Raw genomic sequence first — 56,387 nt, forward strand, 5'->3', positions numbered from 1 at the left:
CGGCCGGTGGCGCAGTCGCGAGCCAGCCGCTCGCGCCGCTCGAAGTGCCGCCGTGGACGCGCACGCCCGGCACGCCGCTGCTGTCGCCGCCGTATGGCCTGCCCGGCGCGCACGAGCGCGACGTGATCCGTCGCAGCGCCCGCACGCCGGCGCTGCCCGGCTCCGGCTCGTCGATGACGCCGCTCGCCGACCTGTTCGGCGACATCACGCCGAACGGCCTCGTCTACGAGCGCCATCATGCGGGCGTGCCGGATATCGACGCACAACAGCATCGCGTCGTCGTGCACGGCCTGGTGCGCGAGCCGCGCATCTTCACGCTCGACGACCTGCTGCGTTTTCCGTCCGAATCACGGATCCACTTTCTCGAATGCTCGGGCAACACCGGCAGCGAATGGAACGGCCCGAGCGGGCTGCCCGTTCAGTTCACGCACGGGCTGCTGTCGTGCTGCGAATGGACGGGCGTGCGGCTGTCGACGCTGCTCGACGAGACGGGCATCGACCCGGCCGCGCACTGGCTGCTCGCGGAAGGCGCGGACGGCGCGGCGATGACGCGCAGCCTGCCGCTCGACCGGATTCTCGACCGTGCGCTGGTCGTCCATGCGCAGAACGGCGAGCGGCTGCGGCCCGAGAACGGCTATCCGGTACGGCTGATCGTGCCGGGCTTCGAAGGCAACACGAACGTCAAGTGGCTGCGGCGGCTGAAGCTGGTCAGCGCGGCGGAGATGACGCGCGAGGAAACGTCGAAATACACGAGCCTGCTGCCGAACGGCTGCGCGCGCCAGTTCGTGTTCGAGATGGACGCGAAGTCGGTCATCACGCGGCCGTCGGCCGGCCACCGGCTCGCGTCGCACGGCTATTACCCGATCGGCGGCTATGCGTGGTCGGGGCGCGGCCGGATTCGCGCGGTCGACGTATCGACCGACGGCGGCCGCACCTGGCGCGCCGCACGGCTCGCCGGCGACGTGCGCGATCGCGCGCTGACGCGCTTCGAGGCCGACTGGGTCTGGAACGGCGAGCCGGCCGACCTGCAAAGCCGCGCGACCGACGACACGGGCTACGTGCAGCCGACCCGCGCCGCGCTCGTCGCCGCGCGCGGCGTGAACTCGCAATACCACTACAACGGCATCCAGAACTGGCGCGTCGGCTCGGACGGCGAGGTGCGCAATGCATAAGCCGAGTGTGCGTCTGATCGCATCGTTCGCGGTGGCGTCAGCGCTGAGCTGCGCGCTCGCCGTACCCGCGTTCGGCGCGGGCTTCGGTCTCGGTCAGCCGGTCGATCGCGCGACGATCGCCGCATGGGACATCGACGTCGCGCCCGACGGCAGCGGCTTGCCGCGCGGTGCGGGCTCGGTCGCGCGCGGCGCGCACGTGTTCGCGGACAAATGCGCGATGTGTCACGGCGCCGCCGGCCAGGGTGGCGTCGGCGACCCGCTCGTCGGCGGGATCGGCTCGCTCACCGACGAGAAACCGAAAAAGACGGTCGGCAGCTACTGGCCGTATGCGACGACGCTGTTCGATTACATCCGTCGCGCGATGCCGTACAACGCGCCGCAATCGCTGAGCGCGGACGATGTCTATGCGGTCACCGCATACGTGCTGCACCTGAACGGCATCGTGCCCGACGACGCGACGCTCGATGCGCGCACGCTGCCGCGCGTGAAGATGCCGAATCGCGATGGTTTCGTGGCCGATCCCCGGCCGGACAGGCTGTGACGCGAGTGTTTGCGGGCAAGCGGGAGAAAAAGCGCTCTTCCGCGAAGCCAGGGATGGTGCGCACGAGGTTCTGGTCAAGTGGCCAACGTCCATCCTGAGCAACCCGCGCGGGGCCACCGCCCGTCCCGCCACCGTTCGACGGACGGGCGCTGCGCCTTCGAATTCAAGCGGCAGACGCGCGAAGCGCGGCGAATTCGCGCCGCTCCGGCCGCTGCAACCCCAGATGTTGGCGCAGCGTCTGGCCCGCATAGTCGCTGCGAAACAACCCACGGCGGCGCAGTTCGGGCAGCACGAGTTCGATGAAGTCGTCGAGGCCGCCCGGCAGGGTCGGCGCCATCACGTTGTAGCCGTCCGCGCCGTACCGCACGAAGCGCTCCTCGAGCGCGTCGACGATCTGCTCCGGCGCGCCGACGAGCTGCCAGTGCCCGCGCGCGCCGGCGATGCGCAGATACAGCTCGCGGATCGTCAGGTTCTCGCGCCGCGCGAGTTCGAGCGTCAGCGTCTGCCGGCTCTTGCTCGCGTTCGTTTCCGGCAGCGGCGGAATCGGGCCGTCGAGCGGATACGCGGAAAGGTCGACGCCGCCGGTCAGCCCCGACACGAGCGCAAGCCCGACCTTCGGGTCGATCAGCGCCTGCAGCGCGTCGAATTTCTCCTTCGCTTCGCGCTCGGTGCGGCCGACCACCGGAAATACGCCGGGCATGATCTTCAGCGTGTCGGGGTCGCGGCCGAATGCGGCGAGTTGCCCCTTCACGTCCGCATAGAACGCGATCGCATCGTCGAGCGTCTGCTGCGCGGTGAAGATCACCTCGGCCGTGCGCGCGGCGAGCCGCGTGCCGGCCGGCGACGAACCGGCCTGCACGACGACCGGATGCCCCTGCGGCGAGCGCGCGACGTTCAGCGGCCCGCGCACCTGGAAAAAGCGGCCGCGATGATCGAGCACGTGGCGCTTGCCGGGCTCGAAGAAGCGTCCGGCCGCGCGATCGCGCACGAATGCGTCGTCGTCCCAGCTATCCCACAGCCCGCGCACGACGTCCGCGAATTCCTCGGCGCGCGCATAGCGTTCGCCGTGATCGAAATGCGCGTCGCGATTGAAGTTGCGCGCTTCGTGCGCGCTCGACGACGTGACGAGGTTCCACCCGGCGCGGCCGCCGCTGATGTGATCGAGCGACGCGAACTTGCGCGCGATGTGGAACGGCTCGTTGAAGCTCGTCGACGCGGTGCCGACCAGCCCGATGCGTTCGGTGACGGCCGCGAGCGCCGACAGCAGCGTCAACGGCTCGAACTGCGCGACGTAGCTGTGCGCGGTCCGGCTCAGGAATTCGACATCGTCGCCGCGCGTGCCGACGCCGTCCGCGAGGAACACGAGATCGAACTTCGCGGCCTCGGCCGCCTGCGCGAGCCGCGCGTAGTGGCGAAAGTCGACGCCGGCATCCGCCTGCGAGCCGGGATGGCGCCACGCGGCGATGTGATGGCCGGTGGGATACAGAAAGGCGCCGAGGTGCAGCTGGCCAGTGCGGGTCGTCATCAGGAAAATTCCCGGAAAGAAGGCTGCGCGTGCAGCCGGGGCGCCACGATCCGTCGATCACGCGCGTCGCAAACGGCACCGCAAAGTATAGGGACGCCTGCGGCGCGCGTGAAAAACCGATTTCAGCTTTGGTTATGCGCGCGCCGGGAATGTCAGTGCTGGATGCCCCAGCGGCGCACCGTCACGCGCTCGAGCGTATCGAACACGAGGTGCTCGACGAGCAGGCCGATCACGATGACGGCCGCGAGCCCCGCGAACACGCGATCGGTATACAGCTCGTTGCGGTTCTGGAAGATGTACCAGCCGAGGCCGCCCTGCCCCGCGCTCGCGCCGAACACGAGTTCCGCCGCGATCAGCGTGCGCCACGCGAAGGCCCAGCCGACCCGCAGCCCCGACAGGATCGACGGCAGCGCGGCCGGCACGAGGATCAGCGCGATCTGCCGCAGGCCGGTGAGCCCGTAGTTGCGCCCGGCCATCTTCAGCGTGGCCGGCACGCCGGCGAAACCGGTGTACATGCTGAGCGCGAGCGGCCACAACACCGCATGCACGAGCACGAACAGCAGGCTGCCGGTGCCGAGCCCGAACCACAGCAGCGCGATCGGCAGCAACGCGATCGACGGCAACGGATTGAACATCGACGTGAGCATCGTCAGCACGTCGCGGCCGATGCGTGTCGACACCGCGACCGACGTCAGCACGAACGCGAACAACACGCCGAGCGCGTAGCCGCGCAGCAGCACCGACATCGAGATGCCCGTCTTCACGAGCAGTTCGCCCGACTCGATGCCTTGCACGAACGCCGCGAGCGTCGCGCCGAAGGTCGGCACGAGCAGATCGTTCGCGACGATGCGCGCGACGATCTCCCACGCGGCGATCAGCACGAGCGCGATGACGCCGCGGCGAAACCAGCCGGCATCGGCGATGCGGCGCAACAGTGGCGCGGGCGCCGCGCGTTCGGCGTCGGGCGGCGTGTCGAGCGTGCGCTCGTATTCCGCGCGAACGGGCGGCAGCGGCGGCAGGACCGGATCGATCGTGCTCATGATGCGACGTCCTCCGGGTTCGGCGCGCTCGCGACGCCGGGCGCGTCGGTATCGAACAGCAAATGATGGATGCGTGCGACGCTGTCGCGGAAGTCGCCGGTGCCGACGTTCTCGAGCGAATGCTCGTGGCTGTTGAGTTCCGCGCGCACGCGGCCCGGATGCGGCGACAGCAGCAGGATCCGGTTGCCGACGACGAGCGCTTCCTCGATCGAATGCGTGACGAACAGCAGCGTGAAGCGGAACTCGTCCCACAAGCGCAGCAGCTCTTCCTGCATCTTGCGGCGCGTGAGCGCGTCGAGCGCGGCGAACGGTTCGTCCATCAACAGCACGCGCGGCTGCATCGCGAGCGCGCGCGCGATCGCGACGCGCTGCTTCATCCCGCCGGACAGCGTATGCGGATACGCGTCGGCGAACGCGGCGAGTCCGACCTTGTCGAGATAGTGCAGCGCGCGCTCGCGTGCTTCGGCACGCGACAGCTTCGCGGCCGCCCGCAACGGAAACGCGACGTTCTCGGCGACCGTCTTCCACGGCGGCAACTGGTCGAACTCCTGGAACACGACGATGCGGTCGGGGCCCGGTCCGTGCACGGGGCGGCCGTCGAGCGTGATCGAACCCGACACGGGCTCGATGAAGCCGGCGATCGCCTTGAGCAACGTGGACTTGCCGCAGCCCGACGGGCCGAGCAGCACGAAGCGGTCGCTGCCGTACACGTCGAAGCTCACCTGATGCGTGGCCCGCACGATCCGCGCGCCGCTCCGGTATTCGAGGTTCACGCGGTCGATGGCCAGCAGGCGCTCGCTGCGCGCATCGGCCGATGCGTCCAATGCCGCCTGCGTGTCGGGCCGGGTCGCGGTACGGGCGTCGGATGCCGCACGCGCGGCCGGCGCGGCGGTGCCGCGCGACGCATACGGCGGCAACCCGATTCGGGGGGAAGTGGCGTTCACGATCGAGACTCTTGCGAAGAAAACATCAGCATGCGGCCATGTGCGGCACGCCCCAACCAACGATTGCGCATATCGAAACCGGATCGACGCATAAGCGTCGATCGCGATGCCGCAGCGGCGCCGGCGCTCAACTGCCGCCGGCCGTCGCCGGATCGTCGAAGAAGTAGTCGCGCCACGATTTCGGCTCGTTGCGGATCGCACCGGTGCGATACATGAACTGCGCGAGCCGCAGCGTGTTCTGCGGCGCAGTCTTGAACGCCACCTGCGGATTGCGCAGGATCTTCAGCAGCAACGCGCGATCGATCTTCGAGCCGTTCACGCGGATATACGTATCGGCCGCGCGCTCGGGATCGGCCGCGATCTGGCGCGCCGCGTCGGCGAGCGCGGCGACGAATGCGTGGTAAGTCTTCGGGTTGTCGTCGCGGAATTTCTGCGTGGCGTACAGCACCGTCGCGGAGCTCGGCCCGCCGAGCACGTCGTACGAACTCAGCACGATATGCGCGCCCGGATTGCCCGCGAGCTCCTGTTCCTGGAACGGCGGATTGCCGAAGTGGCCGGTGATCACGTTGCTGTTCGCGAGAATCGCGGCCGTCGCGTCGGGATGCGGAATCGCCTGCGTCAGCGCATCGAGCTTGTCGAACTGCTTGTCGCCCCACTGCTTCGCGGCCGCGTACTGCAGCACGCGCGACTGCACCGACACGCCGACGGCCGGCACCGCGATCCGGTCCTTCGCGCTCAGGTCGGCGATCGTCTTCACGTTCGGATTGTTGCTGACGAGGTAGTACGGAAAATTGCCCAGCGATGCGACGCCCTTCACGTTCTGCCGGCCGCGCGTGCGATCCCACACGGTCAGCAGCGGCCCGACGCCCGCGCCCGCGACATCGACCGCGCCGGACAGCAGCGCGTCGTTGACGGCCGCGCCGCCCGACAGCCGCACCCAGTCGACCTTGATGTCGATGCCGGCCTTGCGCCCTTCCTTCTCGATCAGTTGCTGGTCGCGCGCAACGTTCAGCATCAGGTAGACGACGCCGAACTGCTCGGCGATGCGGATGCGGCCTTCCGCATGCGCGGCTTGCGGCACGCCGACGCCCGCGAATGCGAGCGCGGCGGTGAGCGTGGCGGCCAACGCGCGGCGCGCGGACAGGGTCGTGCGGCGAAACGCCGGCGAAAGCGAAAACGACATCGGAACTCCAGTGATCCAGTGAGAAAGGGGGGCGGCGGCACGAAGCGGCGCGCGACTCAGAACGGCGCGTCGCCTTCGATCGTCGTGCGGTACAGCTTGCGGCGCAGATGGTCGGGCGTGCCGGCCGCGAGATGCATCAGCGAGCGGTTGTCCCAGAACACCAGGTCGTGATCGCGCCACCGATGCCGATACAGGTGCTCGGCACGCACGCTGTGCGCGAACAGTTCGTCGAGCAGCGCGCGGCTTTCGTCTTCGGGCAGGTCGACGATGCGCGTCGTGAAATGCTCGCTGACGAACAGCGCGCGACGGCCCGTTTCCGGATGCGTGCGCACGACCGGATGCACGACCGCCTCGACCTGCGCGATCTGCTCGGGCGACAGGTTCGGCCGCCACGGGCTGCGCGCCTGCAGCTCCGCATAACGGGCGAGATACGTGTGCTCGGCGCGCCGCCCTTCGACCGCGCGGCGCAGATGCGCGGGCAACGTGTCCCACGCGAGATGCATGTTCGCGAACAACGTGTCGCCGCCCTCGGCCGGCAGTTCCTGCGCGTGCAGCAGCGAGCCGAGGCTCGGCTTTTCCTTGTACGACAGGTCGGAGTGCCAGAAATGGCCGGCGTCGCCGAGCCCGATCGGCTTGCCGTTCTCGACGATGTTCGACACGATCAGCACTTCCGGATGCGCGGGCAGCGCGAACTGATGCAGCACGTGGGTCTGCAGCGGCCCGAAGCGGCGGCTGAACGCAATGTGCTCGGCCGGCGTGATGCGCTGGTCGCGAAACACCAGCACGTGATGATCGAGATGCGCGCGATGGATGCGCGCGAAATCGGCCGCGTCGAGCGGTTGCGACAGGTCGATGCCGACGACTTCGGCGCCCAGCGGCGCGTCGAACGCAACGATGTCGAACTGCTGCGCGGGCGCCGACACGGGCCGTTGGCCGGCGAACGTCCATTCGGTGTCGCGGATGGCGGGAGTCGTCACGGTGCAGCCCTTGTTTCGGTAAAAAGCCGAATCTACGAGCGCGTGCCGGACTGCGTCAACGAAGCGATTTCGATACGTTTATCTGCTGTAGCGATAAAGATCGCTGCTCGGGCGGCAGCCGCGGCCGTTCTTCGGCGGGCAGATACGCGATCGCGACGTCCGCGCCTTCCCGCGCGAAGGCGATCGCAGCGGCGCGGCCGATGCCCGAGTCGCCGCCGGTGATGAGCGCCTTGCGGCCGTCGAGCCGGCCGCTGCCGCGGTAGCTTTGCTCGCCGTGATCGGGACGCGGCGTCATGCGCCCGGCCAGGCCCGGCCACGGCTGGTGCTGTTCGGGAAACGGCGCGTGCGGATACAGCGGGCGCGGATCGCGCGGCGCCGTGTCGCCGGGGTCGGGCGCGCCGCCGCCCTGCGCGACGGCCGGGATGGCCACGCTCGCGACAAGGCCGGCCGTCGTGCCTTGCACCCACCTGCGGCGCGATTCGGATACTTCGTCTGAGGACATGGTGAACTCCAGTACACAGGTGACGGGACGATGCGCGCGGCTACAGCGGCCGCGGCCGGTTACCCGAATCGTCCGGCGCGTCGTGCCGCTCCGGCCACGGCTTGCCGGTCGGGTCGCGCGCTTCGGTCTCGCGCGGATCGTCCGGCACGACCTTGCGCGCGTCGCTGTCCGGAATCGCATCGAGTTCGCCGCCGCCCGGCGCGTGGCCCGGCGTCGTGGCGGTTCGGCCCGGCGGTGCGGCGGGGTCATGGGCCTGTTCCGGGGCCTGTTCATGGGCCCCGTCGCGGCGGCGGCGTGGCCTTCTGTCCACGGGTTTGCGTCATGCTTCTCTCCGTTTACCGATCTCCCGAAGGAGGTGCACCGGCATCGCGCGTCGGCACGGTGCGGCGTCCTGCGGCGGTTTCAGCAAGCGACATGCCGTCATCGGCCGGGAGCGCCGGCGGGGGGAAGCGAACCAATCGACCAATACGCTGCACAATTTACAACCGCGCCGCACCACGGCGCGGACGCCGGTGCCACTGCCCGTGCCGCGCGGGCCTGCGGCAACGCCGCATGGCAGGCCGTTGCGGCCGGACGCGGGCGCGGCACGCAGTTTGCTACCGCTCGCGGGATAGCGTCACCGCGTCGGATGGACGGTCGCCGGCGGCATCACGTAACCGTGAGATATGAAGACAGCCTCTCCTCCCTCGGGGTCGGCGCCGCTGCGGGCCGATCACTTCGTGCAGTTCTACGAGTCCGACGAACAGCTCGTACCGGAAGTCGCACGCTATGTCGGCGCGGCGCTGCGGGATGGCGGCAGCGCGATCGTGATCGCGCGCGGGGATCGCCTCGCCGCGCTGCACGAGCGTCTGGCCGCGGTGGCGGCGTCGGCCGGCGGCGACGCCCGCGAGCGCATCTTCATGTCGAGCGCGCAGGCGCTGCTCGACAGCTTCATGGACGGCGACCTGCCCGACCCCATGCGCTTTCGCCGCTCGATCGGCACGATCGTCGAGGCGGCGGTCCGGGCCGGCCGGCCCGTGCATGCGTTCGATGAAATGGTCGCGCTGCTGTGCGCGCAGGACCAGCACGCCGGCGCGCTGCGGCTCGAAGCGCTCTGGAACGAATTGATCGAACAGCACCATTTCTCGCTTTACTGCGGTTACCCGCACGATGCGTTTCCGCGGGCCGAGCAGTCGGAGATGTTTCGCCACGTCTGTGCGCTGCACGGCCGCATCCTGCCGCTCGAGGCACTGCGCAACGACGCACACGAGCTGCACCTCACGCTCGCGCTGTCGCAGCAACGCGCGCGCGCGCTCAGTGAAGAGATTCGCCGTCGCGAGGATGCCGAGCAGCAACGCAACGGCGTACTGATGCACGCGCCGTTGCCGATCGCGCTGCTGTCGGGCCCCGCGCACCGGATCGTGCTCGCGAATCATCGCTTTTCCGCGCTGTGCGGACGCACCGACATCGTCGACCAGCCGCTGACGTCGGTGCTGCCCGGCGGCGATGCGCCCGCGATCGCGCGCGCGCTCGACGCGGCGCGCGGGCAGGGTCGCTCGACGACCATCGGCGAGCACCGCGACCGGGCGCCGCCGGACAGCGCCCGCGTGTACCGGCTGCATTTCAATCCGCAGCCGCTCGCCGACGGGCTCGGCGTGATCGTCAGCGCGATCGAGGTGACCGACCACGTGGCCGCGCGCGAGAAATTCGTCGCCGCGAACGCCGAACGCGACCGGCTGCTCGGCGAATTGCGCGACGCGAACCACGCGAAGGATCAGTTTCTCGCGGTACTCGGCCACGAGCTGCGCAATCCGCTCACGCCGATCTCGCTCGCGCTCGAGCTGATCCGCAATCGCGACGGCCAGGCGACCCCGAACGAGATCGCGATCATCCAGCGGCAGCTCGATCACATGGTCCGGCTGATCGACGACCTGCTCGACGTGTCGCGCATCACGCGCGGCAAGATCGAACTGAAGAAGGAAACCGTCCGGCTCGCGGACATCATCGATCGCGCGGTCGAAGTCGCGAGCCCGTTGCTCGAGCAGCGCCGTCACCGGCTGCATGTCGACGCCCACCCGGACGCCCGCTGCCACGGCGACCCGGTCCGGCTGTCGCAGGTCATCGCGAACCTGCTGACCAACGCGGCGAAATACACGGCGCCGGGCGGCGACATCGCGCTCAGCGTCACGTGCGGCGAAGACGGCGCGGTGATGGTCGAAGTGCGCGACAACGGCGCCGGCATTCCGCGCGATCGGCTCGACAGCATCTTCGATCCGTTCTACCGGCTGGACGGCGAAACGAAACAGGTGCAGGGCGGGCTCGGCATCGGTCTCGCGCTTGTGAAAAGCCTCGTCGACCTGCACGGCGGCACCGTGCGCGCCGACAGCGCGGGCCCCGGCTGCGGCAGCACGTTTACGATCGTGCTGCCCGCGTATCGGCCGAAGGCCGTCGTAGCAGCCGCGCCGCCTGCGCCGCTCGCCATCCCGGCGATGGCGCCCGGCACGATGCGCCGGCGCGTGATGCTGGTCGACGACAACGAGGACGCGGCGTCGACCCTCGCGCAGTGGCTGCGCGATGCCGGTCACGACGTCGCGGTCGTGCACGATCCGGTCACCGCGCTGGCCGCGTATCGCGCGTACCGGCCCGACGTCGCGATCCTCGATATCGGGCTGCCGGTGATGGACGGGTACGAGCTGCTGCGGCGGCTGAAGGCGATCCAGGACGTGACGCCGTGCCTGTTCCTCGCGCTGACCGGATACGGCCGCAGCGTGGACCGCGAACGCTGTCTCGCGCACGGCTTCATGCAGCATTTCGTGAAGCCGGTCGATCCGGCCGCGCTGCAACTCGCGATGAGCGCAGCGGCGACGAAAAGCGGGAATAGCGACGCGGCGGGCAGCGCCGGTGTCGAAACCGGAAGCTGAACGCGGCACGCGCGATGCTCGGGGTACGGCATGCCGGCCGCGTGCCGGCGCCCTTTCGACACCGAGGAGCACGCTCATGAGCCCGACGAACACGACCAATCCGACACCGGACGAAGACGCGGCCGACCAGCCGGACACGCCGGACCTCCCGGCGCCGCCGCAGCGCGAGCACCTGCCCGATCTGCCGGACCCGACGGAAGTGGGCGAGGACGGTTAGCCGCGTCATGCGCGCCGCGGTCATCATCGTTGCGATGACCGCGCGCTTCGCTCACGCGCCTGTCGAATTCGCCGCCCGACCGGTCTCGACTACGCCTGCGCCGCCTCCGCGATCCGACGCAGCACTCGGCGAAGGTGAAGCCAGCGCAGGCATCTGCGGCTCGAATTGCACACACCGCTCGACCGGATCGAAACGGCACAGCACGCGCATTCCCTCCGCGACCTTGCCATCGAGCATCGCCTTCGCGAGTTCGTTCTCGATCGACTGACGGATCTGCCGCCGCAATTCGCGCGCGCCGAACTCGGGCCGATAGCCTTCGCGCGCGAGATGCTCGATCACCGATTCGTCGAACTCCAGCTCGACGTCCTGGCTGCCGGCCAGGCGCCGCACCGCGTCGAGCTGCAGCCGCACGATGCGCGCGGTCTCGTCGCGGCCGAGCGCCTTGAACAGGATGATGTCGTCGATCCGGTTCAGGAATTCCGGCCTGAAGTGCTCGCGCAGCACGTTCATCACGCCGGCCTCGACCGTCGCGCTCGCGGTGCTGGACGTGAAGCCTGGCGCCGCGCGCGTCTGGCCGGCGATCACGTCGGCCGCGAGATTGCTCGTCGCGATGATCAGCGTGTTGCTGAAGTCCACCACGCGGCCCTTGCCGTCGGTCAGGCGGCCGTCGTCGAACACCTGCAGCAGCACGTTGTACACGTCCGGGTGCGCCTTCTCGATCTCGTCGAACAACACGACGCTGTACGGGCGACGCCGCACGCGCTCGGTGAGCTGGCCGCCTTCCTCGTAGCCGACGTAGCCCGGCGGCGAGCCGATCAACCGCGCGACCGCGTGCCGCTCCATGTATTCGCTCATGTCGATGCGCAGGATCGCTTCCTCGTCGCCGAACACGACTTCGGCCAGCGCCTTCGCGAGTTCGGTCTTGCCGACGCCGGTCGGCCCGAGGAACAGGAACACGGCGGTCGGCCGGCGGCGCGCCTGCAGCCCGGCACGCGCCCGGCGCACCGCGTTGCTGACCGCCGTCACCGCTTCGTCCTGCCCGATCACGCGCTCGCGCAATTGCGCCTCCATGTTCAGCAGGCGCGCCTTCTCCTCGGCGGTCAGTTGCGCGACCGGGATGCCGGTCAGCTTCGCGACGATCTCGGCGACGATCGACGCATCGACGAGCGACGTGCTGCTGCCGATCCGCTGCTTCCACGCGTCGGTGGTTTCGCGCAGCGCGCGCTCCTTGCCCGTGATTTCCTCGCCGAGCGCATGCGCGCGATCGAACTGCCGGCGCGACGCCGCGTAGTCCTGTTCGCGACGCAGTTGCGCGAGTTCCGCTTCGAGTTCGAGGATCCCGGACGGCCGCGACGTCGACTGCAGGTTCACGCGCGCGGCCGCCTGGTCGATCAGGTCGATCGCCTTGTCGGGCAGGAAGCGGCCCGTCACGTAGCGGTCCGACAGCTCGGCGGCGGCGACGATCGCGTCGTCGGCGATGGTCACGCGATGATGCGCCTCGAGACCGTCGCGCAGCCCGCGCAGGATGTTGATGCTCTGCGCGACGCTCGGCTCGGCGACGAACACCGGCTGGAAGCGCCGCTCGAGCGCCGCGTCCTTCTCGATGTACTTCTGGTATTCGGCGAGCGTCGTCGCGCCGATCAGGTTCAGCTCGCCGCGCGCCATCGCCGGCTTGAACACGTTCGCGATGTCGAGACCGCCCTCGCCGCCGCCTTGGCCCGCGCCGACGATCGTATGGATCTCGTCGACGAACAGCACGACCGAATCGCGGTTGGCCGTGATTTCGTCGACGAGCTGCTTGGTGCGCTCCTCGAATTCGCCGCGATACTTCGCGCCCGCGACGACCGCGTTCACGTTGAATTCGACGAGTCGTTTCGTGCGCAACGATTCGGGTACGTCGCCGCTGACGATCCGTTGCGCGAGCCCTTCGACGACCGCCGTCTTGCCGACGCCCGGCTCGCCGATCAGCACCGGATTGTTCTTGCGGCGCCGCGCGAGCACCTCGACCATCGTTTCGATCTCGCCGGCGCGGCCGATCACCGGATCGAGCCGGCCTTCGCGCGCGAGCGCCGTCAGGTCGCGGCTGTAGCGGTCGAGTTGCGGCGTGCGCGACGGCTGTGCCGCGCCGTCCGGCCGAGGCCGCGCGCCCACCGCGGCGATCGTGCGCCGGCGCAACGCGTCCGGGTCGATGCCGCCGCTCAGCAGCAACTGGCCGGCGAAACTGTCCGGCACCTCGGCGAGCCCGATCAGCAGATGCTCGGGGCCGACGTAGCGGTGGCCGAGCTGGCGCGACGCGATGAACGCCCGTTCGAGTGCGCCCTTGAGCCGCGGCGACACGGAGATGTCGTGCGCCGCGTAAGCCGCCGTACCGTCGGCGTGCGGCGTGTGCGCGTCGATCCGGCGGCGCAGCTCGGCCGCGTCGACGCCGAAGCCCGCGAGCAGTTCCGCAACGGTCGGATTGTCGGCCAGTTCATGGAGCAGATGCTCGGTGTCGACTTCGCGGCGGCCCGCGCGCGCCGCGCGTTCGGCCGAGCGCTGCAGCAATTCGCGCGCGAGATCGCTGAAGAACTGCACGATCCCCGCGTGCTCCGCGCTCTCGACGGCCGACGCGTCGGGCCACGGGACGCCGCCCGCCGGCGGTGCGTCGCCGCGCACCGCGCCGAGCCCGAACAGCGATTCGAGCGGGGAAAACGCGCGCTGATGCCGGGTCAGTTGCGCGTAGTGGTAGTCGCATACGTCGAGCGCGCGGCGGCGCCCGTTCTGCAGCATTTCGAGCCGGATCGTCGCCGGGCGCACGCCGCAGATTTCACAGGCCAGTCTTGCCATGATCGTGTCGGTTTGCGAGTGACAGGAACGCCGTTCGCCGCAGTGCGCGTTCCTGCTCCGGTGTGCGCGGCATCGCGATGCTCGACGCTGCGGTGCTGTATCGCGTGTGCCGACACGGCATTTCGGCCCGACACACCGGCCGTTCGCCCTTCGCCGTTCGCCGCAAGCGGTTCAGCGCGTGCGCCGCTTTTCGTGCGCGAGCTCGTCCGGCGGCAGCGCGTCGGTGTCCTCGAGCGACTCGCCCGGGATGCGGCGCTTCGACGACTGTTCGATCGGCCGATCCGCCGCGGGCTCGGCCTCGGCATCGCCATTGATACCGGCGCCTTCCGCGTCGATCTGCTGTTCGGCCCGCTGCCAGTACTCGTCGGCGCGGCCCTCCGGGCTGCCGTCCGCCTGCCACAGCCGGTACGCGCGCTCCCGGATCTGCGTTTCCCTGTCCTGGTTCATCTCACTCTCCTGTGCGTATCCGAAGGAACGCGTCATGACCGGTCCGGGCGCGACGGCGCCGACACCGCGCCGAGCGTCGACGACATCCCGCCATCGGCCGACGTCGCCAGATCGCCCAGCGAGACGATGCCGACGAGCCGTTTCTGCCGGTCGACCACCGGCACGCGGCGGATCTGCGCTTCTTCCATCTTCCGTTGCACCACGGCGATGTCGTCGTCCTCGTAGCACCAGTTGGCGGGCCCGCTGACCACGCCCTCGACCGGCTCGTCCGGCCGCACGCCCATCGACACCGCCCGCACGACGATGTCGCGGTCCGTCAACATCCCGATCAGCCGCGTGCCGTCGCACACCGGCAGCGCGCCGACGTTCAGGTCGCTCATCAGCTTCGCCGCGTCGCGCAGGCTCTGCGTCGGCCCGATCGTCGCGGCGTCGCGTGTCATTACTTCAGATACACATGTCATGTTTCGCTCCTGGGTGAACCGCCCACGGCGGCCTGCTGCACAAGCATCGCGCGTTCCGGCAGCCGTGCACGGTCAGTTCTCCGTCGAGCAGCGGACCGCCGTCAGGTCGGCCGATTCCATATTTCGGATCAATTGATGCAGCATCGCGTCGACATTGGCCGGTTCGCGCCACTTCACGAGTAACTCTTCCTCGCGCACCGCATGCGCTATCGTGTCGCGAACGCCGCGCGTGCGACACGTGAACCCCCCGTCGCGCAGTTTCTCGATCAACCGGTCGCGCGCCGCCGCGCCGAGCGGGTATTCGATCGTGATCAGCGCCTTCCTGACGCGCGGCAAGCGCTGCTCGACGAACCGCAGCGGCCAGACGACCAGCAGCGCGAGCACCAGCCCGAGCGCGCCGATCGACAGTTGCCCGCCGCCGATGCACAGCCCGATGACCGTCACGAACCACAGCGTCGCGGCCGTGGTGATGCCCGACACCAGCCCGTCGCGATGCAGGATCGCACCGCCGCCGATGAAACCCATCCCGGTCAGGATGCCGAGCGGCAGCCGCATCGGGTCGAGCACCGCAAATCCGCCCTCCGGCTTGCCGGCCTGCAACAGCAGCGCATTGACCTGCAGCATCGACAGGCACGCAGCCAGACACACGAGGATCGTCGTGCGCAGCCCGGCCGTCTTGCCGGACTCGCTGCGATCTATGCCGACCAGCGCGCCGGCGAGCAGCGCGAGGCCAACCCTGACGAGCATCTCGGGCCACTGAAGTACGAGCGGCATCGGCTCCATGCGCGCCTCCATGCGAATCGTCATGCGTGATGAAACGCGGTACGACCGCGACCGATGCAGGCGCCGCGCAAGGTTCGAGCCCGCTTCGCGCGTACGCCGCACGATGGCGGTGCACCGGGCCGCGCATCGTGTAGCGCGGCAAAACGGATTGTAGAAAGTGGCATTCGGTCGCTCGGGATCCGGGCGCTCCGGCATCGCCGGGCGCGCGGCCCGCGCGCTGACCGGTCGTTCGCCCGGACCGGACAAGGTGCGCGCGCACCGCGCGCCGCACGTGTTCGAATTCTGCACCGCGACGACGGACGCGCACCCCCGCGCGCGCACCGCGTGTCGGCTCACATCGGGTCATTGAATCGTTCGGGGCGTCATCGCGCGTCGCGGGGCCGCCCTGACCGTCGGTATTGAAACCTCTTCCGGCTGCCGGCCTCGCCGATCACGCGCGGGGCGCCGCAGTTTCGCCGCATAGCGTGCCGCCATTCCCGTATCCGAACGGATACGATCCCCGATCTCTTCGCGCTTTCCCCGCCATTGGTTTCCGATCGGGTACGAAATGCCGATTCGAATGCAGTGAACGCCCATTCGTTCCAGAACGGATACGAAAACCTGCCCGAACGCGCGAGTTATGCAATACTGTTCCCGATCAGATACGAAGCACGGAGCATGTCATGTCGGAGAGTCAGTCCGTCGATACGATCGGCGCGCTCGCCCACCTTATCCGCGCCGCGCGGCTCCAGCAGGGTTTCACCCGCGACGCACTCGCGAACGCCACCGGGCTGTCGCCGAAATTCATCAGCCAGGTGGAAGCGGGCAAGCCGACCGCGCAAATCGGCAAGGTGATGCTGTTGCTCGGCGAGCTCGGCGTGCGCCTGTACGCGGCGTCGTCGGTCGAGATTTCGGAGGAAACCGCGCGCAAGGCCGCGCAGCGGCGCAGGAGCGCCCATGGCCGCTAACACGCTGATTGCCTCCGCGAACGGCGTGCGCATGGGCACGCTGACCGACGACAAAGGCATCTGGTCGTTCGCGTACGACGCGCAGTGGCTCGCGTCCGCGGCGGCCTACCCGCTGTCGCCGGCGTTCCCGTTGCGTGCCGACGCGTTCATCGACACGTCCACCGATCGCCCGGTCCAGTGGTTCTTCGACAACCTGCTGCCCGAGGAAGGCATGCGCATGTCGCTCGCGCGCGAGGCGAAGGTCGATGCCGCCGACGCGTGGGGCCTGCTCGCCTACTTCGGGCGCGAGTCGGCCGGCGCGCTCACGTTGCTGCCCGACGGCGAGCACGAGGCGCCCGGCGGCCTGCAGCCGCTGTCGCTCGACGAACTCGAGCGCCGGATCCAGGCGATGCCGCAGCGTGCGCTGACGGCCACCGCGCCCAAGCGCATGTCGGCGGCCGGCGCGCAGCAGAAGCTGCTGCTGGTGCTGCGCGGCAGCGCGCCTGACTATGCGCTGTTCGAACCGGTCGGCAGCGAGCCGTCGATGCATCTGCTGAAGCCCGACATGCGCGCGGCCGGCTATCCGCATTCGGCGATCAACGAGTTCTTCTGCATGAAGCTCGCGAAGCGGATGGGGCTCGACGTGCCGCACGTGCATTTCCTGCGCGCGCCGTCCGCGTGCTACGTGATCGACCGTTTCGACCGCGACGTCGCGTCGGAGCCGGCCCGGCGCGTGCATACGATCGACGCGATGCAGCTGCTCAACTACGACCGCGGTTTCAAGTACCAGCGTGCGAATGCGCAGGAACTCGCGCGGGCGATCGATCGCACCAGCACGCGTGCGCTGACGCGTCTGTCGGTGTTCCGCTGGACCGTCTTCAACGTGGTGGTCGGCAATGCCGACGCGCACCTGAAAAACCTGTCGTTCTTCGTCGATGCGCGCGGCTACCGGCTCGCGCCGTTCTACGACATCGTCAGCACCGTCGTGTATCACACGCCGACGCACCGCCCCGAGCATCGCGGCGACGACTGGCCGCACTGCGAGCTGACGATGCCGCTCGGCACGGCCACGCGGTTTGCGGACATCGACGTGAATGCGCTGCTCGCGTTCGGTCAGGCGCTCGGGCTGCGGGAAAAGGCGGCCGCGAGCGAATTGCAGCGCTTTCTCGAGCCGCTCGATCGCAACGTGGCGCTGACGCTCGATGAAGTAACGCAGATCGCGCGGCCGGATGCGGGGGAAGTCCGGCTGTTGAATTCGATCGTCGCGATGCCGATCGGGGAGATGGGGCGGGCGCTTCGGGGTACGGGCGGTTGAGTTCACGACGGGCGTGCCGTACTTCGGGGCTGACGGTTCGCTGCCGGCTGCACCGATTCGAAAGGGCTCGTCACGATCGCCGGCTCGCGCGTGAATGCAGCGACCGTCGAACGACGTGTGGACTTGGTGGCCCGCACCCTCCCTCGACACTCGGATCGGGGCTCGGGACCACCCGGGGGTGCCTTGCTTCAACGCGCCCTTCCCGCCCGCGCCGATCGACGAAAGGTCGCTAATCAACCCTCGCGCCGATCTCCACGATGGGCGGCGCGACTTCGTCTGTCAGCGTTTCTTCCAGCCGGTCGAACACGCGCTTGGTCGCGCCGCGCGCCTGCAGCGCGAACAGCAGCAGCGAGCGCCCCGTCGCTTGATAGACGTCGCCGCTATCGAACTGCGGCAGTTCATCGCGCACGGGTGCGTTGGTGTCGATCAGGCAGCTCCACTGGTCCGGGCCAGGAATGTCCGGCAGCGTGAAGTCGACGACATCGTGATACGCGTTGAAGACCAGCAGCAGCGTTGCGTCCGATGCCGGCTTGCGGATGCCCGTCGCCTGCGCGCGGCCATCGATCAGAAGGCCGAAGCAGCGCATGCCGGGATCCTCCCATTGCTCGGGCGTGAGCGGCGCGCCGCTGGGGCTCAGCCATTGCACGTCGGCCAGTTGCAGGTCTTCATGAAATTCACCCGTCAGAAAGCGCTGGCGTCGCAACACCGGCAGCGTGTGACGCAGCGTCGTCAGCTTGCGCACGAAATCGGTGAGCGCGCGGCCGTGGTCGTCGATCCGTTCCCAATCCACCCAGCTGATCTCGTTATCCTGACAGTACGCGTTATTGTTGCCCTGCTGCGTGCGGCCGAACTCGTCGCCGGCGAGCACCATCGGCGTGCCTTGCGACAAGAGCAGCGTCGACAGCAGATTGCGCTTCTGGCGCTCGCGCAGCGCGCGGATCTCCGGATCGTCGGTCGGGCCTTCGACGCCGCAGTTCCACGACTTGTTGTCGGAATGGCCGTCGCCGTTGTTCTCGCCGTTCGCGTCGTTGTGCTTGTCGTTGTACGACACCAGATCGTTGAGCGTGAAACCATCGTGCGCGGTGATGAAGTTCACGCTGGCCCACGGGCGGCGCCCGCGTTTGTCGAACTTGTCGCCCGACCCCGTGATGCGCGTCGCCAGGTCCGCCGCCTTACCGTCCTCGCCCTTCCAGAACGCGCGCACGGTGTCGCGATAGCGATCGTTCCATTCGGCCCAGCCGGGCGGAAAGCCGCCGACCTGATAGCCGCCCGGACCGCAATCCCACGGCTCCGCGACGAGTTTGACGCTCGAAAGAATCGGATCCTGGCGGCAACTGTCGAGAAAGCCGCCGCCTTCGTCGAAGCCGTACGGCTCGCGCCCGAGAATCGTCGCGAGATCGAAGCGGAAGCCGTCGACGTTCATCTCCGTCACCCAGTAGCGCAGGCTGTCGGTGACCATCTGCAGCACGCGCGGATGCGACAGATCGAGCGTGTTGCCGGTGCCCGTGTCGTTGATGTAGTAGCGCGCCTGCTCCGGCATGAGCCGGTAGTACGACGCGTTGTCGATGCCGCGGAACGACAGCGTCGGCCCGCGCTCGTTGCCTTCTGCCGTGTGGTTGTAGACCACGTCGAGAATGACTTCGAGGCCCGCTTCGTGCAGGCGGTCGACCATCTCCTTGAATTCCGCGACGACGCTCGGCCCGCGCGAGAAGAAGCGCGGATCGGCGGCGAAAAAGCCGATCGTGTTGTAGCCCCAGTAGTTGGTGAGGCCTTTGTCGAGCAGATGGCTGTCGTTCACGAACGCTTGAATCGGCAGCAGTTCCACGGATGTCACGCCGAGACTCTTGATGTAGTCGACCACGTCCTTCTGACCGAGTCCTTCGAACGTGCCGCGCATCTGCTCCGGAATGGCAGGATGACGCTTCGTGTAGCCGCGAACGTGGGTCTCGTAGAAGATCGTGTGCTCCCACGGCACGCGAACGCGCGTCGCGTGCGCCCAGGTGAAGCTCTGGTCGACCACCTGGCATTTCTGTGTGAAGGGCGCGCTGTCACGCTCGTCGAACGTGAGGTCGTCGCCTGCCGCGGCGAGCGCGTAGCCGAACACGGCCGGGTCCCACTTCAACTCGCCGACGTGCGCCTTCGCGTAAGGGTCGAGCAGCAGCTTGTTCGGGTTGAAGCGATGGCCGTTCTCCGGCTCGTACGGGCCATGCACGCGGTATCCGTATACCGCGCCGGGCGCGAGTCCGTGCAGATAGACGTGCCACACTTCGTCGGTGTATTCGGGCAGCTCGATACGCTGCGTTTCCTTCTTGCCGTTGTCGTCGAAGAGGCAGAGTTCGACCTTGGTCGCATTCGCCGAGAACAGCGCGAAATTGACGCCGTTTCCGTCCCACGTCGCGCCAAGTGGAAACGGCGAGCCTTCGGCAATGCGGTATGCGTTCTGCATGTGTTGACTCTCGATTAGCGGCGACGAGCGCCGTGTGGATCGGGATATGCGCGGCCACTGCCTGGCTATCGGGCACGTGCGCAGCCGGCGATCGCTCATCGCATCGGAAAGCAACAGGCGGCGTCCCAGGCGCACATGTCAGATACAGCCGCTCACCGTCCGCTTCAGCGTCCATCAGGACTGAGCCGATCGAACAACGGCCGCGAACGGAGCGCGTCGGGCAGCATCACCGACGTGTCGCCGCGGACAGAAGCGGCAACGAGCGGCATATCAGCGGTGAGCCAAGCAACGAACCTGTATGCCGCGTCGCAATTGCAATCGCATAAGCGACGACATACTCGCCGTGAACGGTCGATCGCGAATATTCGCATCGCCCAAACACGGAGTCGGGAGGCAGTAGCAACGCATGTGCCCGCCCCAGCCTTCTCCCCTTCCAGCGTCGCTGTCGCTGGTGCGCTCGGTTGCAGCCCCCAAAAAGACCATTGACTCCCTGCACAATTTTCAGCTGGCTCAAGCACTCGCATACGGCGCGACGCCGACGCCGCGCGCTCCGGCGCTGACCTGGCGAATCGCGTCGAATGATGCGACACGCGCAGTGGTCCCGGTGTTCATGCGATCAGTGTTTCCGGGCGCTTGCGCGTTGGGGACTCGCTGCCCCTGCCCACGTGCTCCATGCCCGATTCGCTTGACGGCGCTCCAACACAGCAGGATAAGTATTCTTATCACAATGCCACGATTTTCCAATCAAACTCGAGCACACGAAAATACTGCAGAGCGATGCCCCGCTCTGCCCCTGCACGATGTCAGCCGCCCACAACGCTCCAAAACAAAAAGCGCCGCCAGACCATCGCGATAAATGCGAACGAAGCATCGCCCCACTGCCTCACCCGTGCGTATGCCTCAACTCCCCGTCGATACTCTGCGGAAGCCTCAACAAGTTGAAGATCGGGCAAACCGCTTCCACCGCCTGATGCAAATCGCGAATCGCCTCCGGCGCTTCCGGCGACACGATATCCAGCGTGTAGCGGATGTTGTGCGGGAACACCGGGACGTGTTCGAACCCCGGCTGCTGCGCGAGCGGATGCTGGTCGCCGGTGACCTCGACCTCGATCGAATCGATTTTCAGCCCTCGTTCCGCGGCCTGGATCAACGTGATGTGCGTGAGGCAACTGCCCAGCACGCCGAGTTGCAGCTCGGGCGACGCAGGCCCGAGGTTATAGCCGGCGAAGTCGGGCGGACTGTCACTGATCACCTGGAAGTCGCGAATCCGGATTTCCCGCACGCCGCTGCGTCCGAGTGCGCGTACGGTCGCTTTCAGCGGCGTCGCCTTGAAATCGGGATCGCTGCGGGCCGCCTGCTGCTTCGCGTGCCATGCATCGCGTTTTTGTGCGAGATAGTCGTTCAGGGTCGTCATGTTGGAATCGTCAGTGTGTTGAGGGCAGGCAGCGAATCGGCCGCGTGGTTGCGAAACGGCGATCATCCAGCCTGCGCAAGTGATGCAGCAGTCGCGACTGCGCGACGCGCGTGCGTGCTACGTGCGTTCACGCCGTCGCGGTCTCGCGCTGCAACGCCGGCAGCTCCAGATTCGCGCGGAAATCGCCGCCGACATAGTCGGTATCGAGCAGATCGCGCCGACGCAACGCGGGAAGCAAACCGTTGAGCAGCAAATCTTCCTGATCGGGCTGACCGAGCCCGTGCAGCGACAGCACGTCGACGAGCCCCGCGCGATAGCGCGTTTCGATCGCATCGGCCAGCTGCTCCGGCGTGCCGGCGACGAACCAGTGGCCGGTCTCCTGCGCGCGGATGATCAGCTCGCGCAGCGTGAGCCGCTGGCGCGCATAGCCGACGAAGATCGCGACGCGGCCGCGCCGGCGATGCACGCTGTCGATCTCCGGCAGCAGCGATTCCGGCAACGGCTGGTCGAGCGGCAGGTCGCGCAGCTCGATGCCGCCGCCGAGCATGTCGGCAAGCTTCAACCTGCCTTGTTCGTAATCGATGCGTTCGTGCTTGTCGCGCAGCCGCCGCGCGACGTCGGCATCGGATTCGCCGATCACCGAATGAAACGAGTTCATCACGAGCGGCAGCCGATCGCCGCGGCCGAATGCAACGGCCTGCCGGTGCAGCTCGGCGACGAACGTGCGCGCATCGTCGAGCGTCGGCTGCGACGTGTAGACGACTTCCGCATATTTCGCGCCGAGCGATACGCCGCTGGCCGACTGACCGGCCTGAAACAGCACGGGCCTGCGCTGCGATGAAGGCGGCACGTTCAGCGGCCCCTGCACCTGGAAGTGTTCGCCGTGATAGTCGATTGCACCGAGCTTGCGCGGATCGACCGACACGCCCCCCGACGGCCCGCGCCGCGTCGCGGCCGGATCGTTCGCGTCGAACAGCGCGTTGACGACTTCGACGAATTCGGCCGCACGCGCATAGCGTCGTTCCGGATCGGGCAGCGCCGCGTCGCCGAAATTCTCCTCGCCGACCGACGACGTGACCGCGTTCCATGCGGCACGGCCGCCGCTCACATGATCGAGCGTGCCGATCAGCCGCGCGAGGTTGTACGGATGGTGATACGTCGTCGACACCGTCGCGACGAGCCCGATCGCCGAGGTCGCCTGGCTCAGCGCCGCGAGCGCGACGATCGGCTCCTGGCTGCCCGTGCTGCCGGCGAGGCCGGCCGAATCGGCCTGCAGCAGGTCGGCGGTGAAAAGGCCGGTGATCTTCTCGGCTTCCGCCTTGCGCGCGAGCGCTGCCGCGCGCCGCACGCCCTGCGCGACGTCCGCATCGCCGGGCGCGTACAGCACGCTCGCGGCCCCGACGAGCGTCTTCAGTCGTCTGCGCGCGCCGCTCATGATGCGGCTCCGGTCGTCGCGCGACGGCATACGGTGCGCGCAGCGCGTCCTCTACCCTGGTCGTTCATCTGCATTCCTTGATATTCCGATCGGTCGGCGGACGCATGCCGGCATCGCGACGGCAAGCGCACGCGCGCGGAATCGTCCGGCATGCTCCGGCAACGCGCCACGAGGCGCGCAGCCGATGACCATAACGCAAGCCCCCCGGTCGGCCGGAACCAATATTTTCGGCTTTCGATATTCTTCTTGATTGTTTGACCGCGCGAACGGCCGCGAAAAATAATTCGTCATGCCAAACCCGTTGATCAGGCCGTTTCGACCCGCGCCGATCGCATCATCATGACGTTCGACGCCACTCGCTCCGCTTCCGCTTTGTCCGCCTTGCCGTTCCGCTTGAGCGTGCTCGACAAGAGTCCCGTGTCGCCGGGAGAAACCGCCGCCGACGCACTGGCGCGCAGCGTATCGCTCGCGCGCTTCGCCGATGCCGCCGGCTATCACCGCTACTGGCTCGCCGAGCATCACAACACGGCCGCGCTCGCGTGCCCGTCGCCGGAGATCCTGATCGCGCACCTGCTGGCCCACACCCGGCGCATCCGCGTCGGATCGGGCGGCGTGATGCTGCAGCATTACAGTCCGTACAAGATCGCGGAAAATTTCAACCTGCTCGCGTCGCTCGCGCCGGGCCGCGTCGATCTCGGCATCGGCAAGGCACCAGGCGGCCTGCCGCTGTCGACGCGCGCGCTGCAGGCCGGCTACGATCCTGCGCGCCGCCCGTCGTTCGCAGCGCTCGCCGACGAACTGAACCGCCATCTTCAACCCACGAGCATCCTGCACGACGCAGCGGACGACGCCGCTTCACTGCACGCGACGCCGCGCCCACCGGTGCCTGCGCAACCGTTCCTGCTCGGCGCAAGCGCCGAAAGCGCCACGCTCGCCGCGACGCTCGGGTGGGCGTTCGTCTATGCGTCGCACCTGAACGCATCGGCGACGGACCTCGAACGCGCGTTCGACACATATCGCAGCGCTTCCGGCGGCCGTACGCCGCTGCTCGCGGTGTCCGCGATCGTCGCGTCGACCCGCGATGCAGCCGCGCAACTGGCGAGCGGGCATCAGGGCTTTCGCGTGCAGGTCGGCGCCACGCCGGCCGTGAACGTCGGCAGCCTCGAACAGGCACACGCGTACATCCGTCAGGCGGGCAACGGCCCGCACCGGATCGACCCGCGCGAAACGCGAATCGTGCACGGCACGCGCGACGACGTATTGCGCGAACTCGACGCGCTGCATCGCCGTCACGGGATCGACGAATTCGTCGTCGACACACCGCTCGCCGACGCCGCACCGCGCATTGCGTCGCTGCGGCTGCTGGCCGGCGCATCGCCACTGAACGAACCGGATTCGCAACACGCGAGCGCGCACACGGCCGCATACCAACCGGACTACGAGGGCGCCGCGCCATGACCGAGACAACCGACACGATCCGCATCGCCGGCGCCGACGACGTGCCGGCGCTCTATACGTTGCTGCAGCACGCATACGCGCCGCTCGTGCCGCAGGGCGTGCACTTCACGATCACGCGTTCGCCGATCGAACGGGTCGCGCAGACCGTCGCGCGCGAAACGACGTTCGTGCTGGAGCGGACGGCACCCGACGGCCGCGCGGTGCTCGCCGCCACAATGACCGTGCGGTTTCCGTGGGTGTCCGGCGCACGCCATCGCACGCCGCATCCGTTCCTGCACTGGTTCGCGGTCGCGCCCGCATTCAAGCGGCAAGGGCTCGGACACGCGCTGCTCGAACACGTCGAGACACGGTTCCTGACCGCGCAGGTCAAGGCGCCCGCGACGTATCTCGCGACCGCGGCCCATCATCCGTGGCTGCAGTCGTACTACGAGCGCGGCGGCTACGTGCCGTTCGATCGCTCGACGAACGCGCTCGGCACGCCGCTCGTCTGGCTCAGAAAAATCCTGATCCCGGATCTCTACGAGGATCCGGCGACGGCCGACACCGCGCCGGACGGCGTGCGTATCACCGCGAACGCGTAACGCGCAGGCTCATCCCGCCGCGCGCACTGCATCCCCTGCTCTCCCTCTCGTGAAAGGCTTCAACGCATGACTCCCGCATTTCCGGATTCCGCTTTCCGCGCGTCGCGCCGCGCCGCATCGACCGCACTGCTGCTCGCCGTCGCAATGCCGTATGCGGCGTTCGCCGATGACACGCCCGTCCCCGGCGGCACGCTGACCTGGGGCGTCGAAACGCAGCCCCGCACGCTGAATCCGCAATTGAACGGCCAGGACAAGGTCGAGCTGTTGCTGCGCAACGCGTACGAAAGCCTGCTCGCGCGGAAGCCCGACGGCAGCTACGTGCCGTGGCTCGCGACCGGCTACAAGGTCTCGGCCGACGGCAAGACCTATACGTTCACGCTGCGCGACGGCGTGAAGTTCACCGACGGCGCACCGTTCGACGCACAGGCCGTCGCGCGCAACTTCCTGAACGCGCGCGAACTGTCGTACTCGGCCGGCAGCCAGCTTGCACAGCTGATCTCGCACGTCGCGGACGTGAAGACGCCGGACGCGCAGACGGTCGTGATCACGCTCGACGCGCCGTATGCGCCGTTCCTGACGTTCGCCGGCCGTCTGCCGCTGCTGTCGCCCAACGCGTTCGACCGGCCGAGCCTGAAGTCGGGCGGCACGGACATCGCGGGCACCGGCCCGTTCATCCTGAAGCGCTACGTGAAAGGGCAGGAAATCGAGTTCGCGAAGAACCCCGACTATCGCTGGGCGCCACCGACGGCGGGCCATCAGGGCCCCGCGTATCTCGACCGGGTGGTCTACCGGTTCCTGCCGGAATCGTCGGTGCGCACCGGCGCACTGTTGTCGGGCCAGGTCGACGTGATCGAAGGCGTGTCCGGCAACGACGCCGCGCTGATCCGCAAGAACGCCGATTTCACGTACCGCCGCGCGCTCAACACCGGCACGCCGTACTCGCTGTTCCTGAACGTCGACTACGGCCCGACCCGCGACGTGAAAGTACGCCGCGCGCTGCTCGAAGGGCTCGACGCGACCGGCATCGTGCAGTCGATCTACCGCGGCGAGCGCACGCGTGCGTGGGGCATCACGTCGCCGATCGATCCGCTCTACGACGCCGCCGTCGAAAAGACCTACGGCAACAATCCCAAGCTCGCGAACCAGCTGCTGGACGAGGCCGGCTGGCAAGCGCGCGACGGCAGCGGCTACCGGACCCGCAACGGCGAACGCCTGACGGTCGCGGTGATCCAGGCGCAGGCGACGGTACGCGACCAGCGCGACGTGCTGCTGCAGGCACTGCAGGCGCAAGCGCGACAACGCCTCGGCATCGACCTGAAGATTCAGTACGTCGACGACGGCACGTACGTCGAAGCGCGCAAGAGCGGCAAGTTCGGCTCGATCGCGAACTCGAACACGCCGCCCGACGGCATCGATATCGAAGGGCACTACCTGCCGGTCGGCCACGGCGGCGCGCTGAACTACAGCCGCGCGGCGGCGCCCGAGCTGACGCGCTGGCTGCAGGCGGCCGCGCGTACGCAGAACGTCGCGCAGCGCAAGCAGCTGTATGGCGAGCTGCAGCGTTTCGCGATCAACGAGCAGGCGTACGCGGTGCCGCTGTACGAGCCCGAAGACCAGATCGCGGCCGCGAAGGCCGTTCAGGGGCTGCGCTTCCGATCGTTCGCGCAGATGCCGGAGAACCCGTACGACGTGTGGGTGAAGAAGTAAGCCGGCGCGTAGCGGCCCGCTCGTCCATCGCGGTTCGCGCCGATCCGACAGGAGATTTCCCAGATGAACCATTCGACCTCCGCTCCCGCCGCCGTCCCTGACGCGCTGCCGGCTGCACCGTCGCCGGCCGCATGGCGCCGCTGGACGGGCTCGCCGGTCGTCACGCGGCTCGCCACCGGCGTGCTCGTGCTGTGGGCCGCGATCACGCTGTCGTTCGCGGCCGTGCATGTCGCGCCCGGCGACATCGTCAGCATCCTGATCGGCGAGCAGGTGAGCACGCCCGAGATCGAAGCCGCGATCCGCCGGGAATGGGGACTCGACGAACCGCTGGCGCTGCAATACGTGCACTACCTGTGGCGCGTGCTGCATGGCGACTTCGGCCGCTCGTACATCCTGAACACCGACGTCGCGCCGCTCGTGCTCGGCCAGCTGTGGCCGACGCTGAAGCTGACGGGCGCCGCGCTCGTCGTGACGCTCGTGTTCGCGGTGGGCCTCGCGGTGCTGACGGCCGGCCGCCGCTGGGCCGGACGCGCGGCGTCCGGCGTCGAACTGCTGCTGGCGTCGACGCCGTCGTTCTGGCTCGGGATCATGCTGCTGTTCGTGTTCAGCTTCACGCTGAAGCTGTTTCCGGTCGCCGGCGATCGCGGCTTCGCGTCGCTCGTGCTGCCCGCGCTGTCGCTGGGGCTCGCGCAAGGCGCGGTGATCGGCCGCGTGCTGCGGCAAGGCATCGAGCGCGCGCTCGACGAGCCGTATGCGCTGACGGTGCGGTCGTGGGGCATCAGCGGCCTCGCGCTGCGCGTGCGCCATGCGCTGCGCCACGCGGCGCTGCCGGCCGTCACGCTCGCCGGCTGGCTCGTGGGCGGCCTGCTGAGCGGCGCCGTGATCACCGAGCAGGTGTTCGGCCGGCCGGGCCTCGGCAAGGTGACGGTCGACGCGGTGCTGTCGAAGGACATGCCGGTGGTCCTCGCGATCGCGATCCTGTCGGCCGCGATCTACGTCGCGCTCAGCACCGCCGTCGATCTGCTGTACCTGTTGATCGATCCCCGCCTGCGCGAACGCCGCGCACGGCACTGAACCGGAGGCACCGATGTCCACTCCCGTCGACTTCGCGTTGCGCCCGCACGCGGCACGCGGCACCGCCGGCTGGCTGTACCGCCATCCGGGGCTCGCGCTCGCGGCCGTCTATCTGCTGCTGAACCTGGTCGCCGTCGTCGCGCCGGGCTGGCTCGCGCACTACGACCCGCTGGCCGCCGACCCGCTGTCCGCGCAGCTCGGCAGCAGCGCCGAGCACTGGCTCGGCACCGACCAGCTCGGCCGCGACATCTACTCGCGCGTCGTGTACGGCGCACGCTACTCGCTGTCGATCAGCGTGGCCGCGATCGGCGTCGCGACGCTGTTCGGCACCGCGCTCGGGCTGCTCGCCGGCCTCGCGCGCGGCTGGCTCGACGAGCTGATCACGCGCTTGCTCGACGTCGTGTCCGCGTTTCCCGACCTGCTGCTCGCGCTGATGCTGATCGCGTTCACCGGCCCCGGCGCGGTGAACCTGGTGTTCGCGCTCGGCGTCGCGTCGGTGCCGCGCTTCGCGCGCGTCGTGCGTGCGCAGACCTTCGTCGTCGCGTCGTCCGGCTACGTCGAACACGCGCGCACGCTCGGCCTCGCGCCGGCGGTGCTGGTCTGGCGCCACGTGCTGCCGCACGCGATCGCGCAGGTGCCGGTACTCGCGACGGTCGGCCTCGGCACCGCGATCATCGGCACGTCGGGGTTGAGCTTTCTCGGCATGGGGCCGCAGCCGCCTGCCGCCGAATGGGGGCTGATGCTCGCCGAGGGCCGCAACTATCTGTACAACGCGTGGTGGATCGCGGTGTGGCCCGGCCTCGCGATTACCGCGGCCGTGATCGCGGTGAATGCGCTCGGCGGCTACTGGCAGGCGCGCTTCGAGCGCCGGGAGGCGGCATGAGCGCGATCGGAGTCGTGTCGCAGCCAACGCCCGCGCATGGCGAGCCGGTGGTGCGCATCGAGCAGCTGAGCGTCGGATTTCGCGGCGCACGCGGCACGCAGCCGGTGGTCGGGCCGCTCGACCTCACGCTGCACGCCGGCGAATGCGTCGCGCTGGTCGGCGAATCCGGTTCCGGCAAGTCGGTTACCGCGCGCAGCCTCGTCGGGCTGAACGGCCCGCATGCCGTGCTCGAGGCGGCGCGCTTCGACATCGCCGGCACCGACGCGCGCCGCCATCGGGAACGCGACTGGCGCGCGATCCGCGGCCGCCGGATCGGCTATGTGCTGCAGGACGCGCTGGTGTCGCTCGATCCGCTGTGGCGCGTGCGCGACCTCGTCGCCGAAGCGCTGCACGACACGCGGCGGCGCGATGTCGCCGCGCGCAGCGCCGCGCTGCTGCGCGCGGTCGGCATCGACGATCCCGAGCGGCGGCTGCCGCAGTATCCGCACCAGTTGTCGGGCGGCTTGCGGCAGCGCGTGCTGATCGGCACCGCGCTCGCGGGCGGCGCGTCGCTGCTGATCGCCGACGAGCCGACCACCGCGCTCGACATGACCGTGCAGCGCCAGATCCTGTCGCTGCTGCGCGCGCGCCGCGATGCCGGCGACGCGGTGCTGCTGATCAGCCACGACCTCGCGGTCGTCGCCGAACTGGCCGATCGCGTGCTCGTGATGCGCGGCGGCCAGATCGTCGAGCAGGGGCCGGCACGCGACGTGTTGAGCGCGCCGACGCATCCGTACACGCGCCAGCTGCTCGCGGCGATTCCCACGGCCGCGTCGCGCGGGTTCCGGCTCGCCGCCACCGCGCGTGTACCGCTGCCGCCGAAGCGCATCGATACGGGCGCGCCGGTGCTCGCCGTCGACGCGCTGACCAAACGCTACGGCGGCCGCGACACGCCGGCCGCGGTCGACGGCGTGTCATTCACGCTCGCGCGCGGCGAGACGCTCGGCATCGTCGGCGAATCCGGCTCCGGCAAATCGACGGTCGCGCGGATCGTGCTGGGTCTCGTCGAGCCGGACGGCGGCACCGTCGTGCTCGACGGCCAGCCGTGGAACGGCGTGCCGGAAGCCGCGCGGCGGGCGCGCCGCGCGCGGCTGCAGTTGATCGCACAGGATCCGTACAGCTCGTTCGACCCGCGCTACTCGGTCGGGCAGATCGTCGGCGAAAGCCTCGATGTGGCCGGGATCCACGGCGACGCACGGCGTCGGCGCGTGCTGCAACTCCTCGACGAAGTACAGCTCGGCGCCACTTGCATCGACCGCTATCCGCGCGAACTGTCCGGCGGCCAGCGGCAGCGCGTCGCGATCGCGCGCGCGTTCGCGTCGAATCCGGCGCTGCTCGTCGCGGACGAGCCCGTCAGTGCGCTCGACGTGTCGATCCAGGCGCAGGTGCTGGACCTGCTCGCCGACCTGCAGGCCGAGCACGGCACCGCGATGCTGTTCATCTCGCACGATCTCGGCGTGGTACATCACGTCGCCGACCGGATTCTCGTGATGCGCGGCGGCCGCGTCGTCGAAAGCGGCCCGGTCGACCGGGTGTTCGGCGCGCCGTCGCACCCGTACACCGCGTCGCTGCTCGACGCGCTGCCGACCCTGCCCGACGCGCCGGCAAGCTCGCCGCTGCCCGCCCTCGCCTGACCTTTGCCCTTCACCGAATCGCTGCCATGAGCCAATCGACTTCCGCTTCTCCCCGCCAGATCCATCTCGGCGCCATCATCCAGGGTGCGTCCGGCAACATGTCCGCGTGGCGGCACCCGGATGCGGTCGCCAACGCGAGCATCAACGTCGACTTCGTCCGCACGCTCGCGAAACAGGCCGAAGCCGCGAAATTCGACCTGCTGTTCGTCGCCGACGGGCTGCACATCAACGCGAAGTCGATCCCGCACTTCCTGAACCGCTTCGAGCCGCTCACGCTGCTGTCGGCGCTCGCGCTCGTCACCGAACGGATCGGGCTGGTCGGCACGCTGTCGACGTCGTACAGCGATCCGTTCACCGTCGCGCGGCAGTTCTCGAGCCTCGACCACCTGAGCGACGGCCGCGCCGGCTGGAACGTCGTCACGTCGCCGCTCGAAGGCTCCGCGAAGAATTTCTCGCGCGCCGCGCACCCGGAGCACGCGCTGCGCTACCGGATCGCGTCGGAATTCCTGACGGTGACGAAAGGGCTGTGGGATTCGTGGGAGGACGACGCGTTCGTGCGCGACAAGGCAAGCGGCGTGTTCTTCGATCCGGACAAACTGCACACGCTGGATCACGTCGGCGAATTTTTCTCGGTGGCCGGGCCGCTGAACATCGGCCGCTCGCGGCAAGGGCGCCCGATCCTGTTCCAGGCCGGTGCGTCCGACGACGGCAAGGGCGTCGCGGCCGAGCATGCGGATGCGATCTACACGCGCCAGGAGACGATCCCGCTCGCGCAGGCATTTTATGCGGACGTTCAGCGACGGCTCGCCGCGCACGGCCGCGCGCCCGACAGCCTGAAGGTGTTCCAGGGGATCAGCGTGATCGTCGCGGCGTCGGCCGCCGATGCGGAAGCGCAGTACCAGGACACTGCCCGGCTCGTAACGATCGACAACGCGCTCGACTATCTCGGCCGCTACTTCGATCACCACGACTTTGCGCAATACGCGCTCGACGCGCCGTTTCCGGATCTCGGCGAACTCGGCAGCAACCAGTTCCGCAGCACCACCGACGCAATCAAGCGCGACGCCGCCGAGCGCCGCCTGACGCTGCGCGAGGTGGCGCTCGAAGCGGCGACGCCACGGCCGACGTTCGCCGGCACGCCCGAACAGGTCGCCGACGGGTTGCAGGCGTGGGTCGAAGCGCGCGCCACCGATGGCTTCATCGTGCGCGGCGGCACGCCGACCGCGTTCGCCGATTTTGCGGCGGGCGTCGTGCCGATTCTGCAGGAGCGCGGCGCGTACCGGCGCGATTACGACGGCACGACGCTGCGCGAACATCTCGGGCTGCCGTATCCGCCGAACCGGTACGCGCAGGCGGCGTAGGCATCGGGGGTGTTGGCCGGGGGCCGGTGAGCGTCGGCGCCGGGACGGGCTCTGGGTCGGCTTAGGGCACGCCTCTCACCGCCCGATCGGCAGCCCTGTCGGCTCGATCCATCCGAGCCGGTACGCGATCAGCAGCGACAGAAACAGCGTGATCGACAACCCGACGCGCGCCGCGAGCGACCATGCCATCCGCTTGCTCGTCCCGCGATCGTGATTCATGAAATACAGCGCGAAAATCAGGCTCGCGATAATCAGCGCGAACGCCATCGAAACCAGCGCGATCTTCATTGTTGATGCTCCTCCAGGCCCGCATCGGCCTTCAGCAGTTGGGCCAGCCGTTGCCGCTCGGCGGCGACGTCGGCGACGCCCGACGCCGGCCAGTCCAGCGCCACGCCATTGCCGAGCGAATCGCGCACCAGCGCCTGGTAACGCCGATCGCTGATCCGGCCCTCGTCCATCGCTTCCGCGATCTCATGTCTGAACGGTAGCGGAAAGCTCGCGTATGCGCGCGACAGCGCCGCATATTGCCGCGCGTCGACTTCTTGCGACGAAGGGATGACGGCCCACACCACGACGGCCACGATGGCCGTAAACGGGATAGCCGTGTAGCGGAGAACGAACTTGATCGGGGTCATGACGCGGATATCGAAGTGACGGCGAACACGTGCCGTGTGAAACCGGAAGCAGCCGGACGACCGGTCGCGCAGACGACGCGGCCGCCGCGGGCGCACCCGCGGCCGGCAGCGTCGGCCCACATTGTACTCAAAGCCGAATTCCAGTAACAGAACATGATAATGCCATTATCATGCCAGGCTGATGATTCGAGCCACCCGGCGCCCGCCGTGTGCGGGCCGCCGGGCCGCGGCGCACGGGTGCCACTGTCATTTCCGCGCCCGCAAACGGAGCGATCGAGCAAAACGCTATGCCAGCGCAGTACTTCCGAAACCTGACGGGAAAACACCGCAGCGCAACGGCCAGTCGTCAGCTCGGAACGCTACGGACTGGTGAAGCGGGTTCGTTCGTCTGACTGGCGTGATGGTCGCCGTACCCGCGCAACTATGGCGGAAGGGATTTGTGTAGGCGCGTCGCTCGATCGCTGTCAACAACGGGCCGACCGACGCGCCGAGCTCGAACGTCAGCGCGGCGATGGCCCGCTTCATTCTCGTTCCCCGAGGTTCAGGGAAGTGGCTTCAAATCGCTTCAGGAGGGCCGGAAGGTCAGCTTCGAAGTCAAGCAGGGACCAAAGGGAAAGCAGGCCGCCAGCATCAAGCCGCTGTAAGTTTTCCCGCAGCGAACACGTCCGGTCAGGACAACCATCAGGCCGACGCGTGCTCGCTGCAAGTCTGGAGCCGGGCATCGAAAAAAATACTACGCCCGGCTTGCCTCAGCGCTCGAGAAAGGGCCTGAGCTTGTCTGCACGGCTCGGATGCATCAGCTTGCGCATCGCCTTGCTCTCGATCTGACGGATCCGCTCGCGCGTCACGTCGAATTGCTTGCCGACCTCTTCGAGCGTGTGATCGGAGTTTGTGTCGAGCCCGAATCGCATCCGCAGCACCTTCGCCTCGCGCGGCGACAACCCGGCGAGTGCCTCGTCGATTGCCGCGCGCATGTTCGCGTGAATCGCCGCCTCAGCCGGCGAGCTCGCCGAGACATCCTCGATCATGTCGCCGAGCGTTGCATCGGCGTCGTCACCCACCGGGGTTTCGAGCGACACAGGTTGCTTGGCGATCTTGAGGATACCGAGCACTTTCTCCTCGGACATCTCCATGCGCTTTGCCAGCACTGAGGGATGCGCTTCCTGCCCTGTCTGTTGCAGGATTTCGCGCGATATCCGGTTCAGCTTGTTGATCGTCTCGATCATGTGGACCGGCACGCGAATGGTCCGCGCCTGATCGGCGAGCGCACGCGTGACAGCCTGCCGGACCCACCAGGTCGCGTAGGTCGAGAACTTCCAGCCGCGCCGGTATTCGAACTTGTCCACGGCCTTCATCAGGCCGATATTGCCCTCCTGGATCAAATCCAGGAACTGCATGCCGCGGTTCACGTATTTCTTGGCGATTGAAATGACAAGACGAAGGTTCGCCTCGATCATCTCACGCTTGGCCTGCCGCATTTTCAGTTCCGCGGCACTCATCTGGCGGTTGATCTGCTTGAGCTGCTGGAGCGGCAACGAGACCCGGGACTCGATGTCGACGAGTTTCTGCTGCGCCGCCTGAATCGCCGGCTGATGACGCTCGAGCGCCGCGCCAAACTGCTGCGAGGTCGCCGCTGCTCGGGCCGTCCATTCAAGATCGGTCTCGTGGCCCGGGAACGATGCGACAAACGCGTCGCGCGGCATGCCGCAACGGTCGACTGCGATCGCCAGGATACTGCGCTCGATCGCGCGAACCTCCGTCACTTGCCCATGGACGATTGCGCACAGGCGGTCGATCGTCTTGGCGGTAAAGCGGATCGGCGCGAGTTCACACTGGATCGCCGCGCGCACTTGCGCAGCGGCTGCGGATCGGGCCCCGCCAGTGACAGGCGCATCCGGCAACTGCTCGAACAGTGCACGCACGCGCGCAAAAATCACCAGGCTGTCGTTCGTGAGTTCTTCGAGGCGCGCCGCGTTCGCCTTCTCCGTATCCCCGGCGTCCGTTTCGACGTCGTCTTCGTCCGAATCATCGTCCGCGGCGAGTGCTTCCTCATCGTCTTCTTGGGACTCCGGCGCCATTTCGCTTTCATCGGCGTCGGCACTGATGCCATCGACCAGTTCGTCGATGCGGAGTTCGCCTGCCACGATGCGATCGACATCGGCGAGAATCGTGGACACGATCGACGGACATGCGGCAATCGCCTGAATCATGTCCTGCAGACCATCTTCGATCCGTTTCGCGACCTCGATTTCACCGGCGCGGGTCAGCAGTTCGCTGGCCCCCATCTCACGCATGTACATCCGGACCGGATCCGTGGTGCGGCCGAATTCGGAATCGACGGTCGACAACGCGGCTTCCGCCTCCTCGTCCGCCTGATCGTCGGATGCCACGGCCGGCGCAGCATCGGTGAGCAGGAGCGCTTCGGCGTCCGGCGCTTGTTCGTACACGGCCACGCCCATGTCGCTGAACGTGCTGACGATGGTGTCCATCGCCGCCGTTTGCGCAAAGTTGTCGGGCAGGTGATCGTTGATGTCCGCGTGGGTGAGATAGCCGCGCTCGCGACCGAGCGCGATCAACGCGCGCATCTGGTGCTGGCGCTCCTCATTCTGGCGTGCCAGTGACGCGGCGTCCGTCGGCGTCAGGGCCTGGGGCTTTCCCTTTGACACACGGCGGCCGGCTTTTGCCGTGGCTGTGATTTCAGGGGATGTGGAATCGTTGCGATCAGGAATTGCCAATACATGCTCCTCGACAGATGAGCCGACGATTGTCGCGAGCATGACGCCGGAATGGGCTGCCTGCCGGGATGCGAACGGAATCGTGATACGCACAGATAGTCGAGGCCGGGACGCCTCGCTCGAAATCCGTATGCGCAGCTTGTGGGGGGCATGAATGATACCGGAATGTGTTGTGCGGCGCAACACGGACCAGCAAGCTAGCCGTGAAGGCCGAGTGAAACCGGAAGCAGCCGGACGACCGGTCGCGCAGACGACGCAACCGCCCGAGCACACCCGCGGCCGGTAGCGGCGGCCACATTGTACTCAAAGCCAAATTCCAGTAACAGAGTATGATAATGCCATTATCATCTTTGGCTGATTCTTCGAGCCACCCGGCGCCCCGTGCGTACGGCCCGCCCGGCCGCGGCGCACGGCCGCGTGTGTCATTGTCCGCGCCCGCAATCGGGGCGCTCGAGCGAAACCCTATGCCAGCGCAATATTTCCGAAACCTGACGGGAAAACACCGCAGCGCGACAGCCAATCGTCAGCTCGGGTTCTCGCTGGCCTTCGTCGCCGGCGCGGCCAATGCCGGCGGCTTTCTCGCGGTTCGGCAATACACGTCCCACATGAGCGGCATCGTGTCGGCGATCGCCGACACGACCGCACTCGGCGACATCCCGCTCGCGCTGGCCGGCATCAGCTCGCTCGCGTCGTTCCTGATCGGCGCCAGCTGCTCGGCGATCCTCGTCAACTGGGGGCGACGCCGCGGCATGCAGAGCCAGTTCGTGCTGCCGCTGCTGGTCGAGGCCGTGCTGCTGCTCCTGTTCGGGCTGCTCGGCAGCCATCTCGCGCTGTGGGAAGCGTTCTTCGTGCCGGTCACGGTGACGCTGCTGTGCTTCATCATGGGTTTGCAGAACGCGACGATCACGAAGCTCTCGAGCGCGGAAATCCGCACGACGCACGTAACCGGCATCGTGACCGACCTGGGGATCGAGCTCGGGAAGCTGTTCTACTGGAACCGGTCGGCCGTCGACGTCGACGCGCATGCGGTCATCGCCAACCGTTCGAAACTGAGGATTCACGCGACGATGCTCGCGTCGTTCTTCGTCGGCGGACTGGCCGGCGCGATCGGCTTCAAGCATGTGGGCTACGTGTCGACCGTGCCGCTCGCCGGCGTGCTCGTCACGCTCGCGATCATGCCCGTGATGGACGATCTGATCGCATGGCTCGGGCGCCGGCAGTGACCGCCGCACGGACTGCTACGGCGCATTCCGGCCATGACGCCGGAAGCGGATGCATTATAATTTGATTAACATATCAACCAGCACTGCCGCACGATGGAAACGAAAACCGCCCGCCTGACCGTCCTGATCGATCCCGCCAAGAAAGAAGCGTTCGAAATGCTCTGCGCGGAGCAGGATCTCACGCCGTCGCAAGTCGTGCGGCAACTGATCCGCGAGTATCTCGACCGGCACGGCGTGACGTACAAAACGAAAAGCGCGCTCGGCAAACGGATGAAGTAAGCGCGCTCGAACCCGCGGCGCGACTCAAGCGCAAATTTCCCACCGTGCATGTTCGCGCGCGCGCCACACGAGCCGCGCCGGATCGATGCACTCGCCTTCCTTCATGCGCCGGGCCGTCGGCGACAGCTTCAGCTCGCCGGCCGACGCGATCCCGAGTGCGCGTTCGAGCAGCTCGCGCAGCGACGGCAGCGGGTTGCCGTTCTTCCATGCGAACGCGATGAAGTTGTTGTCGTCGCCGCACGGCACGAGCGCATACGACTCGTCGAACACCTCGCGCAACTGCGCGAGATGCTGCGGCAGCGCCGGATCGTCGTCCATGAAGTTGATCGCGAGCACGCCCGTTTCGCTCAGCCGCGCACGACATGCGTCGAGGAATGCGGTGCCGGTGCACCGGCCCGGCATGCCGCCGGCGACGAACGCGTCGTGCAGGATCACGTCCGCCTGCACGTCCTGCCTTGCGACGTAGTCCGCGCCGTCCGCGCAGATCACCGCGAAGCGCGCATCGTCGTCGGGGATCCTGAACACGTTGCGCAGCGCGATCACGTCCGGATTGATCTCGACCGCGTCGATCGCGGTATCGGGCAGGCGCCGGTAGCAGTATTTCGCGAGCGAGCCGCCGCCGAGCCCGATCATGCAGATACGCGCGGGCACCGGCTGCAGCAGCAGGAAGCCCATCATCACACGCGTATAGCCGAGCTCGAGCCGCACCGGATCCTTCCGCGACATGAAGCTCTGCGTGCCGAGGTGGTCGAAGTGCAGCGACACCGCGTGCTTCGTCTCGAGCACGAACGGGCGGCCGTCGTTCAACGGCATCGCCAGGAACCGCAGGAATGCATCATAGGAAGCTCGATCCTCGCTCATGCTCGGCAGGCCTGGATAATCGGAGAGTGCGATCGAACCGCGCGCGGTCAGACCTTCTTCAGGTAGCAGGCCTTCAGCATGAAGCCGCCGAGGTCGGTCTTGCAATCGACTTCGTGATCGCCGCCGACGAGCCGGATGCTCTTGACCTTGGTACCCATCTTCAGCGTGATCGACGAACCCTTCACGCGCAAGTCCTTGATCAGCACGACCGAATCGCCGTCGGACAGCACGTTGCCGTTCGCGTCCTTGACGACGTCGCCCGCCGGCTCGTCGCCCGCTTCGGCGCCGGCGCCTGCCGACCATTCATGACCGCAGTCCGCGCACACGTAAAGCGTGCCGTCCGGGTAGGTGTTTTCCATCGCGCATTGCGGGCAGGCGGGTGCAGCGTTCATTCCAGCTTCCATTCGGAGAGGGTTCAGGGTCGACAAAAAATGCCGGGCGCGTGCAGACGCGGGGCCCGGCGTGCGCGTCGCAGCGCCGCCGACAGCTCGGCAGGCCGCGATTCATGCACACGGTATTATAATGCAATACACATAAGCCGGCTGTCGTATTATAATTGCGATTTTTCCTTCGTTCACCGGATTTGATAGCAGTTTCGCTGAGGATGTCGACATGTTCGAGATGAATGATGCGCCGGCTTCGTATGCACCACGCCGCGCGGCGCGACGGCAAGCCGCGCACCGTGCGGTCACGCCGTGCGGCGGGCCGCTCGTCGTGACCGGCGCCGCCGACGTTCCGCAAGGCTGACCCGTATCGTGCCAACCGTCGTCTACGTTGAAATCGGCGCCGCATGGAACCGCAGCCGCGCGAGCGTTACCCGCGACGCAGTCGTCGCGGCCGCACACCGTTTTGAAAGCGACATCCTGCTGATCGCCAACGGCCTCAGCGGCAACGCGCGGGACGCCCATGCCATCGCGTCGTTGCCGCTGCACGGCGGCACCTCAGCGCAGGTGCTCGCGACCGGCCCCGACGAGGAAGCCGCGCTGCAGGCGCTGCTGCCCTTGCTCCAGGCGGATTGACCCAGCGTCGTCCGCGCCCTCGGCCTCGTGCCGTTCACCCTGAATCATCTTTCTGCGAGGAAGCGATGAACGACAACGTCATGTCAAACACCCCCAACCTGTCTGCATCCGCGATCTGGGCGCTCGAGCGCCTCGCCGACGTCCGCTACGGCCGCGATGCGCCGGCGCTCGGCTGGTCGGTCGAACAGGAACTCGTCGGCGCCGGCTTCGTCAGCCACGCCGCAAACGGCCGCTCCGGGGCATCCATTACCGCGCATGGCCGCAGCTTTCTGAAGAGCAGGAAGTAGGACGGCGTCGGGCGCATTGCCCGACCCGGCGGGGGCTTGCTGTCGCGCCGCGATTTCCGCGGTATCGTACGGTGCCCGCGGGCGGCGCAAGCTGCCGCCTGCGCCCTCCTTCCCATGGAACCTCCAATGACCTCCAGCGCGTTGCCGCCCGTCACGTCCCCGCCGGTTCTCGACACCCCGCGCCTGATCCTCGAAGGCCATCCGCTCGGCGACTTCAACGCGCTCGTCGAGATGTGGGCCGAGCCGACCGTCGTCGCGCACATCTTCAACGGCGCGCCGTCGGCGCCGCGCGACTCGTGGATGCGGATGCTCGCGTATCGCGGCCTGTGGCCGCTGCTCGGCTACGGCTACTGGGCGATTCGCGAGAAGGCGTCGGGCCGCTACGTCGGCGATCTCGGCTTCGCCGACTTCCACCGCAACGTCGAGCCGTCGATTCGCGGCGTGCCGGAAGCCGGCTGGGCGCTCGCGACCTGGGCGCACGGCAAAGGCTATGCGACCGAAGCGCTGTCGCATGCACTCGTCTGGCTCGACGCGCAGCACCGCTTCGAGCGCAGCGTGTGCCTGATCGCGCCGACCAACGTCGCGTCGATCCGCGTCGCGGAAAAGGCCGGGTACGCCGATCCGGTGCGCATCCGCTTCAACGACGCCGATTCGTTGCTGTATTCGCGCGCGTGCCGCTGAGCGGGATGCCGCGCGCCGGACGCGGCGTCGCGGCTAGCGCGCGGGGCTCGTCCGCGCGTGACGCGACGACGGCGCCGCGCTGACCGTATCGTTGCCCGGCGCCGCGCCGGTCTGCCATCCGCCGCCGAGCGCCTTGTACAGCGCGACGAGATCGGTCCTCGTCTGCAATTCGCCCTGCACCGCCTGCTGCCGCCCTTCCGACCATTGCCGTTGCGCATCGAGCACGTCGAGGAACGACGACAAACCCTTCCGATAGCGGTCGCGCGCGAGCTCCAGCGCGCCTTGCTCGGCCTTCACGGCATCGTCGAGCGCGGCCGCGCGCGTCTGGTCGGTGCGATATACGGCCAGCGCGTTGTCGACGTCGCGCAGCGCGACGAGCACGGCCTGCCGGTACGCGAGCGCCGCTTCGGCCTGGCGCGCCTGCGACAGCCGCAGGTTCGACACGAGTTCGCCGCCCGAAAAGATCGGCAGCGACACCGCCGGCCCGAACGCATAGAACAGGTGCGACCAGTGCGCGAGCTCGCGCACGTGCGACGCGCGCAGCCCGACCTGCCCCGTCAGCGAAATGTCCGGATAGAACTGCGCGACCGCGACGCCGACGTCCGCGGTGGCCGCATGCAGGTCGGCCTCCGCGCGGCGGATGTCCGGACGCCGGCGCGCGAGCGTCGACGGCAGGCCGACCGGCACGGTGGGCGGCACGTCCGGCAATGCGCGCGGCGCGGCGAGCCAGTCGTCGAGCGCGCCCGGCGCGCCGCCGACCAGATACGCGAGGCCATTGCGCAGCAGCACGATCTGCCGGTCGAACTGCGGCAGTTGCGCGCGAATCTGCGCGAGCCGCGCATCGGCGCTGCGCACGTCGAGATCGCTCGCGAGGCCATGCGCGGCCTGTTCCCGCGTGAGGTCGAGCAATTCGCGTTGCGCGCGTTGCAACTCGTCGGCCAGCGCGCGCTGTGCTTCGGCGCCGCGCAGTTGCAGGTAGGTCTGCGCGACTTCGGCCACGAGCGACAGCAATGCATCGTCGCGGCTCGCGACCGCGGCGCTCGCCTGCGCGCCGGCCGATTCGACCGAGCGGCGCACGCGGCCGAACAGGTCGAGCTCCCATGATGCGTCGAAGCCGGCCTGCCACAGATTGATCGGCGCTTCGAGTGCATCGAGCGCGCCGCGCGCGGCCTGCTCGGCGCTCGCGCCAGTGCCCGGCCCGAATCGATCGAGCGGTGAGCCGGGCGCGCCGAGACGATCGACGCGCTGGTCGATACCCTGTTCCTCGATGATGCCCTTCAGGCCGAGCTGTTCGCGCTGGTAGCTCGCGCTCGCGCGCACGTTCGGCAAGCCCTGGGCGGCAGCCGCGCGCACTTGTTCGCGCGCCTGCGCGATGCGCAACACGGCCGCCTGCACGTCGAGGTTCCCGTGTGCGGCGCGCTCGACGAGCCGGTCGAGCAGCGGATCGCCGAACGCGCGCCACCAGCGCGGGTCGGGATCGGCGGTCGTGACCGGTGACGATCGTGACGATGGCGACGGCGCGCCGGGTGCCGACGCGGCCGATGCTGCCGACGCGGTGGGTACTGACGACGCGGTGGACGCGGTGGACGCGGTGGACGCGGTGGACGCGGCGGACGCCGTGGATGCCGTGGATGCCGTGGATGCCGTGGATGCCGTGGATGCAGTCGATGCAGTCGATCCGGTCGATCCGGTCGATGCAGTCAATGCAGTCGATGCGGTCGATCCAGTCGATGCGGCACCGCCCTGCGCACGTAGCTCATGCCAGTTCTCCGGCACATCCGCATGCGGCGGCTTGAAATCCGGCCCGACGGTACAACCGGCCAGCCTCGTGCAGGCCACGACGAGCATCGCCGCGAACCGTCGCGTTGGCAGCCGATAGCGGCGGCCGCCGTACTGTCCATGCATCGTCATCGTCAATGTCCTCCCCCGCCGCGTGCGGCCTTCACCGGCGAGAACAGGAACGTCAGCGGAACGCTGAACGCGCAGAACACCGCGAGAATCGCGAACACGTCGATATACGCGAGAATCGTCGCCTGCGAAATGAACGTCTCGTACAACCGTCCGGTGGCCGTCTGCAGCGCGGCCGCCGGCGGCGCACCGGACAGCGCGCCGATCGTGCGCGCATTGTCGTGCAGCGCATCCTGGAAGTTCTGCGACAGCGGCGACATGTGCGTGGCCAGATGCGCCATGCGCGCCTGCGTACGTTCGCGGATCAGCGCGGTCGACAGCGAGATGCCGATCGACCCCGCGACGTTGCGGAACATCGTGAACAGCGCGGACGCGTCGTCGTTGAGCTGCCGCGGCACGGTCAGGTAGGCGAGCGTCGTGATCGGCACGAACATGAAGCCAATCGCGAGCGACTGCGCGCAGCGGATCATCACCAGATGCGTGTAGTCGATGTCCGGCACGAGCATGCGCGAATAGACGAGCGCGGCCGACAGCAGCACGAAGCCGCAGCCGACCAGATAGCGCGTCTGCACGTGCGGCATCAGGCGGCTGACGATCGGGATCTCCAGCGTGATGAGCAGCGCGCCGGGCGACAGCACGAGCCCGGCGAGCGTCGCCGTGTAGCCGAGGTGCTGCTGCGCGAGCTGCGGCACGATCACCGCGCTGCCGTACAGCACGGCCGCGAACGTCGCGATGGTCACGCAGCCGAGCGCGAAGTTGCGATCGCGCAGGCACGACAGGTCGACCACCGGTTTCTTCGTATGCAGCAGCCACAGCGTCGCGCCGATCAGGCCGAGCGCGGACAGCACCGCGAACACGCGGATGAAGGTCGAGGCGAACCAGTCCGCGTCCTCGCCGCGATCGAGCATCACCTGCAGGCAGCCGAGGCCGATCGCGATCAGCGCGATGCCGATGTAGTCGACGGAGATGCCGTGTTCCGCGCCGCGCCGCCACGGCGGATCCTCGACGAGCTGCGTCACCGCGAGCACGGTCAGCGCGCCGATCGGCACGTTCAACAGGAACACCCAGCGCCACGAGAAATGGTCGGTGATCCAGCCGCCGAGCGTCGGCCCGAGCACCGGCGCAACGACGATCGCGACGGCCGAGATCGAGAACGCGCGGTTGCGCTGCCGGGGCGGAAACGTATCGAGGATGATCGACTGCTGGTTCGGCTGCAGCCCGCCGCCGAACAACCCCTGCAGCACGCGGAACACGATCAGTTCGCCGAGGTTGGTCGCGACGCCGCACAGGAACGAGCACACGGTAAACGCCGCGATGCACAGCACGAAATAGCGCTTGCGGCCGAGCAGGCGCCCGAAGAATCCGGAGATCGGCAGCACGATGCCGTTCGCGACGAGATACGACGTGAGCGTCCAGGTCGCCTCGTCGTAGCTCGCGGACATGGTGCCCGCGATATGCGGCAGCGCGACGTTGACGATCGTCGTGTCGAGCACCTCCATGAACGCGGCGAGCGTGACGACGATCGCGACGACCCACGGGTTCGCGGCCGGACGCCAAGCATCGCCGGACGAAGCGTGCCGGTCGGGCGGCCGGTTCATCGGCGGGCCGCGCAACGCGGCGCGGGCATGCGGATGTCGGGCATCGGATCGCTCCGGAGAAAGCGGGCCGCCGCGCGGCGGCCGGTTATTTCAGGTACACGGTCGGTTCGACCGACAGGCCGAGACCCAGCGGCGGATTGCGCGGCAGCGGGCCGTCGAGCACGATCTTCACGGGCACGCGTTGCACGATCTTCACGAAGTTGCCGGTTGCGTTCTCGGTAGGAAACGCGGAAAATCGCGCGCCGCTGCCGAGCTGGATGCTGTCGACGTGGCCGTGCAGGTCGAGATCGGGATACGCATCGACCGACACCGCGACGCGATCGCCGACGCGCATCCGCCGCAATTGGGACTCCTTGAAATTCGCGGTGATCCACACGCGCGGCGTGACGATCGACAAGATCGACGCGCCTGCCTGCAGATACGAGCCGAGCTGCACGTTGCGCCGCGTGATCCAGCCATCGGACGGCGCGCGCAACTCGCAGTACGACAGATTGAGGTTGGCCGTGTCGAGTTGCGCGCGCGCCTGCAGCACCTGCTGGCGGCGTTCCTCGACGGCCGTTTCGGCCTGGCGGATCTGCTGCGGCACGAGGCTCGCGGTACGCGCCTGCGCCTGGGCCATCGCGACGTTCGCATCGGCGCTCGCGCGCTGCGCGTCGGCCGCGTCGATCGCCTGCTGCGACGTGGCGCGCGCATCGACCGCGCGCTGCCGTTCCTGCGCGGCGAGCGCCTGCCGGTACGCGGCTTCCGCCGATTCGATCTGCGCGCGCGCCTGCCGATACTGCGCCGGAAACTGCACGCGCGCGATGTCGAGCTGCACGCCCGACGCCTCGAGCTGCGCCTGCGCGAGGCCCAGCTGCGCGCGCGCCGCGTCGACCTGCGCGCGGTAGTCGCGCGGATCGATCTCGACGAGCACGTCGCCGCGATGCACGAACGTGTTGTCGTCGACGGCGAGCCGCGTCACGTAGCCCGACACGTGCGGCGCGATCGCGACCGCGTTGCCGTCGGTATACGCGTCGTCGGTGCTTTCCTGGTTGCGCGTCGCGAGCCACCACGCGAGCCCCGCGACGATCAGGACGAACAACACCGCACCGATGATGATCCACGTCTTCTTGCCGGGCCGCTTGCGATTGCCTTCGCCGTCGTTGCCGTCGCCATCGCCGCCGGTGCGGCCGCCGCGATCGTCGTGCGGATGCCCGTGGCCTCCGCCGCCGCCCGGTGCGTCGGTATCGCGCTCGTCGTGGCGGCCTTGTCCGTTATTGCCGCTGTTGCCGCCGTCGGCATTGCCGTCGCCGGCGCGCGCGACGGGCGCGAAGCTTGCAACGCGCTCGGATGTTGCTCCGGCGATCGGCAACGCCCGTTCGGGATAGCGAGCGAACGGACCTGCCACGTGCACCTGCATGCCGCGTCGTCCGGGCGTGAGCGCGCGTCGGAACACGCCGCGCCATCGCTCATCAACGGACAACGGGAACAGGGTCGCATCGGGCATCGAATCGCTCTCCAGGCGACGGCGCCGTGCGGCATTGCACGCGCCGGCCTCAACCGGTCGAACGAGCAAACCGCGCGCCCGGCCGCCGCCGCGCGCACGCTCGCCCGCTCGCTCGCTCGCTGCGGCCGGCATGGGCGATGCGCGCTGCTGGGATGCCCACCATCACGACAGGAAGGCCGCCCCATGACACGCTCGACCTCGCTCGACACCGACTCGCACGAAGGAGACCGCGGCGACAGCACGCCCGGCCCCGAAGGCAAGCGCCACGGCACGGACACGCCGCCGCCGCGCAGCGCACGCGATCCCGCCGAAGGCAAACCGCAAGCCCCGGACGAGGGCACACCGGCGCGTCGCCCCGACGCGCATCGTCCGCACGCTCCCGCGCGCGACCACGACGACACGCGCTGATACGCGTTGATGCGTGCTGCTGCGCGCATCGCTTGTGCTGCAAGGCACCGGGCGACGCGCCGCCCACGGCAGAAATGACAAGGCCTTGAAAAATCGCGGACGGCACGCGCCGGACGGCATGACGGACGCGCGCGTCGGCGTCGATGCGTATGTCCGGAGGCGACGCGGGCGCAATCGGGTGGGTGCGTGCCCGCGCCCCGCAGGTTCGCCCGTGCAGCCGCCCCACTATGGGAGCGCCCCGTGCTCGCCCTCGGGCGCAGGTGACGTCCATTTCTTCTCACGGAGGTTTCATGTTCAATCACAACACTCGGCTTCAGTACACAGTGCGCGTCGGCGCGCCGAATCCGGGACTCGCCAACCTGCTGCTCGAGCAGTTCGGCGGGCCGCAAGGCGAACTCGCCGCGGCGATGCGCTATTTCACGCAGGCGATTACCGAAGAGGATGCCGGCCGCAAGGACATGCTGCTCGACATCGCGACCGAGGAACTGAGCCATCTCGAAGTGATCGGCTCGATGGCCGCGATGCTGAACCGCGGCGCAAAGGGCGAACTCGCCGAAGCCGTCGACGAACAGGCCGAGCTGTACCGCAAGCTGCACGGCGCGGGCAACGACAGCCACGTGACGCAGGTGCTGTACGGCGCCGGCGTACCGCTGACCAATTCGGGCGGCGTGCCGTGGTCGGCCGCGTATATCGACACGATCGGCGAACCGACGGCCGACCTGCGCTCGAACATCGCGGCCGAAGCGCGCGCGAAGATCATCTATGAACGGCTCATCAACGTGACCGACGATCCGGGCGTACGCGACGCGCTCGGTTTCCTGATGACGCGCGAGGTGTCGCACCAGGTGTCGTTCGAGAAGGCGCTGTATGCCATCACCGCGAACTTCCCGCCGGGCAAGCTGCCGCCGGAGTCGCCGTACGATCGCGTGTACTTCCGGATGCAGGACGGCGATCCGCTGCCGGGCCCGTGGAATCGCGGCGATTCGCTATCGCTGCGGCGCGGCGAGCCCGCGGTGGACGGCGGCGACGGTACCGCGAAGGGCGCGGTCGAGCCGACGCAGTCGCAGGCACTCGAAGCAATGGCGCGGCGTCTGGCGTCCGATCCGCGCTGCGATCCGGTGACGGGCGCCGAATTGGGTGCGAGCGCGCCGCACGATAGTACGGCTGCATCGCCGGGAAACACGCCGCCGGCCAAGTCGTGAGCGCTGAGCCTTGGGCCGGAGCCCTGAGCCCTGAGCCTTGAGCCCTGAGCCTTGAGCCCTGAGCACGGAGTCCTGTGAGCCTTGAGCCTTGAGCACGGAGCCCTAAACGCCGAACCCTGAGCCCAGGACCCTGAGCCCTCGGCCCCTCTGGGCCTTGGGCGTCCCGCCCCACGTCGCATATGACTACGCGGCGTGGTCGCCGACGCCGATTGCGCGAAGCGCGACGGCACGAAGCTGCGAAGGTGAAGGCGCGACGCCCGGAAGGCGCGAAGACGCGGCGACACGAAGGCGCGAAGATGCGACGACACAAAGCCGTGAAGGTGCGAGGGCGCGAAGCCGCGACGACACGAAGCGGCGAAGGCCCGAAGCCGCGCCGCCCCCGCCCCGCGCAGGCACGCCGGTTGCGGCAGCCATGTAGCCATGGACCTCGCTTTTCTCCGTCGCCTGTCCTGCATGACATTCCCCGATCCGTCCGACTTCCCCGTGCGCGCTGTACCGCTGGCACCGCTGGCGAAGGAGCGCGCGACGATCGTGTGCCACCGCAATGGTCGCGTGCTGCTGGTCGCGCGTCGCCCGTCGTCGCGCTGGACGCTGCCCGGCGGCGTGATCCGGCGCGGCGAGTCGGCGCTCGACGCCGCGCATCGCGAGCTGTGGGAGGAAACGGGGCTGCTTGATCTGGACCTCTCGTATTTCTTCTACGTCGACGGCAGCGTGAAGCGCCATCACGTATTCGTCGCGCGAATGCCGCCCGGCCTGCACGCGTGCCCCGGCCGGGAAATCGCGCTATGCCGCTGGGTCCGTCTCGACGCGGTGGCGCGCTGGCCGGCGAGCATGCCGACCCAGCGCATCATCCATCAGCTCGCGACGCTGTGCGGGCCGCTGGACGCGACGCCGACACCGACACCGACACCGCTTACCGCCGTCACGCGTCGGTCGACCGCTCGCTGACCGACGGCACCGCCGACGGCGTCGGATTCCGCGATTCACGCTCGAGGCCTTGCGCAAACACCTTCATCCCTTCCAGCAACGGCGTGAGCGCATCCCACAACGCCTCGTCGTGCAGCAGCCGGTACGCACCTCGCACGCCGGGTGCGACATGCTCATGCTCGGCCGGCTTCCACGCGCCGATGTGATGCAGCGCGTCGGCGGCCGCGAACACCGCCTTGCTGAACTGCTCGGGCGGAATGCGCGACAGCGCCATCACGAGCGCCGCGAGATTCTGCACGCCGCTTTGCGTACCGGGCTTGTCGAACGCGCCGACGAACGACTCGGCCATCTGCGCATTCGCGCTGACGACCTCGTTCGCGAAGCGCAGGAAGCCGTGCCGGTGCAGGCTGCCGAGCAGGCTCTCGAGCGCGTGGTGCGCGTCGGGCTCGTGCGGCGGCGGCATTGTGTCGGGGGATGAGCGGTCGGTCATCAGCTGTTCTCCGGATGAGGCGCCGCGTGGCCGCGGTGGCGGCAGCCGCGCGTGCGCCGGATTCGAGACGTGTTGCGTTCACCCCGCCGCCAGTGCGAGCCGATGCCTCCGTCAGTGCATCGGGCTGCCGGGCGGCGCCTTGTATTCGCTGCGCGCGCCCATCGCGTCCTCGACGGCCTGCACGCCGTGCAGCGCGGCCACGCCGTCGACGACGGCATGCCGTTCGGCCTCTTCCACCTGGCCGCTCAGGCGCACGTTGCCGTGCTCGACCGTCACTTCGACGTCGCGCGGCCGCGCGACGAGATGGCCCAGCGCCGCACGCACGCGTTCGGTCACCTGCGCGTCGCTCGCGTCGCCCGCAAGCCAGTCGGCGCGCAGGCCCGCGATCTTCCCGCGCGCGTGGTCGGCCGCGCGTTTGGCCTGCGTAGTCGCGTAGTCGGCCACGCTGTGCCGACCCGCGTTCGCCTTGTCGCGCACATACGCACGGCGCCGCCGGCCCGACGCCGGGTCGAAGAAATACATCGCCGCCGCACCGCATGCAACGGCCACTACAAGATTCAACAACGGGTTGCTGGAACGTGTTCTGGAGGTCATGGGAGCACCGTCGTGGATACCCGGAACCGCCGGGCTTCGTCGAAACAGGCAGCACGTGCCGTTCCTCGTGCGAACTTCCCGGCGCGCCGATGCCGGCGACGCCGCGTTCGACAACCGCGCCGCCTCACTCTGCGACGGCGCGGCCGAAATGACAAGCACTTGAAAAATCCTCAGTTCGCGAGCCGCGCATGGCGATGCACGCCGCAAGCGTCATGCTTCGGGCCGGTCGTCGGCCGTTTCGCGCGCGCTGCCCTCGCCCGGTGCGCACTCACGCTCGGCCGCCCGCTTCGCGAGTTCGACGTAGGTCTGCGCCAGTTCGCGCAACTCTTCCTCGGATGCGTCCTCGATGCCGATCAGCCGGTCGTTCGCGGCGCGCGTCACGGCGACGAGCTCGTCGAGCTTCAGGTGCAGCGCGACGCTGTCGCGGTTCTGGTTGCGTTGCAGCAGGAACACCATCAGGAACGTGACGATCGTGGTGCCGGTGTTGATCACGAGCTGCCACGCGTCCGAGTAATGGAACATCGGGCCGCTGACGAGCCACAGCACCGTGACGGCCACCGCCGTGCCGAACGCGACCGGCGAACCGGCCCAGACCGTCACGCCCGACGCGAAACGCTCGAACGCGCGGGTAACCGCATGTCCGGCCGGACGGGAATCGCTGCCGGCGTTGCGACTCGTGTCGGTTCGGACGCTGGATGAATCGCTCGATTCGCGCATGAAGCCTCCCTGTTGCGTAGGAATGATCGGTCTCGGCGCGCACGTTGGCCACGCGCCGACATCGCGGGCCGGCTATCACCGTGGCGTCACGGGGTTCGGACCCGTATGCGCGCGCCGTGCCGAAACGAGCACGTCACGTGCCTGGCTGGTTTTGCCTGTGCCGGGGCGACGCCGGTCAGCGCGGCGCGTGCGTATCCTCGTCGTCGGGAAAAAAGCGCATGACCGTTAGTTGCGCAATGCCATCGAGGTCGGGAAAGATCGTGCCGATGCTCACGCCGACGCCGGCCAGTTCGCGACGGATCGCGGTAAAGCGCTCGCCCGGCACGACGATGCGTTTCAGGCGGCCGGCGAGATCCGGATCCTCATCGAGCGGGGCAAACCCCTGCCGGCCGGCGTCGTAGCGATGGATCGTGAACCAGCCGTCCTGCGCGGTGATCCGCGGCATCACGTTACGCGGCCGGAACACCTTGGTGCGCGTCACCTCCAGCGGCGCGCGCCGCTCGGCCGCGCTCGCGATGTCGTCGGCGTCATGCGACAGGCACCACACGGCGCCGTCCCCGCCGCTGCCGTTCGCGCTCCTGACCGCGAACCACAGCGCCGCCAGCGCGTTGCCTGACCAGTCGAGCAGCCGCGTATGCATCCCGTGCTGCTGCGCGAGTGCGAGCCAGTCGCACGCGTCGAGGTTCGGCGCCGGGTCGAGATGCGGCAGCGCGCGCCGCGTGAATTCGTCGAGCATCCGCGCTTCGACGTCGGGCGACGCGCACTGCCGCGCAATGCTCGGCACGAGCGGCCAGTCCCCATCGCATTGCCCGCGAAAGAGCCGCGACGCGCTCGCGACCGCCGGCGCGCCGATCGCGTTCATGTAGTCGGCGACGCAGCCGATCGGCTCGCCCGTCACGCCACGCTCATGCTCCATGCTTCACGCCTCCTCCGTCGCACACGTCACATGTGCAGGTAGTCGATGTCGCCGGGCACCACGTGATGCCCGGCGCTCACGGCGTCACTCCGTGCGCCTGCTGCCAGCGCTCCATCAGCGCGATCTCGTCGCGCTGCGCGGCGACGATGCGGGTCGCGAGCTTGCGCAGCGTCGGATCCTTGCCGTACTTCAGCTCGACCTGCGCCATGTCGACCGCGCCCTGATGATGCGGCGCCATGTGCGACACGAAATCGCGATCGGCGTCGCCGGTGTAGCGCGCGGTTTCCATCGCCACCATCATCCTGCGGTCGGCACGCTTGTACGCGTCGGTCGATGTGTCGAGAACGACCGCGCGATCAGGCGGCCGCAACTGCGCGCATGCCGGCGATGCGACGACGACAGCGGCCAGCAGCGCGCATCCGGCGCAGTACCCGGCCCCGCGCGCCGGGCGGCGAATGAAGCAATCCATGTCGTGTCTCCTCGATGATTGAACGGCCGTACGCGGCCCATCCCGCACGGCGCACGCCTGCTGCTCATCGCCAGCGTGCGCGTGCATGCCCGTCGCCGCGCGCGACGAGCGCGCGGATGCGATCGGCCGTGCGGCACGCGATCGCCTGGATCGTCAGCGACGGATTCACGCCGCCAACCGTCGGAAACACCGAGCCGTCGCAGACCCATAGATTCGGAATGTCCCAGCTGCGGCAGTCGGCGTCGACGACGCTCGTCGCCGGGTCGTCGCCCATTCGCGCGGTGCCCGCGAGGTGGCACGTGTCGTCGTCCTCGTGCCAGATGTCGCGTGCGCCGACCGCAGCCAGCGACCGGTCCATCTGCGTGAGCGCATGGCAGATCATCCGGCGGTCATTGTCGTCGTACGAATAGGTGACACGCGCGATCGGCAGCCCGTACGCGTCGCGCTCGTCGGCGAGCGTCACGCGGTTCTCCGCGCGCGGCAGCGTTTCGCCGACGATCTTCAGCCCGGCCTGGAAGTTGTAGCGCGCCATCTCGCGCTTGAGCGCATCGCCCCACAGCCCGCGCCCGGCGACCTTCCTCGCCCATTCGATCGGCAACGGCCCCTGGCTCATCCAGCAATAGCCGCCGAAGAAGTCCTTGCCTTCGTCCGCGTAGTTCCAGTGCTCGGTGATCGACAGCGACGGCGGCCCCTTGTACCAGCGCACCTCGTCGTCCAGCGTCCCCCACGACGCCTGGTTCAGCTGCGCCATCATGTAGCGGCCGACGAGGCCCGAGCTGTTCGCGAGCCCCTGCGGATGACGTCCGTTCGCGGACAGCAGCAGGAGGCGCGGCGTCTCGATCGCGTAGCCGGCGACGACGACGTTGCGCGCGCGCTGGAAACGCGTGCGGCCGTCGCGCCGATAATGCACGCCCGTCACGCGATCGCCTTCGGCCTCGATCCGCAGCGCCATCGCGAGATCGCGCACTTCGGCGCCGGCTGCGACCGCGCGCGGAATCCACGTGACGAGCGCGCTCTGCTTCGCATTGGTCGCGCAACCGGTGATGCAGAAGCCGCGATACACGCACGGATGCGCGCGGCCGCGCGGCGCGGACAGCGTCGCGAGCGGCGTCGGGGTCCAGTCGATGCCGAGCGCTTCGGCGCCGCGCGCGAGCACCAGCGCCGCCGCGTTCAACTCGTGCGCGCGATACGGATAGCGTGGGCGCGGCGGCCCCCACGGGTAGTTCACGGGCCCGCTGATCTTCAGCGCCTGTTCGACCTCGCGGTAGTAACGCCACATCTCGCGCCAGTCGAGCGGCCAGTCGACGCCGTAGCCGAGCGCGGTGCGCGAGCGGAACCATTCGGGCCGGAAACGCAGCGACACCATCGCGAAGTGCACGGTGCTGCCGCCGATCGCGCGGCCGCTGTTGTTGGTGCCGAGCGTCAGCGGATTCTCGCCGTCGCAGATCCGCTCGTCGATCCAGAACAGCTTGTGCTGGTGCGATTCGTCCGACGCGAATTCCTCCAGCGGGCGCCACCATGCGCCCGCGTCGAGCGCGACGACCGAGAAGCCGTGCTCGGCGAGCCGGCATGCGAGCGTGCCGCCGCCCGCGCCGGTGCCGACGATCACGAAGTCGACCGGATCGTCGTCGCGGTACATCCGCATCGGCGACCAGCCGCCGACGCGCAGCGGATCGGGCGCGCGGCCGTCGCAGCCGCGCGGCTTGTCGGCGGACAACGATACGTCAGCGGACATCGCGATCGCCCTCCCCGTCCACCTTCGCTTCCCACGGGTCGCGACGATTGAAATCCATCCGCACGTAGCCGCGCGGGCTCGCCGGGCCGCCGAAGCCGATCTCGTTCCACGCGAACGGATGGCTGTAGTACGCGCCGCAGATGTCCATCAGCACGCGCTTCGAGAAGAACGTGCGCGGGTCCATGCCGGCCCATGCGGCTTCGACCGCCGCGTCGATCCTGCCGTCCTGCACCGCGCGCAGCAGCGCATCGGCATCCTTCGCATCGAGCGACGCGAACGGCAGCGCGTGCGCGTGGCGCGCCATCGCATCGAGCGCCGCGAGGCCCGTGCGCCACGCGGTGCGCAGCGGCGGCAGCCGCGCGTCGCGAAATCCGTCGCCTTCGTCGGTCGCGAGCCGTGCGTCGATCAGCGCGGCGGTCGGCACGGCATCGGCGCCGCCCGGCTGCTGCGGCACGATGCGCGCGCACAGCGCGCCGAGCGTCGCGAACTGCTCGGCGTTCAAATGACGCGGCGCGGTCGCGGCGACGCGCAGCCGCGCATCGATCGCGCGGCGCGTCGCGTCGTTCCAGGACGGTGTGTCGCGCTTCGCGAGCACGTCGTAGGTGGAATAGCTCGGCAGCGCGACCGGCTTGTCGTTCGGGTTCCTCATCATGCCTCCCGTTCGGCGAGCGCGGTCGCGGCGAGCCCGGCGATCGCGAGTGCGGTGAAGCTCGGCGGCGCCGGCAGCGGCGGCCCCGACAGCACGTTCTGCGACCAGTTGCGCCAGCCGCCCATCTGCCGCGCGACGCCGCGCGCATGGAACGCGACGCCGACGAAGCCGAGCACGGCTGTCGCACGCATCCACCAGCGGCAGAACCGCCGATCGGCGCTCGGGCGCGACAGCGCGACCTGCGCGGCCGCGAGCGCGGCGACCGGCGGCACGATGATCGGCGCGAACATCGCGCGGTGCTGGAACGCGCCGCGAAAATGCAGCAACCCGACTTCGCCGAGCGTGCCGACGAGCCCCGCCGCGACCAGCCCGGCCAGCGCACGGCCGGCCGGCAGCCCGACAAGCCGCGGCGCGTCGGCCGGGCACGCACGCAGCCGCTCGCCGGTCGCGCCGAGCATGCCGGACAGCAGCAGCGCGAACGGCGCGCCGAGCGGGGCCCCGTAGAACAGGTTGTGCCAGCTGAAACCGCCCGGCCGCTTCGTCACGTTGTAGACATGGAACGCCGACCCGGCGAGGCCGACCGCGGCCGACGCGACGTGTACCGCATCGCGTAGCCGGTGGCGCTCGGGCGTGTCGTCGGCGTGGCCGTGCACGCTCGCGAGCACCGACAATGTCGACGCAACCAGCGGCGTGATCATCGCGCGATTGTGGAAGGTGCCGCGATAGTGCTCGACGCCGCTGTCCGCGAGCACGGATCCGGCGAGCAGCAGCGCGCTGCGATTCAGCAGGCGCGCCGCATCGACCATCAACCTGTCGTGCTCGGCCGCGCGCTGTCGGGCGTGTCGCATCGTGCCTCCTTTGTCGTGGGATTCATGTCGGGCGCGCGCTCAGATCGCGAATTCCGCGACGTCGGCCGCGCGCAATTCGAGGCCGAGCCCAGGGCGCGTGGAGTCGATCTCCAGTGCGCCGTCGACGAGCGCCGGCGCACCATCGAACATCATTCGCTCGATTCGTACGTGGTCGTGAAACCACTCGACGTGGCGCATGCGCGGCGCGACGCAGCCGACATGCCGGTGCAGCGCGGGCGCGCAATGCGCGGACAGATCGACGTGATGCGCATCGGCGAGCGCGCCCGCCGCGAGAAAGCCGCTGACGCCGCCGCAACGCGTCGCATCGGCCTGCAGCACGTCGACCGCGCGGCCTTCGAGCAGGCGACGGAAATCGTCGGGCGTATACGCGTACTCGCCGGCCGCGACGTCGACCCGCGCGCCGACGTGCTCGCGCACGAACCGCAGCCCGTCGACGTCGTCGCTGCTGACCGGTTCCTCGAACCAGCGGATCGCGTACTCGCCCACCGCGTCGGCAAACGCGAGCGCGGTACGCGGCGCATACGCGCCGTTCGCGTCGACGAACAGGTCGACGTCCGGGCCGAGCGCGTCGCGCGCCACGCGCACGCGCGACGGATCGCGCGCGTCCTGCACGCCGATCTTGATCTTGCACGCGCCGATGTGTTCGCCGCGCCAGCCGTCGAGCTGCGCGGCGAGCGTCGCGTCGTCGTAGGTGGTGAAGCCGCCGCTGCCGTACACCGGCACGCGCTCGCGCCGGCGGCCGAGCAGGATCGCGAGCGGCACGCCGACGAGCTTCGCCTTCGCATCCCACAACGCGACGTCGAGCGCCGAGATCGCGGTCGCCGCGATGCCGGCGCGCCCGACGTTGCGCACCGCGCGCCACAGCGCGTCGACTGCGGCCGGGATATCCACGAGCGGCCGGTTGCGCAGCACGTCGGCCAGCAGCGACATCACGAGTTGCGCGGCACTCGCGTCGGTGTACGTGTAGCCGAGCCCCGTCACAGGCCCGGCGTCGATCTCGACGACGACGATCGTCGTCGCGTTCCATGCATAGGTGCCGTCGGCTTCGGGCCGGTCGGTCGGCACCCGGTACGGGCGAGCCCGCACGTCGTCGATCGCCGGTGCGGCGGAAAGTGCCATCGTTGCGCTCCGGATTGCTTGCTTTTTGCTTGCAACAACTGCGTGCAACACCCGTGCCCGATTCGGCCGCGCGGCACGCGGCTTGCGCGATGCCCGGCAGCGCCGCGCGCGGCGATGGCCTCGTGCGCGGCTCATCGGCTCATCCGGAACCAAGGAGAAATGGCATGGCGACAGTGGCGGATTTCATCGTCGAACGGCTGTACGACTGGGGCGTGCGCCGCGTGTACGGCTACCCGGGCGACGGCATCAACGGCTTTTTCGGCGCGCTCAGCCGGGCCGAGGGCAAGATCGAGTTCATCCAGGCGCGCCACGAGGAGATGGCGGCTTTCATGGCATCCGCGCATGCAAAATTTACAGGCGAGCTCGGCGTGTGCGTCGCGACCTCGGGCCCCGGCGCCGCCCACCTCGTGACGGGCCTGTACGACGCGCGGCTCGACCACATGCCGGTGCTCGCGATCGTCGGCCAGCAGGCGCGCGCGGCGCTCGGCGGCCACTACCAGCAGGAGGTCGATCTCCCCGCGCTGTTCAAGGACGTTGCGGGCGCATTCGCTCAGCTTGCGATCGTGCCGGGCCAGGTGCGCCACCTGGTCGACCGCGCGGTGCGCATCGCGCTCGGCGCGCGCACGGTCACCGCGCTGGTGCTGCCGAACGACCTGCAGGAGCTCGACTACGCGGCGCCCAAGCGCGTGCACGGCACCGTGCATTCCGGCATCGGCTATAGCGCGCCGAAAGTCGTGCCGTACGCGGAGGATCTGCAGCGCGCGGCCGACGCGCTCAATGCGGGCGCGAAGGTCGCGATGCTGGTTGGCGCGGGCGCGCTGCGCGCCACCGACGAGGTGATCGCGGTGGCCGACCGGCTCGGCGCGGGCGCCGCGAAGGCACTGCTCGGCAAGGCCGCGCTGCCGGACGACCTGCCGTGGGTGACCGGCTCGATCGGGCTGCTCGGCACCAAGCCGAGCTACGACCTGATGAACGAATGCGACACGCTGCTCGTCGTCGGCTCCGGTTTCCCGTATTCGGAATTCCTGCCGAAGGAAGGCCAGGCGCGCGGCGTGCAGATCGACCTGAAGGCCGACATGCTGAGCCTGCGCTATCCGATGGAGGTGAATCTCGTCGGCGACAGCGCCGAGACGCTGCGCGCGCTGCTGCCGCTGCTGAAGGAGCGGAAGGACACGAGCTGGCGCGACAAGATCGCGAAGTGGAATGCGGACTGGCGCGACACGCTCGCCAGCCGCGCGGCCGCGAAGGCGAGCCCCGGGCGCGGCGTGAATCCGCAGCGCGCGTTCACCGAGCTGTCGCCGCGGCTGCCGGCCGACGTGATCCTGACGAGCGATTCGGGCTCCTGCGCAAACTGGTATGCACGCGACCTGATGATACGGCGCGGGATGATGGGCTCGCTGTCGGGCGGGCTCGCGTCGATGGGCGCGGCGGTGCCGTATGCGATCGCCGCGAAGTTCGCGCATCCGAGCCGCCCGGTGATCGCGATGGTCGGCGACGGCGCGATGCAGATGAATAACATGGCCGAGCTGATCACCGTGTCGAAGTATTGGCGGCAATGGCCCGATCCGCGCTGGATCTGCATGGTGCTGAACAACGAGGACCTGAACCAGGTCACGTGGGAGCAGCGCGTGATGGAAGGCGACCCGAAGTTCGATGCGTCGCAGAAGATTCCGAACGTGCCGTACTCGCGCTTCGCGACGCTGCTCGGGCTGAAGGGCATCTACGTCGACGATCCGGAACAGCTCGGCGCGGCATGGGACGAAGCGCTCGCGTCGGACCGCCCGGTCGT

General features: G+C 68.6%; 52 protein-coding genes and 3 pseudogenes (1 of these 55 running past the window's edge). 24 read left to right on the forward strand and 31 right to left on the reverse strand.

Translation table 11 applies throughout. The features are described 5' to 3' along the window. Both soxC and O1Q03_RS30545 read left to right on the forward strand, forming a co-directional pair. On the forward strand, positions 1–1,172 hold a 1,172-nt coding region (gene soxC, locus O1Q03_RS30540; RefSeq protein WP_269507889.1), incomplete at its 5' end, for a sulfite dehydrogenase. Next, the gene (locus O1Q03_RS30545) at positions 1,165–1,713 is read left to right on the forward strand and encodes a c-type cytochrome (protein WP_269507891.1); all 549 of its coding nucleotides are present in this window, start codon (positions 1,165–1,167) and stop codon (positions 1,711–1,713) included. The genes soxC and O1Q03_RS30545, both read left to right, overlap by 8 nt. A gap of 163 nt (positions 1,714–1,876) precedes the next feature. Here O1Q03_RS30545 and O1Q03_RS30550 read toward each other — a convergent pair whose 3' ends face one another. The 7 genes and pseudogenes from O1Q03_RS30550 to O1Q03_RS30580 all read right to left on the reverse strand — a co-directional run bounded on the left by O1Q03_RS30550 (position 1,877) and on the right by O1Q03_RS30580 (position 8,194). Beyond that, on the reverse strand, positions 1,877–3,238 hold the full coding sequence (locus O1Q03_RS30550; protein WP_269507893.1) for an LLM class flavin-dependent oxidoreductase: 1,362 nt from the start codon (positions 3,236–3,238) through the stop codon (positions 1,877–1,879). A gap of 152 nt (positions 3,239–3,390) precedes the next feature. Then, the gene (locus O1Q03_RS30555) at positions 3,391–4,278 is read right to left on the reverse strand and encodes an ABC transporter permease (RefSeq protein ID WP_269507895.1); all 888 of its coding nucleotides are present in this window, start codon (positions 4,276–4,278) and stop codon (positions 3,391–3,393) included. Next, positions 4,275–5,222, reverse strand: coding sequence for an ABC transporter ATP-binding protein (locus O1Q03_RS30560; RefSeq protein WP_269507897.1), 948 nt, complete (start codon positions 5,220–5,222; stop codon positions 4,275–4,277). The genes O1Q03_RS30555 and O1Q03_RS30560 overlap by 4 nt, the downstream gene beginning before the upstream one ends. 127 nt (positions 5,223–5,349) lie before the next feature. After that, the gene (locus O1Q03_RS30565; protein WP_269507899.1) at positions 5,350–6,405 is read right to left on the reverse strand and encodes an ABC transporter substrate-binding protein; all 1,056 of its coding nucleotides are present in this window, start codon (positions 6,403–6,405) and stop codon (positions 5,350–5,352) included. Between the two features lie 56 nt (positions 6,406–6,461). Beyond that, complete coding sequence (locus O1Q03_RS30570; protein WP_269507901.1) at positions 6,462–7,382, reverse strand: TauD/TfdA dioxygenase family protein; 921 nt, start codon at positions 7,380–7,382, stop codon at positions 6,462–6,464. Positions 7,383–7,509: 127 nt separating this feature from the next. Next, positions 7,510–7,884: pseudogene (locus O1Q03_RS30575) on the reverse strand (SDR family oxidoreductase); the annotation flags it as partial. A gap of 40 nt (positions 7,885–7,924) precedes the next feature. Beyond that, positions 7,925–8,194 (reverse strand): hypothetical protein, encoded by a 270-nt coding sequence (locus O1Q03_RS30580; RefSeq protein WP_269507903.1) that lies wholly within the window; start codon positions 8,192–8,194, stop codon positions 7,925–7,927. A gap of 355 nt (positions 8,195–8,549) precedes the next feature. Between O1Q03_RS30580 and O1Q03_RS30585 the strand changes: the two genes are divergently transcribed. Next, a complete protein-coding gene (locus tag O1Q03_RS30585) occupies positions 8,550–10,784 on the forward strand; it encodes a hybrid sensor histidine kinase/response regulator (protein ID WP_269507905.1) in 2,235 nt (744 codons plus the stop codon). A gap of 76 nt (positions 10,785–10,860) precedes the next feature. Beyond that, positions 10,861–11,001, forward strand: a complete 141-nt coding sequence (locus O1Q03_RS30590) for a hypothetical protein (protein WP_269507907.1) — start codon at positions 10,861–10,863, stop codon at positions 10,999–11,001. A gap of 51 nt (positions 11,002–11,052) precedes the next feature. Here O1Q03_RS30590 and O1Q03_RS30595 read toward each other — a convergent pair whose 3' ends face one another. From O1Q03_RS30595 to O1Q03_RS30610, 4 genes are all read right to left on the reverse strand, one after another. Next, positions 11,053–13,827 carry an ATP-dependent Clp protease ATP-binding subunit gene (locus tag O1Q03_RS30595; protein WP_269507909.1) on the reverse strand — a complete coding sequence of 925 codons (2,775 nt, stop codon included), beginning with the start codon at positions 13,825–13,827 and terminating at the stop codon, positions 11,053–11,055. Between the two features lie 171 nt (positions 13,828–13,998). After that, entirely contained in the window at positions 13,999–14,274 is a 276-nt protein-coding gene (locus tag O1Q03_RS30600; RefSeq protein ID WP_269507987.1) for a DUF2934 domain-containing protein, read from the reverse strand. A 32-nt stretch (positions 14,275–14,306) separates the two neighbouring features. Beyond that, a complete protein-coding gene (locus O1Q03_RS30605; RefSeq protein ID WP_269507911.1) occupies positions 14,307–14,735 on the reverse strand; it encodes a CBS domain-containing protein in 429 nt (142 codons plus the stop codon). A 72-nt stretch (positions 14,736–14,807) separates the two neighbouring features. Beyond that, positions 14,808–15,518: an MgtC/SapB family protein gene (locus O1Q03_RS30610; protein ID WP_269507913.1), complete on the reverse strand. Its 711-nt coding sequence runs from the start codon at positions 15,516–15,518 to the stop codon at positions 14,808–14,810. 662 nt (positions 15,519–16,180) lie between these two features. Between O1Q03_RS30610 and O1Q03_RS30615 the strand changes: the two genes are divergently transcribed. Together O1Q03_RS30615 and O1Q03_RS30620 are read left to right on the forward strand one after the other, a co-directional pair. Continuing rightward, positions 16,181–16,465, forward strand: coding sequence for a helix-turn-helix domain-containing protein (locus O1Q03_RS30615; protein ID WP_269507915.1), 285 nt, complete (start codon positions 16,181–16,183; stop codon positions 16,463–16,465). Then, positions 16,455–17,759, forward strand: a complete 1,305-nt coding sequence (locus O1Q03_RS30620) for a HipA domain-containing protein (RefSeq protein ID WP_269507917.1) — start codon at positions 16,455–16,457, stop codon at positions 17,757–17,759. Before O1Q03_RS30615 ends, O1Q03_RS30620 begins: the two co-directional genes overlap by 11 nt. Positions 17,760–17,988: 229 nt before the next feature. Here O1Q03_RS30620 and glgX read toward each other — a convergent pair whose 3' ends face one another. The 3 genes from glgX to O1Q03_RS30635 all read right to left on the reverse strand — a co-directional run bounded on the left by glgX (position 17,989) and on the right by O1Q03_RS30635 (position 23,054). Then, the gene (gene glgX / locus O1Q03_RS30625; protein WP_269507919.1) at positions 17,989–20,205 is read right to left on the reverse strand and encodes a glycogen debranching protein GlgX; all 2,217 of its coding nucleotides are present in this window, start codon (positions 20,203–20,205) and stop codon (positions 17,989–17,991) included. Positions 20,206–21,088: 883 nt separating this feature from the next. After that, positions 21,089–21,619: an OsmC family protein gene (locus O1Q03_RS30630; RefSeq protein ID WP_269507988.1), complete on the reverse strand. Its 531-nt coding sequence runs from the start codon at positions 21,617–21,619 to the stop codon at positions 21,089–21,091. Between the two features lie 127 nt (positions 21,620–21,746). After that, positions 21,747–23,054: an NtaA/DmoA family FMN-dependent monooxygenase gene (locus O1Q03_RS30635; protein WP_269507921.1), complete on the reverse strand. Its 1,308-nt coding sequence runs from the start codon at positions 23,052–23,054 to the stop codon at positions 21,747–21,749. 339 nt (positions 23,055–23,393) lie between these two features. Between O1Q03_RS30635 and O1Q03_RS30640 the strand changes: the two genes are divergently transcribed. The 7 genes from O1Q03_RS30640 to O1Q03_RS30670 all read left to right on the forward strand — a co-directional run bounded on the left by O1Q03_RS30640 (position 23,394) and on the right by O1Q03_RS30670 (position 31,791). Further along, positions 23,394–24,512 (forward strand): MsnO8 family LLM class oxidoreductase, encoded by a 1,119-nt coding sequence (locus O1Q03_RS30640; protein WP_269507923.1) that lies wholly within the window; start codon positions 23,394–23,396, stop codon positions 24,510–24,512. Next, complete coding sequence (locus O1Q03_RS30645) at positions 24,509–25,093, forward strand: GNAT family N-acetyltransferase (protein WP_269507925.1); 585 nt, start codon at positions 24,509–24,511, stop codon at positions 25,091–25,093. Before O1Q03_RS30640 ends, O1Q03_RS30645 begins: the two co-directional genes overlap by 4 nt. 66 nt (positions 25,094–25,159) lie before the next feature. Then, on the forward strand, positions 25,160–26,800 hold the full coding sequence (locus O1Q03_RS30650) for an ABC transporter substrate-binding protein (RefSeq protein ID WP_269507927.1): 1,641 nt from the start codon (positions 25,160–25,162) through the stop codon (positions 26,798–26,800). A gap of 63 nt (positions 26,801–26,863) precedes the next feature. Continuing rightward, positions 26,864–27,874: an ABC transporter permease gene (locus O1Q03_RS30655; protein WP_269507929.1), complete on the forward strand. Its 1,011-nt coding sequence runs from the start codon at positions 26,864–26,866 to the stop codon at positions 27,872–27,874. Between the two features lie 13 nt (positions 27,875–27,887). After that, positions 27,888–28,757 carry an ABC transporter permease gene (locus tag O1Q03_RS30660; protein WP_269507931.1) on the forward strand — a complete coding sequence of 290 codons (870 nt, stop codon included), beginning with the start codon at positions 27,888–27,890 and terminating at the stop codon, positions 28,755–28,757. Next, positions 28,754–30,430: a dipeptide ABC transporter ATP-binding protein gene (locus O1Q03_RS30665; protein WP_269507933.1), complete on the forward strand. Its 1,677-nt coding sequence runs from the start codon at positions 28,754–28,756 to the stop codon at positions 30,428–30,430. The genes O1Q03_RS30660 and O1Q03_RS30665 overlap by 4 nt, the downstream gene beginning before the upstream one ends. 26 nt (positions 30,431–30,456) lie before the next feature. Then, complete coding sequence (locus O1Q03_RS30670) at positions 30,457–31,791, forward strand: LLM class flavin-dependent oxidoreductase (RefSeq protein ID WP_269507935.1); 1,335 nt, start codon at positions 30,457–30,459, stop codon at positions 31,789–31,791. A 75-nt stretch (positions 31,792–31,866) separates the two neighbouring features. Here O1Q03_RS30670 and O1Q03_RS30675 read toward each other — a convergent pair whose 3' ends face one another. After that, entirely contained in the window at positions 31,867–32,079 is a 213-nt protein-coding gene (locus O1Q03_RS30675) for a DUF2909 domain-containing protein (RefSeq protein ID WP_124897599.1), read from the reverse strand. Further along, the gene (locus tag O1Q03_RS30680) at positions 32,076–32,426 is read right to left on the reverse strand and encodes a hypothetical protein (protein ID WP_269507937.1); all 351 of its coding nucleotides are present in this window, start codon (positions 32,424–32,426) and stop codon (positions 32,076–32,078) included. Before O1Q03_RS30680 ends, O1Q03_RS30675 begins: the two co-directional genes overlap by 4 nt. A gap of 530 nt (positions 32,427–32,956) precedes the next feature. Here O1Q03_RS30680 and O1Q03_RS30685 point away from each other — a divergent pair. Continuing rightward, positions 32,957–33,070: pseudogene (locus tag O1Q03_RS30685) on the forward strand (cold-shock protein); the annotation flags it as partial. A 105-nt stretch (positions 33,071–33,175) separates the two neighbouring features. On the opposite strand, the gene rpoD reads toward O1Q03_RS30685, so the two are convergent. Then, positions 33,176–35,203 (reverse strand): RNA polymerase sigma factor RpoD, encoded by a 2,028-nt coding sequence (rpoD, locus tag O1Q03_RS30690; protein ID WP_269507990.1) that lies wholly within the window; start codon positions 35,201–35,203, stop codon positions 33,176–33,178. A gap of 422 nt (positions 35,204–35,625) precedes the next feature. Here rpoD and O1Q03_RS30695 point away from each other — a divergent pair, with 422 nt between their 5' ends. Together O1Q03_RS30695 and O1Q03_RS30700 are read left to right on the forward strand one after the other, a co-directional pair. Next, positions 35,626–36,384: a YoaK family protein gene (locus O1Q03_RS30695; RefSeq protein WP_269507939.1), complete on the forward strand. Its 759-nt coding sequence runs from the start codon at positions 35,626–35,628 to the stop codon at positions 36,382–36,384. A gap of 93 nt (positions 36,385–36,477) precedes the next feature. Beyond that, complete coding sequence (locus tag O1Q03_RS30700; protein ID WP_011349753.1) at positions 36,478–36,663, forward strand: ribbon-helix-helix protein, CopG family; 186 nt, start codon at positions 36,478–36,480, stop codon at positions 36,661–36,663. A 24-nt stretch (positions 36,664–36,687) separates the two neighbouring features. Here O1Q03_RS30700 and O1Q03_RS30705 read toward each other — a convergent pair whose 3' ends face one another. Both O1Q03_RS30705 and O1Q03_RS30710 read right to left on the reverse strand, forming a co-directional pair. Beyond that, the gene (locus O1Q03_RS30705) at positions 36,688–37,524 is read right to left on the reverse strand and encodes a spermidine synthase (protein WP_269507941.1); all 837 of its coding nucleotides are present in this window, start codon (positions 37,522–37,524) and stop codon (positions 36,688–36,690) included. A gap of 47 nt (positions 37,525–37,571) precedes the next feature. Continuing rightward, positions 37,572–37,916, reverse strand: coding sequence for a zinc ribbon domain-containing protein YjdM (locus O1Q03_RS30710; protein ID WP_096507041.1), 345 nt, complete (start codon positions 37,914–37,916; stop codon positions 37,572–37,574). Positions 37,917–38,136: 220 nt separating this feature from the next. Between O1Q03_RS30710 and O1Q03_RS30715 the strand changes: the two genes are divergently transcribed. From O1Q03_RS30715 to O1Q03_RS30730, 4 genes are all read left to right on the forward strand, one after another. After that, entirely contained in the window at positions 38,137–38,271 is a 135-nt protein-coding gene (locus O1Q03_RS30715; protein WP_269507943.1) for a hypothetical protein, read from the forward strand. Between the two features lie 8 nt (positions 38,272–38,279). Continuing rightward, the gene (locus O1Q03_RS30720; RefSeq protein WP_269507945.1) at positions 38,280–38,543 is read left to right on the forward strand and encodes an HPr family phosphocarrier protein; all 264 of its coding nucleotides are present in this window, start codon (positions 38,280–38,282) and stop codon (positions 38,541–38,543) included. A 65-nt stretch (positions 38,544–38,608) separates the two neighbouring features. Further along, positions 38,609–38,830 carry a hypothetical protein gene (locus O1Q03_RS30725; protein WP_269507947.1) on the forward strand — a complete coding sequence of 74 codons (222 nt, stop codon included), beginning with the start codon at positions 38,609–38,611 and terminating at the stop codon, positions 38,828–38,830. 126 nt (positions 38,831–38,956) lie between these two features. Then, complete coding sequence (locus tag O1Q03_RS30730) at positions 38,957–39,511, forward strand: GNAT family N-acetyltransferase (protein WP_269507949.1); 555 nt, start codon at positions 38,957–38,959, stop codon at positions 39,509–39,511. 33 nt (positions 39,512–39,544) lie between these two features. Here the strand turns inward: O1Q03_RS30730 and O1Q03_RS30735 are convergent. The 3 genes and pseudogenes from O1Q03_RS30735 to O1Q03_RS30745 all read right to left on the reverse strand — a co-directional run. Beyond that, a pseudogene (locus O1Q03_RS30735) lies at positions 39,545–41,146 on the reverse strand (efflux transporter outer membrane subunit); the annotation flags it as partial. A 278-nt stretch (positions 41,147–41,424) separates the two neighbouring features. After that, complete coding sequence (locus tag O1Q03_RS30740; protein ID WP_269507953.1) at positions 41,425–43,017, reverse strand: DHA2 family efflux MFS transporter permease subunit; 1,593 nt, start codon at positions 43,015–43,017, stop codon at positions 41,425–41,427. Between the two features lie 85 nt (positions 43,018–43,102). Beyond that, positions 43,103–44,503 (reverse strand): HlyD family secretion protein, encoded by a 1,401-nt coding sequence (locus tag O1Q03_RS30745; RefSeq protein ID WP_269507955.1) that lies wholly within the window; start codon positions 44,501–44,503, stop codon positions 43,103–43,105. A 183-nt stretch (positions 44,504–44,686) separates the two neighbouring features. On the opposite strand from O1Q03_RS30745, the gene O1Q03_RS30750 reads away from it, so the two are divergent. From O1Q03_RS30750 to O1Q03_RS30760, 3 genes are all read left to right on the forward strand, one after another. Continuing rightward, positions 44,687–44,911 (forward strand): hypothetical protein, encoded by a 225-nt coding sequence (locus O1Q03_RS30750; RefSeq protein ID WP_269507957.1) that lies wholly within the window; start codon positions 44,687–44,689, stop codon positions 44,909–44,911. A gap of 290 nt (positions 44,912–45,201) precedes the next feature. Continuing rightward, positions 45,202–46,113 carry a manganese catalase family protein gene (locus O1Q03_RS30755; RefSeq protein ID WP_269507959.1) on the forward strand — a complete coding sequence of 304 codons (912 nt, stop codon included), beginning with the start codon at positions 45,202–45,204 and terminating at the stop codon, positions 46,111–46,113. A gap of 453 nt (positions 46,114–46,566) precedes the next feature. Then, on the forward strand, positions 46,567–47,061 hold the full coding sequence (locus O1Q03_RS30760) for an NUDIX hydrolase (protein WP_269507961.1): 495 nt from the start codon (positions 46,567–46,569) through the stop codon (positions 47,059–47,061). Here O1Q03_RS30760 and O1Q03_RS30765 read toward each other — a convergent pair. The 9 genes from O1Q03_RS30765 to O1Q03_RS30805 all read right to left on the reverse strand — a co-directional run bounded on the left by O1Q03_RS30765 (position 47,036) and on the right by O1Q03_RS30805 (position 54,598). Continuing rightward, positions 47,036–47,530 (reverse strand): DUF1641 domain-containing protein, encoded by a 495-nt coding sequence (locus O1Q03_RS30765; protein WP_269507963.1) that lies wholly within the window; start codon positions 47,528–47,530, stop codon positions 47,036–47,038. The genes O1Q03_RS30760 and O1Q03_RS30765 overlap by 26 nt on opposite strands. 111 nt (positions 47,531–47,641) lie before the next feature. Continuing rightward, complete coding sequence (locus tag O1Q03_RS30770; RefSeq protein WP_269507965.1) at positions 47,642–48,124, reverse strand: BON domain-containing protein; 483 nt, start codon at positions 48,122–48,124, stop codon at positions 47,642–47,644. Between the two features lie 210 nt (positions 48,125–48,334). Beyond that, positions 48,335–48,841, reverse strand: a complete 507-nt coding sequence (locus O1Q03_RS30775) for a low affinity iron permease family protein (RefSeq protein ID WP_269507967.1) — start codon at positions 48,839–48,841, stop codon at positions 48,335–48,337. Positions 48,842–49,016: 175 nt separating this feature from the next. Further along, entirely contained in the window at positions 49,017–49,757 is a 741-nt protein-coding gene (locus O1Q03_RS30780; protein WP_269507969.1) for an FRG domain-containing protein, read from the reverse strand. 76 nt (positions 49,758–49,833) lie between these two features. Beyond that, positions 49,834–50,226, reverse strand: coding sequence for a CopM family metallochaperone (copM, locus tag O1Q03_RS30785; protein WP_269507971.1), 393 nt, complete (start codon positions 50,224–50,226; stop codon positions 49,834–49,836). A gap of 64 nt (positions 50,227–50,290) precedes the next feature. Beyond that, positions 50,291–51,961 (reverse strand): GMC family oxidoreductase, encoded by a 1,671-nt coding sequence (locus O1Q03_RS30790; RefSeq protein WP_269507973.1) that lies wholly within the window; start codon positions 51,959–51,961, stop codon positions 50,291–50,293. After that, entirely contained in the window at positions 51,951–52,610 is a 660-nt protein-coding gene (locus O1Q03_RS30795) for a gluconate 2-dehydrogenase subunit 3 family protein (RefSeq protein WP_269507991.1), read from the reverse strand. The genes O1Q03_RS30790 and O1Q03_RS30795 overlap by 11 nt, the downstream gene beginning before the upstream one ends. After that, a complete protein-coding gene (locus tag O1Q03_RS30800; protein ID WP_269507975.1) occupies positions 52,610–53,458 on the reverse strand; it encodes a hypothetical protein in 849 nt (282 codons plus the stop codon). The genes O1Q03_RS30795 and O1Q03_RS30800 overlap by 1 nt, the downstream gene beginning before the upstream one ends. Before the next feature lie 39 nt (positions 53,459–53,497). Beyond that, positions 53,498–54,598: an enolase C-terminal domain-like protein gene (locus O1Q03_RS30805; protein WP_269507977.1), complete on the reverse strand. Its 1,101-nt coding sequence runs from the start codon at positions 54,596–54,598 to the stop codon at positions 53,498–53,500. Positions 54,599–54,762: 164 nt separating this feature from the next. Here O1Q03_RS30805 and O1Q03_RS30810 point away from each other — a divergent pair, with 164 nt between their 5' ends. After that, positions 54,763–56,387, forward strand: partial view of a thiamine pyrophosphate-requiring protein gene (locus O1Q03_RS30810; RefSeq protein WP_269507979.1) — the 5' portion only. Its footprint extends 211 nt past the window's final position; the window shows 1,625 of its 1,836 coding nt (coding positions 1–1,625); the start codon lies at positions 54,763–54,765; its stop codon lies beyond the right edge, outside the window.

Origin of the sequence: Burkholderia sp. IMCC1007 (assembly GCF_027257875.1) — a bacterium.
Taxonomy (GTDB): domain Bacteria; phylum Pseudomonadota; class Gammaproteobacteria; order Burkholderiales; family Burkholderiaceae; genus Burkholderia.

Bases quoted from the DNA above. Each gene is read 5' to 3' on its own strand.
- O1Q03_RS30545 (WP_269507891.1), top strand. From the start codon at position 1,165: ATGCATAAGCCGAGTGTGCGTCTGATCGCATCGTTCGCGGTGGCGTCA.
- O1Q03_RS30550 (WP_269507893.1), bottom strand. From the start codon at position 3,238: ATGACGACCCGCACTGGCCAGCTGCACCTCGGCGCCTTTCTGTATCCC.
- O1Q03_RS30555 (WP_269507895.1), bottom strand. From the start codon at position 4,278: ATGAGCACGATCGATCCGGTCCTGCCGCCGCTGCCGCCCGTTCGCGCG.
- O1Q03_RS30565 (WP_269507899.1), bottom strand. From the start codon at position 6,405: ATGTCGTTTTCGCTTTCGCCGGCGTTTCGCCGCACGACCCTGTCCGCG.
- O1Q03_RS30585 (WP_269507905.1), top strand. From the start codon at position 8,550: ATGAAGACAGCCTCTCCTCCCTCGGGGTCGGCGCCGCTGCGGGCCGAT.
- O1Q03_RS30590 (WP_269507907.1), top strand. From the start codon at position 10,861: ATGAGCCCGACGAACACGACCAATCCGACACCGGACGAAGACGCGGCC.
- O1Q03_RS30595 (WP_269507909.1), bottom strand. From the start codon at position 13,827: ATGGCAAGACTGGCCTGTGAAATCTGCGGCGTGCGCCCGGCGACGATC.
- O1Q03_RS30600 (WP_269507987.1), bottom strand. From the start codon at position 14,274: ATGAACCAGGACAGGGAAACGCAGATCCGGGAGCGCGCGTACCGGCTG.
- O1Q03_RS30605 (WP_269507911.1), bottom strand. From the start codon at position 14,735: ATGACATGTGTATCTGAAGTAATGACACGCGACGCCGCGACGATCGGG.
- O1Q03_RS30610 (WP_269507913.1), bottom strand. From the start codon at position 15,518: ATGGAGCCGATGCCGCTCGTACTTCAGTGGCCCGAGATGCTCGTCAGG.
- O1Q03_RS30615 (WP_269507915.1), top strand. From the start codon at position 16,181: ATGTCGGAGAGTCAGTCCGTCGATACGATCGGCGCGCTCGCCCACCTT.
- O1Q03_RS30620 (WP_269507917.1), top strand. From the start codon at position 16,455: ATGGCCGCTAACACGCTGATTGCCTCCGCGAACGGCGTGCGCATGGGC.
- glgX (WP_269507919.1), bottom strand. From the start codon at position 20,205: ATGCAGAACGCATACCGCATTGCCGAAGGCTCGCCGTTTCCACTTGGC.
- O1Q03_RS30630 (WP_269507988.1), bottom strand. From the start codon at position 21,619: ATGACGACCCTGAACGACTATCTCGCACAAAAACGCGATGCATGGCAC.
- O1Q03_RS30635 (WP_269507921.1), bottom strand. From the start codon at position 23,054: ATGAGCGGCGCGCGCAGACGACTGAAGACGCTCGTCGGGGCCGCGAGC.
- O1Q03_RS30640 (WP_269507923.1), top strand. From the start codon at position 23,394: ATGACGTTCGACGCCACTCGCTCCGCTTCCGCTTTGTCCGCCTTGCCG.
- O1Q03_RS30645 (WP_269507925.1), top strand. From the start codon at position 24,509: ATGACCGAGACAACCGACACGATCCGCATCGCCGGCGCCGACGACGTG.
- O1Q03_RS30650 (WP_269507927.1), top strand. From the start codon at position 25,160: ATGACTCCCGCATTTCCGGATTCCGCTTTCCGCGCGTCGCGCCGCGCC.
- O1Q03_RS30655 (WP_269507929.1), top strand. From the start codon at position 26,864: ATGAACCATTCGACCTCCGCTCCCGCCGCCGTCCCTGACGCGCTGCCG.
- O1Q03_RS30660 (WP_269507931.1), top strand. From the start codon at position 27,888: ATGTCCACTCCCGTCGACTTCGCGTTGCGCCCGCACGCGGCACGCGGC.
- O1Q03_RS30665 (WP_269507933.1), top strand. From the start codon at position 28,754: ATGAGCGCGATCGGAGTCGTGTCGCAGCCAACGCCCGCGCATGGCGAG.
- O1Q03_RS30670 (WP_269507935.1), top strand. From the start codon at position 30,457: ATGAGCCAATCGACTTCCGCTTCTCCCCGCCAGATCCATCTCGGCGCC.
- O1Q03_RS30675 (WP_124897599.1), bottom strand. From the start codon at position 32,079: ATGAAGATCGCGCTGGTTTCGATGGCGTTCGCGCTGATTATCGCGAGC.
- O1Q03_RS30680 (WP_269507937.1), bottom strand. From the start codon at position 32,426: ATGACCCCGATCAAGTTCGTTCTCCGCTACACGGCTATCCCGTTTACG.
- rpoD (WP_269507990.1), bottom strand. From the start codon at position 35,203: ATGCTCGCGACAATCGTCGGCTCATCTGTCGAGGAGCATGTATTGGCA.
- O1Q03_RS30695 (WP_269507939.1), top strand. From the start codon at position 35,626: ATGCCAGCGCAATATTTCCGAAACCTGACGGGAAAACACCGCAGCGCG.
- O1Q03_RS30700 (WP_011349753.1), top strand. From the start codon at position 36,478: ATGGAAACGAAAACCGCCCGCCTGACCGTCCTGATCGATCCCGCCAAG.
- O1Q03_RS30705 (WP_269507941.1), bottom strand. From the start codon at position 37,524: ATGAGCGAGGATCGAGCTTCCTATGATGCATTCCTGCGGTTCCTGGCG.
- O1Q03_RS30710 (WP_096507041.1), bottom strand. From the start codon at position 37,916: ATGAACGCTGCACCCGCCTGCCCGCAATGCGCGATGGAAAACACCTAC.
- O1Q03_RS30715 (WP_269507943.1), top strand. From the start codon at position 38,137: ATGTTCGAGATGAATGATGCGCCGGCTTCGTATGCACCACGCCGCGCG.
- O1Q03_RS30725 (WP_269507947.1), top strand. From the start codon at position 38,609: ATGAACGACAACGTCATGTCAAACACCCCCAACCTGTCTGCATCCGCG.
- O1Q03_RS30730 (WP_269507949.1), top strand. From the start codon at position 38,957: ATGACCTCCAGCGCGTTGCCGCCCGTCACGTCCCCGCCGGTTCTCGAC.
- O1Q03_RS30740 (WP_269507953.1), bottom strand. From the start codon at position 43,017: ATGAACCGGCCGCCCGACCGGCACGCTTCGTCCGGCGATGCTTGGCGT.
- O1Q03_RS30745 (WP_269507955.1), bottom strand. From the start codon at position 44,503: ATGCCCGATGCGACCCTGTTCCCGTTGTCCGTTGATGAGCGATGGCGC.
- O1Q03_RS30750 (WP_269507957.1), top strand. From the start codon at position 44,687: ATGACACGCTCGACCTCGCTCGACACCGACTCGCACGAAGGAGACCGC.
- O1Q03_RS30755 (WP_269507959.1), top strand. From the start codon at position 45,202: ATGTTCAATCACAACACTCGGCTTCAGTACACAGTGCGCGTCGGCGCG.
- O1Q03_RS30760 (WP_269507961.1), top strand. From the start codon at position 46,567: ATGACATTCCCCGATCCGTCCGACTTCCCCGTGCGCGCTGTACCGCTG.
- O1Q03_RS30765 (WP_269507963.1), bottom strand. From the start codon at position 47,530: ATGACCGACCGCTCATCCCCCGACACAATGCCGCCGCCGCACGAGCCC.
- O1Q03_RS30770 (WP_269507965.1), bottom strand. From the start codon at position 48,124: ATGACCTCCAGAACACGTTCCAGCAACCCGTTGTTGAATCTTGTAGTG.
- O1Q03_RS30775 (WP_269507967.1), bottom strand. From the start codon at position 48,841: ATGCGCGAATCGAGCGATTCATCCAGCGTCCGAACCGACACGAGTCGC.
- O1Q03_RS30780 (WP_269507969.1), bottom strand. From the start codon at position 49,757: ATGGAGCATGAGCGTGGCGTGACGGGCGAGCCGATCGGCTGCGTCGCC.
- copM (WP_269507971.1), bottom strand. From the start codon at position 50,226: ATGGATTGCTTCATTCGCCGCCCGGCGCGCGGGGCCGGGTACTGCGCC.
- O1Q03_RS30790 (WP_269507973.1), bottom strand. From the start codon at position 51,961: ATGTCCGCTGACGTATCGTTGTCCGCCGACAAGCCGCGCGGCTGCGAC.
- O1Q03_RS30795 (WP_269507991.1), bottom strand. From the start codon at position 52,610: ATGAGGAACCCGAACGACAAGCCGGTCGCGCTGCCGAGCTATTCCACC.
- O1Q03_RS30800 (WP_269507975.1), bottom strand. From the start codon at position 53,458: ATGCGACACGCCCGACAGCGCGCGGCCGAGCACGACAGGTTGATGGTC.
- O1Q03_RS30805 (WP_269507977.1), bottom strand. From the start codon at position 54,598: ATGGCACTTTCCGCCGCACCGGCGATCGACGACGTGCGGGCTCGCCCG.